Genomic DNA, 57,671 nt, shown 5'->3' with positions numbered 1-57,671 from the left:
TAAAGCTATTGAACATCGTTTGTTATTGTTAGAACCTATAGATATTCCTTTTGAAGTCATTAAACCAAAGTTGTATGTAACTGACGAAGAAAAACAACAAGCACTTTCAAAACTTAATGCTTTTGATTTGCAAAAAGAGAGTAAAATAATAATGATTAGTGCCTTAGGAAGTGGAAATTCTAAAACCTATCCTTTACAATATATGGCTAAAATTTTAGATAGCATTTGTCAAAATACTGATGCAACTTTACTTTTTAATTACATACCAAATCAAAAAGAAGACGTTTTACAATTATACAACTTTTGTCAACCAGAAACTCAGAAACAAATTAAAATTGATTTTTATACCAAAGATTTACGCGACTTTTTTGCGACTGTTACTTATTGCAAAGCCGTTATTGGTAATGAAGGTGGTGCTATCAATATGGCTAAAGCCTTGAATGTACCAACTTTTGCAATATTTTCACCAGAAATATTGAAAAATGATTGGAACATTTTTGAAAATGAAAACAGTTCTATTTCAGTGCATATTGATGATTATATTCCTACTTTTAATTCAGAACAAACAAGTGTTTATGAAAAATATGACAGCTTTAAGCCTCAATTTTTTACTGATAAATTAGTTCATTTTATTAATTATAATCTTTAAATATGAAATCGCTATTAACAAATTGTTTGTTGAAAAAAACACCAATGAAAATAAAGCGATACCATATGAACTTTGAAAAACAATAAATATTTACATATGAAAATTGGATTTGAGGCAAAAAGAGTATTTCATAACAAAACTGGATTAGGAAATTACAGCAGAGATTTAGTACGAATGATTGCTTCTTACTATCCAAAAACTGAACTTTATTTATACAATCCCAAACAAGCAAAAAAAGAACTTTTTACTTATAAAGCAGAAAACATTGTTGAAAAAACTCCTGATACTCTTTTTAAAAATTATTGGAGACAAAAAGGTGTTGTTAAAGATTTAGTTAACGATAAAATTGATATTTTTCATGGTTTATCTGGTGAAATTCCTTCTGGATTAAAGAAAAAAAACATCAAAAGTGTGGTAACAATTCATGATTTGATTTTCATGCGTTATCCCAATCTATATTCATTCATCGACAGAAAAATTCATTATTTAAAATTCAAAAAAGCAGCAAAAAATGCAGATTTAGTTATTGCCATAAGCGAACAAACTAAAAAAGATATCATTGAATTTTTAAAAATAGAGGAACACAAAATAAAAGTAGTTTATCAAGGATGTCAGCCCATTTTCAAAACTAAAATTTCTTCTGATGAATTGGTAAAAGTGAAAAACAAATTCAAGTTGCCCAATGAGTTTTTATTAAATGTAGGCACCATTGAAGAACGGAAAAATGCTTTAAGCATTGTAAAATCAATCAAAAATTTAGATACTACTATAGTCTTAATTGGAAAAAAAACAGAATACACAGAGCAAATTCATTCCTATATTAAAGAACACAATATTGAAAATAAAGTCATGTTTTTAAAAGACATAACATCTAATGAACTTGCTTCTATTTATCAATTAGCAACTGTTTTTATTTATCCATCTATTTTTGAAGGTTTTGGAATACCAATTATTGAAGCCTTATTTTCAAAAACGCCAGTAATTACAACAAATTCTGGAGTTTTTCCTGAAGCTGGTGGTCCAAATTCGATATACATTGATCCAAATAATATTGAGGAATTGGAAAAACAAATTCAACTTTTATTGGAAAATAAAACTTTAAGAAACGAAATGTCTGAAAAAGGTTTTGAGTTTGTTCAAAAGTTTAACGACGAGATTATTGCCCATAATTTGATGGAAATTTATAAAAACGTACTTGAATCTTAATCCAAATATTGATTTAATCCTTTTTCAGTTTTACAAATCTTATTTTTCAAATTGTGAGCTCTTATGGCTCTGTTTTTCTCCCAAGTTTCTTTAGTTGCGTAACCTCTTTTATGATCCAAATGCAAACAAATGGCCTGATATCGTATTTGCTTGGCTAAAACTCCATAATTGAACAATCGTTCTCCTACTTCTCTATCTAAACCGCCGTATTGCATTTCTTCATTGAATCCATTTACAGCTATTAAATCACTTTTAAAACACGAAGTATTATGACCATTAAACGTTTTCTTTGTTGGAGTTATCCAATTCATAAAAATGGCAAAGTACTTGTTATGAGTCAATTTAGTCAACTTAAAACTCTTTTTTATTCCTTTTTTAAGCAACCAAGAAATAGAAAAACAGTTTTGTAATTTAATATTTTCAATAGAAATTAATTTAGAGATTTCCATTGGTAATTTAAAATAACCACCAGATAAAAAGTAACCTTTCTCTTTAAATTTCAAGTGTTGTTTTACAAAATCTTTTCTAGGAATACAGTCTCCATCAGTAAAAAGTAAGTATTCGGAATTGGCTTTTAGAATGGCTTTATTTAAAATTTTACATTTTTGAAAACCATCATCTTCTTGCCAAACATGTACAATGGGATATGTCAATTTATCTTGAAATGATGCTATGACTAATTTTGTTTTATCGTTGGAGCCATCATCAGCAATAACCACTTCAAAATCATTCTCAGTTTGGCAACAATACCCTTGGAGAACTTTTGAAAGCCATTCTTCTGAATTGTAAGTAGTAATAATTACGGATAACTTCATGAAAACAATTAAGTTTGGAAAATTACTATTTTTTCCAAAACTTTAACCTCTTTTTTATCCTTTTTTTTCGGTAATATCGATATTGAAAATCTTCAGTAAAATTCCACATAGTTCCAAAAACCTTATCTTCGTCTATACCTGAAAGTTTTGCATATTCACTACTCATAACCGCAACCATTTCTTTTTTAGGAGTAATTTTAGAAAGATTTTTCATTCGAGTTTCAAAGTTCATTTGGGTATGAAATTTCATGCGATTTAAATCCACTAAATAAAAATCGTATGTTCCTTCTGTTCTTTTTACAATCAAAGTATTTCCTGGAGAATGATCTAAAAACTCAATTCCTTTTTCGTGCATGGTAAAAGTAAACTGAGTAAACTGACGCAAAATAGTATCTGTATCGGGGTAATCCGTTTGCACTAACTCACGATAAGTTAAATCGCACTTCAAATGTTCGCTCACATAATAGCTGTCTTTTAATCCTAAAAAGGAAACGTTTTCAAAATAAGCAATAGGTTTTGGAGTTCCAATATTATGTTTTAAAAGAAAATTAGCATACTCAAAAGAGCGTTGTGCTTTGGATTTTCTAAAGTATTTGTAAATGACCTTATTAATAAAATTAGGTTCTTTAAAAGATTTTACATTAATAGTAAAATCCTCCAATTCGAAAAGTTTAATGGAATTTCTACTACCTTGTATATATACTTTACCTAGATTTTGAAAATTCTCAATATATTCTACTAAAGTATTTTTATATTTTAAAAAATTATTATTAATCTGAAACTGCATTCCTTTTTTTTAAATCAAAAGTAGTTTAAGTACTTCATTATTCCAATTAATTATATAATTTTACAAAAATTAAACAAACGATTTATTTCTTAAAATTCGGAATCCGTTTTAAAATAATAATCGCTTTTAGTTTTTAAATACAAAATCAAAAAAATGAAAATCACTTTAATTAGTTTTGATAACTGGGGTTTTAACAAACATATTGCTAACACTTTAACTGAAAAAGGACATACGGTTACTCCTATTGATTTTCATACTTTTAAATTTAGTTACGATTCCTTTTTTCACAGAATTAAAAACTTCTTTTTGAAAAATTTTTTGAAACAAAATGTAAAAACTAAATTTTACGGACAACAAATTATCAAAGAATTAGAAAAAAATAACGAACAGCAAGATTTAATTTTAACCATAAAAGGCGATTTTATTGCTCCTGAATATGCCATTCAATTAAAAAATTACACTAAAAAATCAACAGCTTTTTTTAATGATAATAGTAAAAGATGCCCAAAAATAATTGGCGTTTTAGATTGTTTTGATGATGTGTATTCGTTTGAAAAAGAAGATTGTGAAAAATATAATTTAAAATTCAAGTCCAATTTTATTTACAACTTTAAGGAAAAAAAGAAAGACAACAATCCTGTTGAATTTGAAATTTTTAATATTTCCTCTATCGGAAAAAGAACTTCTTTAATTGTTAAAATAGCTGAACAACTAAATTTAAAATCAATTAAGCATAAATTTATTATTCACGATAAAAAAAAGAAATTAAAACCAAATCCTTTACTAACGCTTATTAACAGTCCAATTAGTCTAGAAGAAGTTGCAACTTACATTGAAAAATCTAACACTTTGTTAGACATTCATCGTGATAATCAAAGTGGCTTATCTTTCAGAGTTTTTGAATGTATGGGTTTGCATAAAAAATTAATTACTACCAATTTTAATGTAAAAGAATACGATTTTTACAACGAAAACAATATCTTAGTAATTGAAGCTAATAATCCAGTTATTGATGCCGATTTTTTTGAAAAACCTTACGAAGAAATTCCAACTGAAATATTAGAAAAATACAAATTATCTGGTTGGGTTAATGAATTTATTTAAAAAAAATGTCTGTAAAAAAAGATTTAATTAAACTAAAGTTTAAGATAATTGCTATTTTAAACAAGCCAAAATACTCGAAATTTAAAAACGAATACTTTGCTAAAAATTACAGTGAAACAAAAAGGTTAATTGTGTTTTTTGTGCCTGATGGTGCTTACAGGATTAATGGTGGAATTTTATCAATATGTACCATTTACAAAACGTTAAAAACCTTAAAATCAATTCATAATTGTGATGTAATTGCATCGTATTTGCCTGGTGTTAATTATAGCGATTACAAATACAGAACTTTTGAAAATGAAATTGTTATTTATAATTTTAGTGAAATAAATAAAAGATTTACTGCTTTAGATTACATACAAATTCATGTTCCTGAGATAATGGTTGAATTATTTAAAACCAAATCCAAAAAATTTGAAATACTATTCGATTTTCTTAAAAAATGCAAAGAAGTTGAGTTAAACATCTTAAATCAAAATGATTTATTCATGCCTAGTAAAGTGTATTTAGATTATTTAAAATCAAGATTTAATGCAATTACTATGACTGTTGCACACAAAAAATATGCGTCGCTAGAAAAAAGAAACGAATACAATTTACCAACTCATTTATTATCACCATGGTTAAATCCTGTTCCTTATAAAGTAAGAAGTTATGAAGAAAAAGAAAATTTGGTTATTTATTCACCAGATAAAATTCAATGGGTACCAAATAAAACAAATCTAAGTAAAGAAGAAATTATTTCTAATTTAAAATCAAAATTACCTCATTACAAATTTGTTGAAATTAAGAATTTAAAATATGATGCTTATAAAGATTTAGCTTCTAGAGCGAAATTTGCATTAACTTTTGGTGAAGGTTTAGACGGTTATTTCATAGAAGCTGTTTTTTCTGGTGGTATCTCATTTGCTGTTTATAATGAAAACTTTTTTACCCAAGAATATAAAAATTTGGACACTTTATATGATACTTTTGATGAATTAAATGCCAACATCGTAAGTAAAATTAACGAATTAGACCAAAAAGAGAAGTATTACAACAAACATGTTGAAATCGCAGCAATTGTAAACAAATCGTACAGCATCAAATACTTAGAAACTGACTTAAAAGAATTTTATAATAAAAAATATGATTTTGAATAATAAAAAAATAAATGTTACAAAATCTTTTTTTCCACCTTTAGATGAATATAATACATATTTACAAAGAGTTTGGAGTAACGAATGGCTGACAAATAGAGGCGAACTTACTCTCGAATTAGAAGAAAAATTAAAAGAAAAACTAAAGGTAAATCACATTCTTATCACTAATAATGGTACTGTTCCTATTCAAATTGCTTTAAAATTATTAGGAAATTATGGCGAAATTATTACCACACCCTTTTCCTATGTAGCTACAACTTCTTCCATAGTTTGGGAAAATTGCAAACCTGTTTTTGTTGACATTCATCCAGAATATTTAACCATTGATGAATCTAAAATTGAAGCTGCAATTACTCCTAAAACTACAGCTATTTTAGCAACTCACGTTTTTGGAAACCCTTGTAACACTGAAATTATTGAACAAATAGCAAAAAAACATAATTTATCCGTAATCTATGATGCTGCTCATTGTTTTGGGGTTTTTTACAATAATAAATCCATCTTTAATTACGGTGATATAAGTACGTGTAGTTTTCATGCAACAAAAATCTTCCATACTGGTGAAGGTGGTGCTGCTTTTTGTAACGACAACGAATTATACGATAAAATTTATTATTCTCATAATTTTGGACATGATGGACCAGTCAACTTTCATGGATTAGGAATTAATGCTAAAATTTCTGAATTGCAATCTGCAATGGGGTTGGCGGTGTTGGATCATATCGATGAAATTTTTAATGAAAGAAAAAAAATTGTAAACATTTATAATGAACAATTAGATTTTTCTAAATTAGATAAGATAAAAATTAGAGCCAACACGGTATGGAATTACAGTTATTATCCTGTTATTTTTGATACCGAAGAAAATTTGTTGTGGACCATGAAAAAATTAAATGACAACAATATTTTTCCAAGACGTTATTTTTATCCATCATTAAACACAATTAATTATGTTGAAGGGGAATCGATGCCCGTATCGGAATCTATTTCTTCTCGAGTTTTATGTTTGCCTTTATTTAAAGATTTATTGGAAGATGAATTAAAATTAATCATAAAAATCATAAACGAATAATATGCTAATTATTGGAGCAAAAGGCCATGCTAAGGAAGTTTTTGATGTTTGTAATGATACCAATCAAGTCGTTACTCATTTTTTCGATAATGTCACTAAAAACCAACCAAAACATTTAAATGGATTAGCAATTATTGATGATTTTGATAACGTACAAAAAACATTTCAATCCAATTTAAATGTCATAATTGGATTGGGTGGACCATTAAATCGTTTTAAAATCTATGAAAAATTCAATTCAATTGCTGCAAAATTTAATAATTGTGTTGCAAAAACTGCTGTAATTAGTGCTAGTGCTGATTTACTTGATGGCTTAAACATAATGAATTTTGTTTTTATTGGTGCAAATGTTAGTATTGGAAAAGGATGTTTAGTAAATTCTCGAGCTTCAATTCATCACGATTCGCAGATTGGTAACTTTGTAGAAATTGCTCCAAGTGCCGAAATATTGGGCAATTGTATTGTGAAAGATTTTAGTTACATCGGAACAAATGCAACTATATTACCTAAAATAACTATAGGAACAAATGTTATAGTAGCGGCAGGAGCTGTTGTAACAAATGATGTACCCGACAATTGCATGGTTGCAGGTGTTCCCGCCAAAATTAAAAAAAATCTAGAACCACTTAGTCTTTAAAATGGATTTAAATAAAGAAATACACAACGCATACGAAATAATAAAAGAAGGTGGAATCATACTATATCCAACAGACACTGTTTGGGGTATTGGATGTGATGCCTCAAATGAAGAAGCTGTAGCCAAAATTTATGCCCTTAAAAATCGTGAAGAAAGTAAAAGCATGATTTGTTTGATGAATTCCGAAAAAATGGTTTACAATGTATTTAAAGATATCCCTGAAGTGGCTTGGGAAATTTTAGATATATCAGAAAAACCAACAACTTTAATTTTAGATAACCCCAGAAATGTAGCCAAAAATATAATTGCCGAAGACAATACTTTAGCCATTAGAATTGTAAAAGAGCCTTTTTGTTTCAAATTGATGGAACGCATGAAAAGACCTTTAGTTTCTACATCAGCCAACATTTCAGGAATGTTTACACCAAAATCTTTTAAAGAAATTAGTCCAGAAATTATAAAAGGTGTTGACTATGTAGTAAATTTGCAACAGGATAAAATTTGCAAAAATCCTTCTACAATAATAAAATTAGGATTAGACAGTCAAGTAAAAATTATTCGTAAATAATATTAATTTGAAGATTTGAAGATTTGGAGGTTAAATAAATAATTTTCAAATCAAATAATTTTCAAATTTTCAAATTTAAATATGAATTATACACAAGCATTAAATAACCCAATATTCAAAATCATTGCAAAAGCAAGTCAAGAACTTAATGTAGAAACCTATGTTATTGGTGGGTTTGTTCGTGATTATTTATTAAAAAGACCTTTAAAAAAAGACATAGATATTGTAGCTGTTGGAAGTGGTATTGATTTGGCTTTAAAAGTTTCTGAACTGTTACCAAACAAACCAAAAGTTCAAGTTTTTAAAAACTACGGAACAGCAATGCTTCGCTACAAAGATACTGATATTGAATTTGTTGGAGCTCGAAAAGAAAGTTATCAAACAGAAAGTAGAAATCCTAAAGTCGAAATCGGAACATTACAAGACGATCAGGAAAGAAGAGATTTTACAATAAACGCATTAGCTTTTTCTTTGAATGAATACAATTATGGTGATTTAGTTGATCCATTTAATGGTGTTTCAGATTTAGCCTCAAAAACTATAAAAACACCTTTAAATCCAGATGTTACTTATTCTGATGATCCCTTGCGAATGATGCGTGCCATACGATTTGCTACTCAATTGCAATTTGAAATTGAAACTGAATCTTTGGAAGCCATTTCAAGAAATAAAGAACGTATTAACATCATTTCTGGCGAACGAATTGTTGATGAATTAAACAAAATCCTTTCTACAGACAAACCTTCCATTGGCTTTTTACTACTCTATAAAACAGGCCTTTTAGACTATATTCTTCCAGAACTGACTGCTTTAAATAATGTTGAAGAAATAGAGGGGCACACCCATAAAAACAACTTTTATCACACTTTAGAAGTGGTTGATAATATTTGTCCAAATACAGATGATGTGTGGTTGCGTTGGGCGGCTTTACTTCACGATATTGGAAAAGCACCCACTAAAAAATTCAGCAAAAAAAATGGGTGGACATTTCACGGACACGAATTTTTAGGTGGAAAAATGGTAAAAAAAATCTTTATAAGATTGCACATGCCTTTGAACCAAAAAATGAAATTTGTCCAAAAAATGGTCATGTTGAGTTCTCGTCCAATTGTTTTATCAGAAGATATAGTAACCGATTCAGCTGTGAGAAGATTAATATTTGATGCAGGTGAAGACGTAGAGAATTTAATGACTCTTTGTGAAGCCGATATCACTACAAAAAATCCAAATAAGTTTAAAAAATACCATAATAACTTCAATATCGTAAGACAAAAAATTGTTGAAGTAGAAGAAAAAGATTCTGTTAGAAATTTTCAACCACCTATTTCTGGTGAAGAAATTATGGCAATATTTAACTTAAAACCTTCCAAAGAAATTGGAATTTTAAAAGAAGCAGTTAAAGAAGCTATTTTAGAAGGAGACATCCAAAATGAATACGAAGCTGCTTATCAATTTGTATTAAATAAAGCCGAAAAAATGGGCTTAAAAAAAGTTTAACTATCGTTTTAATTAAATACAAAAATTTATAATTAATTTTATAATTTATTAAAATTTCCAATGAAAAAATATTTTTTACCTATTACAAAAGCTGCATTAGTTTTGGTATATTTAGTAATAATTGCTGGTGCCTTGGTTCGTATGACCGGTTCTGGAATGGGTTGCCCCGATTGGCCTAAATGCTTTGGATATTATATTCCGCCAACACAAGAAAGCGAATTGTTATTTACTCCAAATAAAGAATACAAAAAAGGAATGGTCATCATAAAAGACGAATCCTTATTAGTTTCGAAAAAAAAATTTACATCTTCAAATCAATTTCAAAAATCCAATTGGGAAACATATACAAAACATGATTATGCTATTTTTAATCCAATGCACACTTGGATTGAATACATCAATAGATTATTTGGTGCATTGGCAGGTTTGGCTTGTTTTGCAAGTTTTATTTTAGCTTTTTGGTATTGGAAAATCAATAAAAAGTTAGTTGTTTATGCTTTTGTTGTGTGCGTTTTAATGGGTTTTCAGGCTTGGTTAGGCAAAACAGTAGTAGATTCAGCTTTAAGTCCAGTTAAAATAACTACACACATGTTGGTTGCATTTTTAATTGTAGCACTTCAATTGTATTTGATTTTCTATTTTCAAAAGGACAAAAAGAAACATTCCTTCATATATAATAAAAAATTCAAGTTATTAGTATTGTTTTCTTTAAGTTTAACTATAATACAAGTGGTTTTTGGAACATCAGTTAGGGAATTTATCGATACAATTTCAAAAACAGGAATGCCCAAAGAACTTTGGTTACAAAATCCCACTTTAATTTTTTATATTCATAGAAGTTTTTCAATATTAGTCACTCTTACAGGACTTTATCTTTGGTATTTAAATTCAAAACTAAGTCTTAATTTCAAAAAAGTAAACTATGTAATTGCGCTAATTCTTTTAGAAATAGTATCTGGTATTTTAATGTATTATTTTGATTTTCCATTTGGAACTCAAACGGTGCATATTGTTATAGCTTCCCTATTATTTGGGGTTCAGTTTTATTTGGTTTTAGAAAATTCTAATACTATTTCAACTAAATAAAAAAATAAAAATAGTATCTTCGCGCTCTTGACTATATTGTCGCATTTCTTTGATTAAAACTGCATGTCTAAACTTGCCGAAAAAGATAAATTTTTAGATTTATCAGACTATGGAAGACCATTTGGAAAAGCCTTTGCTTTACAACTAAAAAACACAAGCTTTACTCCTATTCATGTTACCTTACTCTTTGGTATTTCGGGTTTGTTGGCCATTTATTGCATTTTAAATCAGCACTACTTTGCTGCTGGTTTTTTTATTGTGCTAAAATCTATAATAGATGCCGCTGATGGTGAACTAGCACGAATTAAAAATACTCCTTCCTACACGGGAAGATATTTAGATAGTGTGTTTGATATTATCTTGAATTTTATGTTTTTTATGGCGATTTGTTATGTTTCAAGTACCTCAATTTGGTATACTTTATTGGCTTTTTTTGGTATTCAATTGCAAGGAACTTTATACAATTATTACTATGTGATTTTAAGAAACAAATCCGTTGGAGGCGATGCAACTAGTAAAATTTTTGAATACAAAGCACCAAAAGCATTGCCAGGTGAAAGTCAAAAATCCGTAGATGTTTTATTCAATATCTACACTATAGTTTATGGAATTTTTGATAAAATAATTCATTTTTTGGATAAAGATGCCTATAAAGTAAAGACATTTCCAAATTGGTTCATGACTTTATTATCTGTTTATGGATTAGGATTTCAACTTCTTTTAATAGCTGTAATGCTTCCCTTTGGATATATTGAATGGGTAGTTCCATTTTTTATTTTATTTACTTTACTCTTATTTGTTTTTATTTTTATTAGAAAAAAATATCTATAAAAAAAGTGACCAAAATTAATGGCTCACTTTATAAAATTTTTAATCATTCATTATTTTTTAACTTTTATGCTGCAACCAATTGCTTTAGTTGTAGCTACATCAACTGGTTTTCCTGCTTCTAATGAGCTAATTGCGTTTTCTAGATATTTTTCTTTGACCTTTGTAGCATCTTCAACATTATCATCAATTGCTCCAATATACTTAACTACTCTTCTGCTGTCTAATAAAAAAACGTGAGGTGTTTTTGTTGCACCATATTGTGGATATATTTTCTGACCTTCATCAAATAAATAAGGAAATTGAAAGTCTTTTTCTTTGGCTCTTTCTTGCATTAATTCGAAACTATCGTCGGGTTCAGCTTCGGGATCATTAGGATTTATAGCTATCAAAATATATCCTTTTTCTTTATATCTATTGGCAATGTCAATAATTCTATCTTCATATTTTACTGCAAAAGGACAATGATTACAAGTAAAAACCACAATAAAACCTTTAGCCTCTTTGTAATCACTCATGCTATACATTTTGTTATCTACAGATTTGAGTCTAAAATCGGTGGCAACATCACCTGGTTTATAACCTGAAATTGTAGATTCATTGGTCGTAAAAACAACAGAAAAAAGAATTAAAATTAAGTTGAAAATCTTCATAGTATTTAATTTTTAGGTTTAATAAATTCATTTATAAAAGTTTCTAAAGCTTCTTTATCCTCAAAATCTTGCTCAACAAACAAACGATTTTTACCCTGAATTAACCAAGTCGCAGGAATAGCTCCAGACCAATCTTTATCAATTTTAGGAAGCCAATTGTTGTAATTTGTATCGGTCAATAAAACAACTTTAGACTGCAATTTTTTCTTTTCTAAAAAAGGAATAAACTGCTTTTCTATTTGTTTAGAAAAATCTAAACTAACTAAAATAACCTTTACTTTTTGATCTTTATAGGTTTCATTTAACGATTCAAAATAAGGCAATTCTTTTACACATGGAGCACACCAAGTAGCCCAAAAATTGACTACATAACAAGTATCATTTTCTTTAATTATTTCTTTTTCCAATTCCCCAAAAGTATCAAAAGTTTCAAAGTTTTGTGCCTGAAGTGAACCAAAAAAAGGGATGATTAATGTAAAAAATAAGAGTGCTTTTTTCATGTTTTAATTGGTATTTTAGGCTAATATAACCAATTCAAAACAGACTTTTTTACAGTTAACAAAAGTTTATAAAAAACAAGTAAAAAATTAAAAAAAAGCTCTAATTTTTTAAGCCTATTTGTTATTGAAAAGCAACTGAAAAACAACTTTAATTTAAGATAAAAAAACATCAAATATAGTTGGCTTTTTTACAGTTTATGAACTTCAATTATTTATTAAAAAAACTCTAAAAATCTTTGAATTTAATTGAAATTATTTTCACTTCTTATTTAAAAAACACATCTCTAATTTATTCTCTAAAAACTTATGCTTGTTTTTATGAAAGCTCGCAATTTTATAAATTTCAAAATTTTCTCAAAAAACAAAATCCAAAATGCGATTACAACTTGAATAAATTTGAGGAAAATGTTTCACAAATATCAAAACATCAAAAAGCACATAATTCGTATTTAAGCCATTTTAAAAAATTTGACAAGAAAAACCATTTCTTTATTAAAAAAGCGCTTTAAAAAGCCTGAAAATCATTATAGAAAAAATCTATAGCTGTTGTTTATGTAATTATTTACCAAGATATTATAAAACATAACTTAAACTAAAAGTTCCTATTTAAAATTATCCTATCCAGGATTTAAAATCGGACACTTTCTCTCTTGAAACAATAACTTCTTCCTCTTTATATGAGGGCAAAATAACTTTTAAACGAGAATTACTATACACTTGTATTTCCTTAATTGCTTTCATATGAATTAAAAATTTTCTGCTGACACGATAAAAGTCTTTAGGGTTCAACTCCTCTTCTACTTGTTCTAAAGTAGTATCCAAAAGGTAATTTCTGTTTTCAAAAGTGTGCAAATACGTTCCTTTATTTTCGCTAAAAAAACATTCAATTTCATCTACAGAAATCACCTTCAATTGCGTTCCAATTTTAACTGAAAATCGTTGTTTAAATTCTTTTCTTTCGTTACCTAAAATCATCTGCTTTATCATGTCAAAATCCAATGTTGAAATCGTGTTTTTTTGGACCTGATTTTTGAACTTTGAAACGGCAATTTCCAACTCATCTTCATCAATAGGTTTTAGCAAATAATCGATGCTATTTAACTTAAAAGCACGCAAGGCATATTCGTCATAAGCAGTAGTGAAAATGATGGCACTTTTAATATCAATTTGTTCGAAAATTTCAAACGACAATCCGTCCGAAAGTTGAATGTCTAAAAATATTAAATCTGGATGCATATTGTGTTGAAACCAATCTAAAGCTTCTTCTACTGAATGTAAAAGTGTATGAACTTTTAAACCCAATTTTTCCACTTTTCGTTGCAACAACCTCGCTGCTGGTTTTTCGTCTTCGATGATTATGATATTCATGCTTTTATTAGATTCAAAGTTGTTAATTCGTAATTGTTAATTCGTAATTTCAAAAAATCATTCCCATTTATTATTTTTCTCTTTATCCATTAGCTCTTTAATTTTTCGTTCTTCCCAATCATTTCCTAAAATCATTCCTGGTAAAAAAACAGATAAGCCATGAGCCAATAAACCAATTCCCCAAAAGAAAGCTGTAAAAAAATTATGAAATTGAAAATAACTTTCTCCTTCATTCAAATTTTGAATATTTACAATTATTATCATAATGTTAATAACCACATAAACCAAAGCATGTGTATAAAAACCTTTGATTCTTTTAACTCTATTTAAAGCTTCTTGGTATTTTATTTCGTTTGGATTTGAAGTGCTAAAATTATTAGTTCCTCTTCTTTCCATTCTTCTTTGCATTCTATCTTCGATACTCATTTTATTCAAATTTATTTTTGTTAGACTCTTCTTCTTCGATAAATTGTTTTATTTTTTTTTCTTCCCAATTAGAAGAAAAAAAAGGAATTAATTTAAACACTTTTATTGCGTGAATGATTAAAGGAATTCCTGAACTTAAAATTACCCAAATACTCCAAAAATGTCCCGGTGTGTATTTTACGTTGATTAAAATCATTCCCATCATTACAATTGAAAAAACAAGTAGATGTCTGTAAAATCCTTTTATTTCTTTGACTCTTTTTTGAGCTTTTTGATAACGTTCTAATTCATTTTCTGCATTCATAATTAACTCCATTTGGTTTGTTCTTTATTTTCTTTATCCAATATTTCTTGAATTTTCTTTTCTTCCCATGATTTTCCATACCCAAAAGTTTCTAAGGCATGAAAAGTTAAACCCAATCCCCAACCCAACATAGGAAACCAAAACCATTGAAAACTTGTAGTTGATAAATTGATAATAATTAGTATTGGAATTACGCAACAATAAGAGATTAGATTGCTGTAAAACCCTTTTAATTTTCGTACTCGTTCTTTGGCTCTTTCGTAAGCTGTTTGTTCGCTATAATTGTATGTTGTTTCCATAACTGATATTTGTTTTGTTAATATTGGAAGTTTAATTCTGAAAAAGTCTTCTGTATCTTCAACCCGAACATTTCTTTTGGTTAAAATAGCATATCGGTTTACGATATTATGTAAACCAACACCTTTTCGGTCTTGCAAAACTTCCTTTTTTTGTTTGTTATTTTCTACGATTAATTCGTTGTTATTAATTGTGATTTTAATTCTTAAAGGTTTTTTTTCGCTTACAATGTTATGCTTTATAGTATTTTCAAGCAGCAGTTGTAACGATAAAGGAACCACTTTGGCTTCGTCGTCCATAAAATCTTCAGGAAGTTCAAAAGTTAAACTATCTTCAAATCTCATTTTTAATAAATTCATGTAAGTTTTTGCGAAAGCCAATTCTTCGGCAACGGTTACCAATTCTTTATCTTTTTGTTCTAAAACATATCGGTATATCTTGGATAACGATGTGGTAAATCGCTGCGCATTGTCTGGATTTTCTTCAATCAAAGAACTCAAAACATTTAAACTATTGAATAAAAAATGAGGATCGATTTGATTTTTTAAACTTTCAAATTTTGCTGAAGCTGTGCCTGCAATAATTTTTTGTTCTTTAATCTTGTTTTCTTGCGATTTTTTATAGAAATAAACCAAATGAAAAAACATAGAAACAAGCAACGTGATTAGCAATGAAAAAACATAATATTTTAATTTTTCATTTTTAATAAAGACTTCAAAAGAAACTTGTTCAATGCCAACTTTTGTTATAATTCGAATTATAAAAATCCCTATCATGGTAAAAAAAACACTTCCAAAAGCACCAATAACTACTCGATATTGTGCATATTTTTTCCAACTTACTTTCTGATTTAAATAATCAAAATAGCTTGAATTTATGGCTGTTAAAACCACGCCATACAAACAATAGTATGCAAGTTCAATAGCGATTTTTTGATCAAAAATTATTTTTCTTCCAAAGATGAATTCGATAGAAATAATAATTGCAGCAAGAATAAAACTGATTATAATTCCTTTAATTAAAATCTTAAAAAAATATTGAATGACTTGTTGAATGGTTCCTTGCATGACGGTAATTTATTTACAATTTTCTACTAAATCGATAGCTCTATCCAATCCCCAATTCGGGTGAAATGTCGATGTTGGTTTAAATGTACTAAAAAGTTCCACAGATTTCTTAAATTTTGAACAAAAAACTGTAGTGTCTTCACCAAAATACTCAGCACTTCCTTTATCAAATTCAGCTTTAGATAAAACAACTCTTGGGTTTTCTGGAGCTAATTTTTCAGCTTTTAAATAAACATTATTGGCTAATCCAGAATATTTCATTCCGTTTGCCATAGGATCATAAACTATCCATGCGGTATAAATTATTCCTTGAAGCACATACAATTCTGCATTTTGACTTTCCTTTTCAAAAGCTAAGTCTAAGGCTTTTTGAGCCTTTTCTAGCATCAATTTTGCTTGTGCCTTATCTTTTGTTTCAAAAGAAGACAAAGCGTTTATAAATGCTACGTAATAGTTTGGCAACCATTCTTTGGTTTCTGATGCTGCTAATTTTTCAAAAACAACTACTGCATCTGCATTTTTTCCTTCAGTCCAAAGAGATATTGCAGTAGTCATTTCCGTTTCATAAGTAGTTTGTGCTGAAACATAGCTACAAATTAAGATTGCGATAAATGTGATAATTTTTGTCATTTTATAAAGATTTAAAGTTAGTATTTCTTATTTGATGAAACAAAATTGCATCAGTTCCATTGAAATTAAAATTTGTTTTGACTGAATTGTTGTTTTTTAAGGATGAATTGCAAAATAGCCGTGTTAAAACTTAAAACTATAAATTATCGTAAATGATATTATGAAAACATATACGATAAAACTGCTTCTTTTTCTTATTGTTCCTGCCTGTTTATTTTCTCAAAAAATAAATAATATGGCTTCTTTTAGAGACCTTAAAAGTGATGCCTATTTCAGATTCAATTATGAAAATGATTACTTTGCTTCTTCTGATAAAAACTATACTCAAGGATATAATTTTGAGTTAGTTGCTCCATTTCTTAAAAAAAATCCTGCCAACAAACTGTTTTATATTCCTAAAAACACTGAAAACAAACATGGTTTATCTATTGAACATATAGGTTTTACACCAAGCAATTATAAAAGTCCAGATATTCAATTGGGCGACAGACCTTTTGCATCAGCTATTATGCTAAAAAGTTTTGTGATTTCAACGAATATTGAAAAAAAATATAGAGGTTATTCGTCTTTTAGCCTAGGAATCATTGGTCCAGGTGCCTTTGGTAAAGAAATGCAAGTTGCCATTCATGAAGCAACCGGAAATGCAATTCCACAAGGCTGGAGCAATCAAATAAAAAACGATATTGTGCTAAATTATGAAATAGGTTTAGAAAAACAGCTGTTTCGATTTAAAAATATATTTTCCTTACAATCTGATACCAACTTAAAGCTTGGAACTCTTTTTACAAACGCTTCATTAGGATTAAATGCAACAATTGGAATCATAAATTCACCTTTTAGTTCTAGTACTAACAAACATAAATTCCAACTTTACTTTTATTCGCAACCCGTATTTACTATAGTGGGTTATGATGCAACGCTACAAGGTGGCTTGTTTAATAAAAAAAGTCCTTATACCCTATCATCATCTTCGTTGAAACGTTTTACAGTGCAACACAATTATGGAATAGTTTTAAAAACAAGAACCTTATATTTTGAATATTCACGTTCTGCAATTACTAGAGAATTCGACTCAGGAAGTTCTGCAAAATGGGGTGGAATTAAAATTGGCTTTATATTTTGATAATGAAGACATTCAAAATCTTATCAACAAATCCATTTTTGACAAAAGTACTTTCTTAAATAATACTTACTTTTGTGGTTCTTAAAATTTCAAAAAAATGATTTACAAATTTAGAGCCATATTAGATACTAAAGAAGACATCTTTAGAGATATTGCTATAGAACAAACTGACACTTTAGAAGATTTACACAACGCAATTACTAACGCTTTTGGTTTTGATGGAACCGAAATGGCTTCCTTTTACATGTGTGATGATAATTGGAATCAAGAATTTGAAATCCCTTTATTTGACACTGGTGAAGATTCTGATGAAGTGAGAACCATGAATGAGTTTATCTTAGAAGATAATTTGGACAAACACCACACCAAAATTATTTACGTTTATGATTTTTTCAATATGTGGACCTTTTTTGTAGAATTGGCAGCCATTGAAGAAAAAGAATCAGATTTAACATATCCAGCTTTGTTGTTTTCTCATGGCGAAATTCCTGCAGAAGCTGAAGATAAAATGTTTGAAGCTGATGGTGGTTTTGATGAAGATGAATATGATGAAGATGAATTAGATATGTTTGATGGTGAAGACAGCTTTGAAGATTTTGGTTTTGAAGAAAATTGGAATTAATCTTTTCAGAACAAAGAAACAAGAAGCAAGAACAAAGAAATAATTAATTAAAAATAAAATAGACTTAAGAAAGTGTCTTTTCTCTTTCTTCCTTCATCTATTTTCTAAACAAACAAATGATAAACCTTTTCAACGCCCACATAGACAATCTTTCCATCCATAGAGTTGGAAATAAAAGCCGTAACGAAGCTCTTTTTTTATCTGAAAAACCTTATGGTTTGAATGATGAAATTATGCCTTTACTTAAAGAGTATTTCTTTAAACCTTTTCGTGAAAAAGAAGAAAATTATTTTCAATTTGCTCATGAAGTTGATTTAGAGTACAATGACATGTTCAATTTAGCTACAGAGATTTTTTCAAATACAAGTGAAGTGCATAATGTGTCTAAAAAAATAACAAAACACTTATTTGAACAATCCAATCATCCTCATATTAAGAATGGAGAAGTTTACATAGCTTATCTTTCTAATGTATCGATAGACAATAATGTGGTAGATGCTATTGGTGTTTTTAAAAGTGAAATTCAAACTGATTTCCTTCAATTTGAAGAAAAAGAAAGTAATTTGGAAATGATTTTACAACAAGGAATCAACTTAAATAAACTAGATAAAGGTTGTTTGATTTTCAATTACAAAAAAGAAGAAGGTTATAAAATTTTAACCGTTGACAGCAATAGATACGATGCCCGTTATTGGTTAGAACATTTCTTGTCAGTTGATGCTTTTCAGGATGAAAACTTCATGACTAAGAAATATTTAAAATTTTGTCAAGATTTTGCTAAAGAAGTGGTTTTACCTGCAGAAGATAAGCAACAAGAAGTTTTATTTATGAATAGAGCCATCAATCATTTTGCAAAAAATGATGCTTTTGAAGAAACAGCTTTCTTGAATGAAGTTATGGAAAACCCAGAATTTATTCCCGAATTCAAAAACTACAAAGTAGATAAAGGTGAAAAATACAGCATTGAAGATGTAACCAATTTCCCAATCGCAAATGCAGCTGTGACTGATGTTCGTAAGAAATTGAAAAACACCATTCATTTGGATACCAACGTTCAAATTAAGTTGGATTTTGTGAATTCTGATTCAGCTCAAAAATTTGTTGAAAAAGGTTGGGACGAAGAAAAACAAATGTATTACTACTTGGTTTATTTTAATAAAGAACAAAAGGTTTAGTGTTCAGTATTCAATAAATAGTTTTCAGTAAAATAATAATTTCCTCAATTACGCAAAGTGGTTGAGGATTTTTTTATATTTGAATTAAATTCAATAGCATCATGACAAAACTAGAACTTCAAAAATTTATTGAAGAAAAATCAAATCGCCAAATTATTTTAAAAGAGCGAATGAATCTTTTAAATGCTCTTGATGATGAATTATCAGGTTCAAAAATTGGTCGTTGGTTTGGAAGTGCCTATTTAACCGTAAAAAGATTTGTAACACTATTATTGGGTATTATTCTTATTTTAAGCTCGGTTTTGTTTTTCTTTTTTCCTCAAATTGTAGTTAAAGATGAAGCGGTAAAAAACGAAATCATTCAAAATTACAAATCCAACTTTGAACAAGAAACAGGCACACCTTTACAAGTGAAAATAGAAGAAATATCCAATAATTCGGGCAATTCAAAATCAATTTTATTGGTCCAAAACATTGATAAATCCATAGGAGATTCTGTTAAAAATAATGATAAAAACAAATTTCAATTCATGTCGATTCTAGGAATAATTTTAGGAATTATATTACTCTACATTGCGCGTTTAACCAAAAAAATAAAGTTTCGAAACAGTAAAATTTCTGAAGCTGAAAAATTAACGCAAGCCATTATTAAAGATTATGGTATGACTATTGAAGAAGAAGACAAAGAATTAATAGTATTAAAAGATTTATTAAACAAAACTCAAGATTAACAATGAAAAACCTTAAAATTTTTGCCCTTTCCTTTTTTGTATTTGCATTAAATAGTGTAGTTGCTCAAAATCAAGAAACATTAGAAAAAGAAACCAATAAAATGTATGAAGCTACATTAAAAATGGATTTTGATAAAATTATAGAATATACTTACCCAAAAATATTTGACTTAGTACCAAAAGATCAATTGAAAGGCATTTTGCAACAAACGTTTGATAATGATGAATTTAAAATGGAATTTGTAGCTGTAAATCCTAATTTTGAATACGGTAAAGTTTCAAAAATTGAAGAAAAATCTCTAGCAATCATAAATTATAAAGTTAGTATGACCATGACTTTTTATGAAGAATTAGAACAAGAAACCATTGATTTAATGATTAATACTTTTAAAGCTGCAGGAAGTTATGACGAAGTAAATTATGATCTAGATAAAAAAGCCTTCATAATTGCTACAAGAACAAAAATGATTGCCGTAAGTGATGAATTGACCAAAAAACAATGGAAATTCATTACTTACGACAAAAAAAATCGAAAAATTGCAGAAATGCTTTTAAGTGATTCTATTCTTACCAAATTAGGATTATAAATTATAAATCATCAGGAAAAATTTTTCCAGGATTTAAAATATTATTGGCATCAAAAACATACTTGATTCTTTCCATAAGTTCCAAGTGTGTTTTTGAAAATGCTATACCCATGTAGTTTTTTTGAACCAATCCGATTCCGTGTTCACCCGAAAGTGTTCCTTTCAAAGCAACTGTTAGTTCAAAAATTTCTCTAATACCTTTAGTAACATCTATATTCCAAGCATCATCCGATAAGTTACCTCTAATGATGTTTACGTGCAAATTTCCATCACCAGCATGTCCATAACAAACCGATTGAAAACCATACTTCTTTCCTATTCTTTTAATTCCATCTAACAATTTAGGCAATTCATATCTAGGTACAACAGTATCTTCCTCTTTATAAATTGAATTAGCTTTTACGGCTTCGCCAACACTTCTTCGCATTTTCCAAAGCACATTTTTTTGTTCTTCGGTATCGGCAAATAAAATTTCATCGATTTCAAATTGTTCTAAAACCTCAACTATTTTTTCCGCTTCTTGCATTAAAATTTCAGGATAATTGCCATCCACTTCAATCAACAAATGTGCTTGATGATCATCTTTAATCTCCACATTTATACCTTCAACATATTTAGCAGACCATTCAATGGCATCACGTTCCATAAATTCTAAGGCACTTGGTGTAATTCCTGCTTTAAAAATTTCAGAAACAGCCTCACAAGCTTGATTAGCTTTGTAAAAAGGAACTAATAAAAGTAAATTATTTTTGTTTTGAGGAATCAACTTCAAAACAATTTTTGTGATGATTCCTAAAGTACCTTCACTTCCTACCATCAACTGTGTTAAATTGTATCCTGTAGCATTTTTAAGTGTATTTGCACCAGTCCAAATGATTTCGCCATTAGCTAAAACAACTTCTAAATTCAATACATAATCCTTGGTAACTCCATATTTTAAAGCTCTGGCACCACCTGAATTTTCTGCAACATTTCCTCCAATCCAACAACTTCCCATGCTGCTAGGATCTACAGGATAAAACAATCCTTTTTCGGCTACAGCTTCTCTTAAAACTTGAGTAATTACAGCTGGTTCGGCAGTTACTTGCAAATTTTGTTCGTCAATATTTAAAATCTTATTTAAACGTTCTAAAGAAAGTCCTATGCCACCATAAATAGACAAGGCACCACCACTTAATCCCGTTCTTGCACCAATTGGTGTGACGGAAATCATATACTCGTTGGCTATTTTTAATATTTGAGATATTTCTTTAGCATTTGCTGGTTTAATGACAACTTGTGGTGGAAAAATTAAATCTTCTGTTTCATCGTGACCGTAATGATTCCTAGTTTCTAAGTCTACAAAAATATAAGATGCACCTACAATATCTTCTAATAATTGAACTATATTTTTATTTAATTCCATTGTTCTTTTTTTTAAAAATTTGTCAAAATCCAAAACCAAATGGCTAAGGTTATAAATGATATCGGAATTCCAATTCCAACCATCATACTGCTTAATTTTGGTTTTAATCCATAACTCGAAGCTAAAATTGCTCCAGTAATCATGGGTGCCATAGCTGATTCAATAATAGAAACATCTATAGTTATTCCATTTGCACCTAAAACTTTTTTATACAAAATAAAGAAAAAAAGTGGTGTAAGTATTAATTTAAAAAGCAAACCCAAACTTAAGAAACTCCAATGTTTACTATTGCGTTCAAATTTAAGCTGAAATCCAACTGCTATCAATGCTATTGGTGAAACCGTACTTCCTATTCGTTGAAAAACCGATTGCATTTCTTTAGGGAAATCTATTTCAAACAGATTTAAAAAAACAGCGATTAAAAAAGCAATGAAAGGTGGAAAAAACAAAATTTTCTTGACTATTGCGTTTGGACTCAACGTAGCTCTAGAAAACAATGTTGCGACAATAATTCCCATTGTTGCCATTACTACAAAAGTTCCCGGTTGATCAATTATAATAGCTGTTTCTATTCCTTTGCTTCCAAACATAGCTTCGATAACTGGAAAACCTACAAAAGAAGTATTTCCTAAACCTGCTGTTAAAACCAAGCAACCTATTAATTTTTTTGACCAACCTAAATACGTTCCAAGCGTATAAAAAAATAAAAATGCTAAACCAAATCCTAACCAAGCAATTCCCAAAGGATAAAGCAAAGCTGAAGAAATCTCAATTTTAGGAATATAATACAAAGCTAAAGCTGGTAAAGAAACATAAATCACAAAATGATTCAATGAAACATGTAAATTTTTGGGAAAGCCTTTTGCATATTGAAAAGTAATTCCAATTAATAAGCAAATGAAAATCAGAAGAATATTATCCATAGTTTTATTAAGAAGTGCAAAGTTAAAACCATTATTGGATTATTGCTTTGAAAGTTTATTTTTTTCAAAAAAATTGTACATTTACAAAAAGAGAATATTTTTGGAAAACAACGCAAAAAAATCGGCCTTATCGGAAGTTAACGGAATCAATCAACCCGATTCGGTTAGTGAAGTTGTGGCTAAAAGAATTCAATTAAAACGTAAAGAAATTCCAACTTCCAAGGAGTTAATTGCAGCCATTTTAAAAGGAGATAAAATTGCTTTAAGTAGAGCAATTACTTTAATTGAAAGCACGAATCCAGAACATTTAGAAAGTGCCAATGAAGTTATAAATGGTTGTTTACCTTTTGCTAATAAATCAGTGCGAATTGGAATTACCGGTGTTCCTGGTGTTGGAAAAAGTACATTTATTGAGGCTTTTGGAAAACATTTAACTTCTTTAGGTAAAAAAGTGGCCGTTTTAGCCGTTGATCCAAGTTCGTCAATAAGTCACGGAAGTATTTTAGGAGACAAAACCCGGATGGAAGAATTGGTAAAAGATGAAAATGCTTTTATTCGTCCAAGTGCTTCTGGCGATAGTCTTGGTGGTGTTGCTAGAAAAACGCGTGAAAGCATTATATTATGTGAAGCTTGTGGGTTTGATACGATTATAATTGAAACCGTTGGTGTTGGTCAAAGCGAAACTGCGGTTCATAGCATGGTGGATTTCTTCTTACTTTTAAAAATCGCTGGTGCTGGTGATGAACTACAAGGCATTAAACGTGGAATTATGGAAATGGCAGATACAATAGTAATAAATAAAGCAGATGGTGATAATATTTCCAAAGCCAAATTAGCTAAAACTGAATTTAATCGTGCTTTGCATTTATTTCCAGCTAAAAGTAGCGGTTGGATTCCTAAAGTTACCACTTGTAGTGCTTTTGAAAAAACAGGTATTGATCATGTATGGACAATTATTTTAGACTATTTTGAATTGGCCAAAGAAAACCACTATTTTGAAAACAAACGAAAAGATCAAAATTTGTTTTGGATGATGGAAACCATCAATGAACAATTGAAATCTAATTTTTATAACAACTCTGAAATGGAAACTTTATTAGAAAAGCAAAAAAAAGCGGTTCAAAATAATGAAGTATCGCCATTTGCAGCAGCAATGAATTTGTTAGATAAATATTATGAAAAAAAAATCAAATAATTCAAAAATTATTCTTCGTAACGTTCCATTTCTCTATCATAAAATTCTCCTGCTAAAGTAATTAAATGTTCCATTTCGGATTCTAGTTCACGTTCGTCTTCTTCATCTATCTCTTCCAAAAATTCTACTTCATCATCCTTTAAGTTGATTAAAAATCTTGGATAATCTAAATGTACAATAAATATGTCATCTGGAAAATCAGTATTGTCTCCTAATATAAATTTGGGTCTTTCCATTTTTATTTAATTTTTAATTTTATTTGGTAAAGACAAGTCGCGACTTGTCTTTACGTATCAATTTATTAGTTTTTTGGTTAAATAATTAAAGCGAAGATACAAAAAAAGTGCTGCTGCTGTTAATCCTGCTAATAATCCTATCCAGATTCCTGTGGCTTTCAAATCGGTATAAATCCCTAAATAAATGGATATAGGAAATCCAATAATCCAATAAGAAACAAATGTCATATACATGGGAATCTTTACATCTTGCAAGCCTCTTAATGCTCCTAAAACTACTACTTGTATGCCATCGGAAATTTGAAAAATAGCAGCCACTAATAATAATTGTCCAGCAATTTTTATAACTTCTGCATTCTTAGATAAATCCAAAACATTGTCAATATCAACAAATAATGCTGGCAAATAATTGTGAAATAGAATAAAAAATAAAGCAAATACAATTTCTAAGATAATCGTTAGCAAGAAAATTGATTGGGCAACTATTCTAAGTTTATTATAATCATTTAAACCTTTTTGATTTCCTACTCTAATCATTGCTGCAACACTCAAGCCCATGGCAAACATGAAAGTAAAAGATGCCAAACTCAAGGCAATTTGATTCGCTGCTTGACTTGTGGTGCCTAAACTTCCGGAAAGCCAAATAGCTCCTGTAAAAAGAGCCACTTCAAAAAACATTTGAAATGCTGAAGGGGTTCCTAATTTGATGATTTTTAAATTGACTTCTCTTTTTATCTTCTTTAGATCAAAACCTTTGAAAAATGGATGAAATTTCTCTTTTAAATTCATCATATAATGCATATATCCTAACATTACAAATCGGGAAGCAATAGTTCCAATGGCTGCTCCAACTATTCCCATTTTAGGAAAAATCCAAATTCCATAAATCAATAAATAATTCAAAACTACATTTACAATATTGGCTAAAATTGTAGCCCACATGGAATACTTAGTTTCACTCATTCCATCTGCAAATTGTTTATAGGCTTGAAAAATTATCAAGGGAATTAATGAAAATGCAACTATATCCAAATACGGTTTTGCTAATTCAACAACATTTTCGGGTTGCCCCATAAAAGCAATTAGTGGTTTTGAAAAGAAAATCAATGTAAATAAAGCTACTCCCAAAATGGTACATAAATACAATCCATGGTGGAAGGCACTTCTTCCATCCTCAACACTGTGTTTACCGTCAGCTTCTGCAACTAAAGGCGTTATGGCAGTTGAAAATCCAATACCAAGTGACATGGCAATAAAAACAAAACTATTTCCTAATGAAACTGCTGCTAATTCATCTGGTCCTAATTTTCCAACCATAATATTATCAACAATTCCTACCACAGTATGACCAATCATTCCAAGAATAATTGGATAAGCTAATTTTAAATTATAAGAAAACTCTTTGGTATAGGTAGTTAAATTCATTGTTGATTTTAAAGCGGCAAAGATAACTATTTCTCGCTACTTAACTTATCATGATACATTTTTATATTGTCTTTTACGTCATCATCTAATTCAGGATAATGAAAATCATATTTACTCAATTCATCTAACATGGTTTTGGCAACAATATATCTTGCCGTTTCTTTATTATCCGCTGGAACTATAAACCAAGGAGCATAATCTTTGGATGTTTTATTTATAATATCTTCATAACATTCTTGATACTTGTCCCATAATTCACGCTCTATTAAATCGCCAGGAGAAAATTTCCATTGGTGTTTCTCTTTTTCTAATCTTCGTAATAATCGTTGGCGTTGCTCCTCTTTGCCCAAATGCAAAAAGAATTTCATAATAATTACACCATTTGAAGCAATATGTTTTTCAAATGCATTGATACTCTCAAAACGATTTTCCCAAAAATCTTCTGTAATATCTTCAACTTTTTCAAGATTTGGAATATTTTCATTCATCAAATAATTGGGATGCACTCGCGTTACTAAAACATTTTCATAATGCGTTCTATTAAAGACTGAAAATTTTCCTTTTTCTGGCAAAGCAATATAATGACGCCACAAATAATCATGTTCCAATTCGTTAGAAGTAGGTGTTTTAAAACTATGTACCACTACTCCACGTGCATTAAACTCTTTAAAAACTTCTCGAACCAAACTGTCTTTCCCAGCTGTGTCCATTCCTTGAAGACAAATTAAAACACTGTATTTATTGTGTGCATACATTTTATCCTGAAGCTTACTTAAACTATCACGAACTTTTTGCAATTCCTTTTCTTTCTTTTTTTCTGAGGTTTCTATATTTAAAACAGTTGGAATTTCATTTAATTTTATGGCTTTAGAAATTTTAAAGTCTTCTGATTTTAATGTTTTCATAATAAATTGATTTTGGTAATTGTAAATATACTATTTTTGAAACTTGTATATATAAATTAACAAACCAAAACTATATGAATACAATTTTAAATCGTAATCTTTATTTGATAAAAGAACATGTTGGCATGTTTAAAGCATCAAACAATTTTGATATTTTTAATCCAGATAATGGATCACAACTTATGACTTGTAGAGAACCTAATTTAGGATTTTTTACCAAATTATTTCGTTTTACTGACTATAAAAGAATGACTCCTTTTCATATAGAAATTGCAGATATGCAAGGAAAAAAAATCATATCTGTAAAAAGAGGCGTTACTATTTTTCGTTCTGATGTAGAAATTTTTGACGAAAACGAAAGATTAATTGGCGTTTTCAAACAAAAGTTTTTCTCCTTTGGTGGTAAATTTGAAATTCACGATGCCAACGACAGACACTTGTGTACCTTGCAAGGAAAATGGACTGGTTGGGATTTTAAATTCATGAAAGACAATAAAGAACTTGCACATGTTTCTAAAAAATGGGCTGGAATTGGAAAAGAATTCTTTACAAGTGCGGATAATTATGTTTTAGAAATCTTTAACCATATTCCACAAGATGATGCTATTCGACCTTTAATACTTGCTTCTGTAATGTGTATTGATATGGTCTTTAAAGAATAATTTGAAATCCAATAAATTAGTAAACCTCAAAAAGATGAATTTTTTGAGGTTTTTTTTGCTAATTGCTTAATTTTAAAAAATAATTTTAAACCTTTCCAACCTTTTATCACTTTTTGTACTCTTTACAATAAAGGAACCTTTTATGATGGATGAAAAAATAATCATAGCCTGCAAAAAACAACAACGAGAAGCCCAACGTTTGGTTTATGAACAAATGGCGTCCAAGTTGTATTATACTTGCAAACGCTATCTTAAAAAAGAAGAAGAAATTGAAGAAGTTTTGGCCGATACCTTTTATATCATCTTCACAAAAATTGATCAACTTAAAGAAAATAAAGCTTTTGAAGGTTGGGCTCGAAAAATTGCTGTAAATCAATGTCTTTTACAATTAAAAAAGAATTTAAATTTCAATCTTTACTTGGAAGACACTCACATGCAATCACAACCTTTTACAGAAGAAGTAACTGCTTTAGAAGAAGAAGATTTACTGAAATTAGTTGAAAAAATTCCCGAAGGTTGCCGAACCATTTTTAATTTGTTTGTCATTGAAGGATTTTCACATAAAGAAATAGCCGAACAATTAAAAATATCGGAAGGCACTTCCAAATCACAATTAAATGTTGCTAAAACCAAATTGAAAGAATTAGTAAATACTTTTTACTACCAAAAAGCGAAATAATACTGAAATAAATTCAGCACAAGATGAAACAAGAAGAAAAAATATTTCAAAAAATAAGAGAAGCTTCTCACAAAAACCAAGAAAATACGTTCGCAGGAATGGATAAAGTTTGGAATCGTGTGGAAGAAAAACTAGACCAAAAAGAAACTAAAAAAGCTGTTTTTTTATGGAAAAAATTGGCTATTGCTGCTTCGTTTTTACTAATTATAACTGTTGGATATAATTATTTTAACAATTCTACAAATACCAAAATTCCAATCAACAACAATACAATTGTAGAACAAAATGAACCGTTAGAAATAACAAAACAAGAAACGATAATTGTAGAACAAAAAGTTCCTGAGCAACCAACTATTGACTATGATAGAATTGATAAAATCATCAAGGAAAATATAAATGATGTTATTGTTTCTAATGATGCCATAAAACCAAAAACAGACATAAATCGGATAGAAAATGACAAAATAAGCCCTGAAATTCAACCACTTGATGATGTTATTATAAATAAGGAAACTATAGCATCTAAAGTAATTGAATCGAATGAAATTCGCAATCAAGGATACATGAACATGGCTTCGTCTAATATTAGTAATAGTTTTGCGGCTGACAGAAAAATATACGAAGCTAGAAGTGCGAACTTTGATTATAAAATTCTTCAAAACGAAAATAAAATTGAACAAAAACCAACTAAAAGTGATCCTTTAGTTTTAATTGATGGAAAATTAACCAAAAAGAAAAAAGAAGAAATCAATAAAGAGGATTTTGATTCTTATGTGATTTTAGACAATCCAATTTACTTTATTAATGGAGAAGAATTTACTGAACAATCTCTTTTTGGAGAAAACCCTACCAGTAAATATGCTCCTTTGAACGAACAAAAAATTGATACAATCATTGTTTTACAACAAGAAGAAGCCATGAAAATTTACGGAAAAAAAGGAGAAAATGGCATTGTTATAATCACTATAAAAGTACAGTAATATGGTAAAAAAAGGGCTGATTTTAATATTTGTTCTATTCGCAATTGGATTTGGATTTGGACAAAAAAAAGAGCAAGTAATCTTCTTTTTCGAAACCAACAGTTACTCTTTTTCTGCATCAGAAACTAAAAAAATAGACAGTTTAATTGCTGTTTTAAAACAAAATAAAAAATACTACTTAACCTTAGAAGGCAATACCGATAAAACGGGAAGTAAAGATTTTAACAAAAAACTTGCCCAAGAAAGAGCTAATGCAGTTTATCAATATTTGATTCAAAATGGAATACAAAACCATCATTTTAAATTTGTTGGTGATCAAAACATAGTCTATATTTCCAATGATGATTCCAAAAATAGAAATACTATTTTACATATTGATTTTTTAGATTTTAAATTCGACACTTCCAACAAAACAGAAAGTACCATTGAATCTACCAACGGAATTAAAGTAACTGCTTATTCCAATGGAACATCAAATTTATCTATAAATGATTATTACAGCGCTGAAAACATGATTAATGAAGGTATCAATGCCATTGATGTTGATGGAAATGTATTAAAATCAGACGGTATGTTTCAAATTTGTGATCAAGAAAAAAGATTGGATGAAACAGGTGAGTTTTATTTAGTAAAAATGCCTTCCAGATCAGAACAAGTCATCGATACAAAAATGACAGTTTGGCTAGACATAGAAGATGAAATCGGAACGGTTTTATGGAAGCAAACTGAAATAGAAATTACTACCGATGAAACCAAAAAATTCTACCTACTAAAAGTACCCAAAACAAGTAAAAAGTGCATCAGAATCAACCTGGATAAAATATGCATTTTCAAGAATAACTGTGAGACATTTTATGTAGCTACATTTAAGAATTTTAACTTTAAAGACATTAGGATTCCCGAAGCTTCGTTTTCTGCTAAAATTAATGACAGCCTTTTTGTTTTTACAAAAGATTTAAATAAAAGCATCCTAAAAAGTACTCTATATGGCAAAATTGAAATGAATGATAAGGAAACTAACATTCACTTCAATATTAAAGATTGCAAACTAATCCGTAAAAAAAACAAACCAAAAGAGTATTTTTTAGAAGAGAAGAGTCCGTACACCATTGGCAATAAAAAATACAATGAAATTCTGAAATCCAAACCTAAAAAAGGTTTTTTTACATGGTTGAAAAATTTATTTTCTTAAAATAAAAACTTTGAATTAATAGCTGATTTAACAATTGAAAAAATAAAAGATTAATAATTATGAAAAAAATAACAATATTATTTTTAATAACATTAGTTTTAAATTCTTACGCTCAAGAAAAAAACTTTTTAGACAAATCCTATATAGAAGTTTCTGGAAAAGCAGATACACTGGTAACACCAAATAGAATTTATATTGATGTTTTAATTTTAGAAAAAGACACAAAAGGGAAAGAATCTGTAGAAGATTTAGAGATAAAAATGTTAGACAAACTAAAAGAAATTGGCGTAAATGTGGAAAAAGATGTTGTAATGAAAGATTTGATAAGTGTTTTTAAAAAATACTTTATAAAAACTACTGACATTCAAAAATCAAAATCGTATGCTATTTTGGTTTATGATGCCAGGCAAACAACAAAAGTTTTTATTGGTTTGGAAGAAATAGGAATATCCAATGTAAACATTGAAAAAACGGAACATTCGGACTTTGAAAAATTACAACTATCTGTGAATTCTGAAGCTATTAAAAACGCAAAAGCCACTGCAGATAGTTATTTAATTCCATTAAATCAAAAGACAGGAAAAGCTATTTTTGTTGGAAATATAAGTACTACAAATCAATTGGCTGGTAGAGTTGCTGGAATTCAAGTAAGAGGAATTGGAACATTAAATGAAGTAAATTATAAGAATAAAGGTTATTTTGCACCAATTGAATTTGAAAAAATAAAAATTTCGTGTGAAGTTGGTGTTCGTTTTGAAATTGAATAAAAATGGGATTCCTACGAAATGAGAATTTTGTACCTTAAAAAGGTGATGAATCAAGTTCGTCATGTCAACTAGTTACTAATCACTATTCACTAATTACTAGTTACTATCTCTCAATTTCCTTTAAAGAATCCATTTTTTTGTATTCTAAGAACCCTTTTAAATCTTCAAAATGTTCTTTAACACGTTTGTTGCCAAATTCGAATACTTTTGTTGCTAAACCATCTAAGAAATCTCTATCGTGAGAAACTAAAATTAAAGTACCATCAAAATCGCGTAAAGCATCTTTGATGATGTCTTTGGTTTTCATGTCTAAGTGATTTGAAGGTTCATCCAAAATCAATAAGTTAACAGGTTCCAACAATAATTTTATCATGGCCAAACGCGTTTTTTCTCCACCAGAAAGCACTTTAACTTTTTTATGAATATCATCGCCTTGAAACATGAAAGCTCCTAAAATATTCTTGATTTGGGTTCGAACATCACCAACGGCAATTCGGTCAATTACCTCAAAAATCGTAGCACTTTCGTCTAATAAAGAAGCTTGATTTTGAGCAAAATAACCAATTTGAGCATTGTGACCAATTTCAACACTACCACTATTGATTTCGATTTCTTTCATAATGGCTTTAATCATGGTAGACTTTCCTTCTCCATTTTTCCCCACGAAAGCTACTTTCTCTCCTCTTTCAATTACGATATTGGCATCTTTGAAAATAACTTTTTCACCGTAACTTTTGTGTAAATCTTTCACTACAACTGGATATTGTCCTGAACGAACTGAAGGAGGAAATTTCAATTTCAAAGCTGAATTATCTACTTCGTCTACTTCAATTGGAACAATTTTTTCCAACATTTTCACACGTGATTGCACCGATTCAGTTTTGGAAAAAGTCCCACGAAATCTATCAATAAAAGCCTGATTATCTGCTATGAATTTTTGTTGCTCATCATACGCTTTTTGCTGATGAATTCTTCTGTCTTTTCGTAATTCTAAATAATGAGAATATTTGGCTTTGTAGTCATAAATTCTTCCCATCGTAACTTCAATTGTTCTATTGGTTATGTTATCTACAAAAGCTCTATCGTGAGAAATTACCATAACTGCTTTCGCTTGATTCACTAAAAAATCTTCCAACCACTGAATACTATCCATATCCAAGTGATTTGTTGGCTCATCTAATAAAATCAAATCGGGTTTCTTTAAAAGAATTTTTGCCAATTCAATTCGCATTCTCCAACCACCAGAAAATTCAGAAGTTAATCGTGTAAAATCTTCTCTTTCAAAACCTAAACCTTTTAAAACTTTTTCAACTTCAGCTTCATAATTAATTTCATCAATAGCATAAAATTTCTCTGAAAGTTCAGAAACTCTCTCAATTAATTTCATGTACGCATCACTTTCATAATCGGTACGAATCGTTAATTGCTCATTGATTTCGTCAATTTCTTTTTTCATATCCAAAACTTCCGCAAACGCTTTAGAAGTTTCTTCCATAACCGTACAATCATCATTTGCTAATAAATGTTGAGGCAAGTAGGCAATTACAGCTTCTTTTGGAGCCGAAATAGTTCCACGAGTGGGTTTATTTTGACCAGCAACAATCTTAAGCAATGTAGATTTTCCTGCTCCATTTTTACCCATTAAGGCAATTTTATCGGTTTCATTTATGGCAAAAGTTACTTCACTAAAAAGTACTGTTCCACCAAATTCTACGGCTACGTCGTTTACTGTAATCATTTTTGAAGATTTAGAATTTAGAATTTAGAAGTCAGAAGACTAAAAAACCTAAAATTTTGAAGGTGCAAATATAGCTTAATTAAGCTATTTTACAAGGTGCAAAAAATGAAAAATAACGACTTAAAAAACAAGTCCTTCAATTGGATTCTTAATTTGTTGAGAAATGAATAATTCTTTTCAAATTTGAGGTCAAATAGTTATTTGTAATTAATAAATATCCTAGTTTTGTACTTTACAAAATATGATTTATGCCCTTAATTAACAACAATTTTTATACAAGAAACTCCTCCAAAATAAAAATCAAAAAACCTTTTGGTAAATTAAAAAGTGATTATTTGTTTCGAGTTAAAATGGCTGTTGCATTATTTTTCTTTTCTAATGGATTTTGTTTCTCATCATGGGCAAGTAGAATTCCTGATTTGAAAAATACTTTACATTTATCAGAAGCAGATTTAGGAACCATTTTATTTTGTATGCCAATTGGTCAATTAGTTGCTATGCCAATTTCGGGAAGACTCGTGTCTAAAATTGGAAGTCGAACAACCACTATTTATAGCACAATACTCTATGCTTTATTTTTAATTTTTCTGGGTTTAGCAAGTTCTGGTTGGCAACTGGGTTTAGGATTATTCTTTTTAGGAATTATTGCTAATTTTTGCAACATAGCCTTTAATACTCAGGGCGTAGCTACTCAAAAGCTTTACAACAAACCCGTTTTAGGTTTCTTTCATGGTTCTTGGAGTTTGGCTGGTTTTTTTGGAGCTTTAGTTTCATTAGTAATCATAAATTTTGAATTATCCCCTTTCATACACTTTATCATAACTTTTCTAATCATCGTAGCAATAGTTGTAATTAATTCAAGCTATTTAGTAAAAACTACTAGTGAAAAAATAAATGAAAAAGTCAAAAAATCTAAGTTTCAATTTCCAGATAAGTTATTGATTTGGCTGGGAATAATTGGTTTCTGTTGCATGGCTAGTGAAGGAATTATGTTTGATTGGAGTGGTGTTTATTTTAAAGAAATAGTAAAAGCACCTTCAAATTTGGTGATTTTAGGCTATACTTGTTATATGATTACAATGACCACAGGAAGATTTTTAAGTGACCTATTGGTTCAAAAATATGGTGCTCAAAAAATCATAATTGCAAGTGGAATTTTAATTTCAATTGGATTGTATGTTGCTGTGTTTTTTCCAAGTATTATTCCTTGCACATTAGCTTTTATGATGGTTGGTTTTGGAGTTTCAAATGTGGTTCCAATTGTGTTTAATAGAGCAGGAAATCACGCAACAATTGCCACTGAAACTGCATTGACGTTAATTTCAAGCATTAGTTTTTTAGGCTTTTTAATTGGTCCACCTCTCATTGGTTATATTGCAGAAGTTACCAACCTTAGGTATTCTTTTGCTACAATTGGAGTTCTTGGTGTGTTGATTTCAATTTTAACATTTAAAACCCAACTTTTCAAAACAAAATCGTAATAATTTAATACTTAATTTTAATGTATCTTTAACAGATGTATTTTGATACTAAGTGATTAACTTATTACCTTTGATGGAAATAATTAACTTAATATATAATTGTTCGGTATTGATGAGATACTGAAATAAATTTAGCATAAAATGAAAAAAATAAGCTTATTAATCTTAGGATTAACCTTCATTACTTTTACAAGTTGTAAGAATGATGAAAAAACAGAAACTACAACTGAAACTAAAGAAGAAGTTAAAGGTTTAACTATTGTAAATGATTCAACTAAGGTAAAATGGACTGCTTTTAAAACTACTGATAAAGTAGCTGTTGGTGGAAGTTTTACCCAAATTGAAATAAAAGAGGTAAAAACTGGAAATACACCTCAAGAGGTTTTAGAAGGTGTTGCATTTTCTATTCCTGTAAGTAGTTTATTTACCAATAATGAAGATAGAGATTACAAGTTAAAAACCATCTTTTTTGGCACATTAAAAAATACAGAATTATTATCTGGTATTTTAAATTTTAGAGATAATCAGTTGTTTATGACACTTTCTATGAATGATGTTACAAAACAAATTCCATTAGAATATACTTTTGAAAACAATTTATTCAGCATGAAAACTACTTTAAATTTAAATGATTTTGGTGGAGAATTAGCTGTTGCTGCAATCAACAAAGCTTGTTATGAATTACACAAAGGTCCTGATGGCGTTAGTAAAACATGGGAAACAGTTGATATTTTAGGAGAAGTATTGTTCCAGAATTAACATTTCAAATTCAAAATAAAAAAACCGTAAACTTAACTGAGTATACGGTTTTTTTATGACTATGGTTCTACCACCAATTCAGTGGGTTTTTATAAAATTGATAGTATCAATAAATGGAACCATTAAAATTAAACCATTTAGATAGTTAAGTTCAATAAGTCTTAATTATCTTAATTTATTTTAATGGTTTAAACTTTATGTAACTTATTTTTAAATTTATACCCACTCAATTAAGGGTAGAACCATAACTATAAATTCATTTTAAAATGATCTATAACCGGTTCAGCTTTTTCTTTATCCGATTCGTTTATAAAAACTTCAACAGCTAAATCTGTATTACCAAAACCTGCCATTCTAGCTGATTGCAAATTGTTTTTGGCAACTGTTTGAATTCCTTTTTCTTCTAATTTTGTTTGAAGAGCCATTGCGATGATTTCGCTTCCTGAAAAAATTTTAATTAGTGCCATTTTATTTGGGTTAAAAAGTTATGAGTTATAAGTTTAAAAGGCTTTGTTTATCCTTTTCTGAAAATCTGTTGCCTAAAAATCTAAATTCTTGTTCTATTCGTCAAATTCTATAAACAAGGGTTCAATCATGATTCTATCTGCCATAATTTCAATTTTTTCTGTAATTTGATTGCAAAAGAAAATTTTTTGCATTTTGGGCATACTGTCAGACAAACGCAAAATAGGCACATCCATTCTGTTTTTAAATAAAATATCAGCATCATCAACCACTAACATTTGCAATTTATTAACGTTGTAACCTGCTGTTGAAAACATAGCATTCAGTTTATTTGCAGTTCCAATAAGGACATCTATACCTAATGATATTTGATTTTTATCTTCGTCTATGTCTGTTTTTTCATGAACACCATAAACGCGTATGTCATTGTCTTTACCCAATTGTTTGAACAACTCCACCATTTCAATTACTTGTGGTTTATCTTCTACAAAAACAATGGCTCTTGGAGATTCTTCAAAAGGATTTTTTAACTTCTGAATCACATTTAGCACAATCGTAGTTGTTTTCCCTGAACCTTTTTCAGATTGAATAACAGCATCTGCTCCACTTTTAATAGTTGAAAATGTTTCTTCTTGTAACTCATTGGCTTCCGTTAATCCATTTCTGATTAATCCGTTTTGAAGTCCTTGATCTATTTTTTTTAATTTCATTTTTTTTAAGTAATTAGTCACTAGTGCGTAGTGATTAGCTAGTTACTAATTACTATTCACTAGACACTTAATATTATTTACTTGCAAACATTTTTACGTCAGTCTCAGAAATTTCTGTTCCTCCTAAAATGATAAGTCGTTCAACAACATTTCTTAATTCTCTAATATTTCCTGTCCAATCGTATTCTTGTAATAATTGGATGGCTTGTTTGGAAAAACTTTTTACTGTGTTTCCTTGTTCATCGGCAATTTTAGTTGCAAAATGTTCAATCAACTCTGGAATATCATTTCTTCTTTCATTTAAAGCTGGTACTTTTATTAAGATTACAGCCAAACGATGGTATAAATCTTCTCTAAAACGACCTTCTACTATTTCTTTTTTTAAATCTTTATTAGTTGCGGCAACTACTCTAACATCTACTTTGATGTCTTTATCAGCTCCAACTCTTTGGATTAAATTTTCTTGTAAAGCACGCAATACTTTAGCTTGAGCAGGCAAACTCATATCGCCAATTTCATCTAAGAAAATAGTTCCGTTGTGTGCGGCTTCAAATTTTCCTGCTCTATCTTTTACGGCTGAAGTGAATGCTCCTTTTACATGTCCAAAAAGTTCACTTTCTATCAATTCGCTTGGAATTGCGGCACAATTAACTTCTATAATGGGTGCTGATGAACGTTGGCTTTTTTCGTGTAATTGATGGGCTACGAGTTCTTTTCCAGTTCCGTTTGGACCAGTGATTAATACTCTTGCATCGGTTGGAGCTACTTTATCAATCATGGTTCTTATGTGATTGATTTCATCGCTATTACCAATCATTTGATAGTTTTTGCTGACTTTTTTCTTTAGATTCTTGTTTTCAACTACCAGTTGTTTTTTGTCTAAAGCATTTCGTACTGTGTTTAACAAACGGTTTAAATCTGGTGGTTTTGAAATGTAATCAAATGCACCTAATCGCATGGTATTTACTGCGGTTTCCAAATCACCGTGACCAGAAATCATGACCATTGGAATTTCGGGTTTTATTTTTTTTACAGCTTCTAAAACCTCTACACCATCCATTTTTGGCATTTTGATGTCACACAAAACCAAATCATAATCGTCATTTTTGATTTTTTCAACACCTTGTAAACCGTCTTCAGCTTCTTCTACAACATAAGTATCGTTTTCTTCCGAAAGAATTTTTGTTAATACTCTACGAATGGTTGCTTCGTCTTCTATGATAAGTATTTTTGGCATCTATTTTAGGTTATAGGTGATTGGTAAAAGGTTATGCAACAAAGTTAGTAAAAAATAAAGACAATTCTCTATCTAACCCTGATTGTAACGGCATCCTTTTTTTGTTTGTACTTCGACGGGCTCAGCATGACAAACAAAAAAAGATATAGTGAAAAGCAGGAACGACGAAACTAAATAAAGCCCGAGCCTGCTGTTACTGATTAATAATATGTATATCGCGTTGAGGAAAAGGAATTGAAATTTTATTTTGTCTGAATAATTCGTCAATTTTAAAACGAATATTGCTTTGAATTTTGGGACTTTTCATGCCGTTTTCAACATAAAAATAGACCGAAAAATTAAGTGACGAATCACCAAAATCTTCAAAAAGTACTAAAACAGTTTCAGGATTAACTACACCTTCAATATTTTTGACGCTATCTTCCAGTAATTTTTTCACCAAATTAACATCACTACCATAGGCAACTCCAACAGAAACTTGCTCTCTGTTGGAAGTAGTGTTTTGTGTCCAATTGAATAAAATATCAGTCATGAACTTGTTGTTTGGAATGACTAAAACCCTATCATTTCGGGTCACCATTCGGGTAGTTCTTAAACGAATTTCCTTTACAATTCCGACTTTTCCGTCAACTTCAATGATATCGCCAACGTGTAAGGATTGGTCTAAAATAATTAAAATTCCAGAAATTATGTCTAAGAAAAAAGTTTGTAAGGCAAAACCAATACCGACAAATAAAGCAGCTGAAGCGGTTAAAAACACATTCATGTTGACACCAGAAGAATGTAAGGTAAACATGACCACAAAAATGTAAACTATGTATTTAATGAATTGAAATACGCTTACAAATTTATTTTTGTCCTCTAAAGGCAATTTTCGGGTAACAACTTTTCGAATTATTTTTAAAACAAAAGAAGTAACAACCAAAACGACAATAAGAAAGATGACGTTGAGTACAGTAAAATCAATGTTTTTTGTATCAATAATCTTAAAATGTAGTAAGTCTAACAATTCGTTCATGTTTCTTTTTTAATATTTTAACCATTTGTAAAGTTCTTTCCATGTTGGTTTTTTACCGTACATTAAAATTCCTACTCTATAAATTTTGGCAGCAAACCAAACAACAAATATAAAAGTTGCAAATAAAATAAGAATGGATAATATGAGTTGCCAAGCTGGAACACCAAACGGAATTCGCATTAGCATAACAATTGGTGATGTTAATGGAAATAGGGAAAAAACAGTGGCAATAGTTCCGTGAGGATCATTTAAAACCGTAAAAAATCCTATGTAAACTCCTAAAATTAAGGGTAAAATGATAGGCAATAAAAATTGTTGTGAATCGGTTTCAGAATCAACAGCAGCACCAATAGCAGCATAAAACGAACTGTATAAAAAGTAACCTCCAATAAAATAAAGAATGAAACTGATGAATAAAGTTAGTAATGGTAAACTTTTCAACTCATTAATATACATAGGAATTCGTTGCGATAATGTTGAAACTTCTGCATTGGCTAAAGCATCTGCTGAAACGGCTGAAGAAGCGCCCATTTGCATGCCTAAGAGGTAAGAAAAAACGAAGAACAAAACTCCTCCAACTAAAGCCCAAATTAAAAACTGTAATATTCCAGCTAGCGAGTTTCCGATGATTTTACCCATCATTAACTGAAAGGGTTTTACCGATGAAATAATGATTTCAATGATGCGATTTGTTTTTTCTTCAATGACACTTCGCATGACAAAGTTTCCGTAAATTACAATAAACATCATGATTAAATAACCAAAAGCACCGCCAATAATCAACTTAATTTCATTTATTCCTTTTACGGTTTCTTCACCCGAAAATTTAGAAAGTTTTAAATCAGAATTTACTTTTGTGGCTTCAATTTTTTTGGCATCAAATCCTAAAACCTTTAATTTTTCTGAGGTTAAAGCCGAATCGATTACGTGTTCTACATCAGAAATAAAATCAATGCTTGGACTATCTTCTGAAATGTATTCGACTTTTTTGACTAATTGCTGAATGGAATCTACTTTAGGGATGTATAATAAACCGTCATAATTATTGCTAGCAGTATCTTTTGCTGTTGAAAAAGGCATGAAAGAAATATCAATATAGTTGGTGTTTTTATCACTTTTGAATTCTTTTTTAAAAAATCCTGCTTCGTCATGAATGGCAACTTGTGTTGCTTTTTCTTTATCCAGAGAAGCTAAAAAACCAACAAAAACGCCTATTCCAACAAACAACAAAGGACTTAAAAAAGTCATTACAATGAAAGATTTGTTACGAACTTTGGCTATAAATTCTCTTTTTATTATTAGTGATAATGTACTCATATTTATGGTTAAGAGTTTAAAAGTTTATGAAGTTAAAAGGTCGTATTGAAAACTGTTTACTGGCTAACAGATTGAATAAATATATCGTTAACACTTGGAATTTTTTCAACAAAATGGGTTACTTGACCGTTTTTAGTCAAAATACTTAATAATTCGTTCGAATCATGATTGCCTAGTTGAATATCCAATTTAATATCGTCATTTAGTGATTTGAAATTAGTTGTGGCTACAGTAAACTTTTGAGTTAAATCGTACATTAGCCCTTCAACATTTGCAGCTATAATTCCAACCTCAAATGTATTGGTTCTGAATTGTTTTTTAACATCCACTAATTTTCCTTCTATCAACTTATTAGACTTATGAATTAAGGCAATATAATCACACATTTCTTCTACACTTTCCATACGATGTGTTGAAAAAATAATGGAAGTTCCTTGTTTATTTAGTTCAATGATTTCATCTTTAATTAAATTGGCATTTACAGGATCAAATCCAGAAAAAGGTTCATCAAGAATTAATAATTTGGGTTTATGAAGAACAGTTACTACAAATTGAATTTTTTGAGCCATTCCTTTCGAAAGTTCCTGAATTTTTTTGTTCCACCAACCTTCAATTTCTAATTTTTCAAACCAATAGTTTAATTGCTTTTGAGCTTCTTGTTTGGAAAGTCCTTTTAACTGAGCCAAATACAAACATTGTTCCCCTACTTTCATGGTTTTGTACAAACCACGCTCTTCTGGCATGTAACCAATATGCTGAATATCAGAAGGTTTTAACTTTGTTCCTGCCAAAAATACTTCACCCGAATCAGGCATTGTAATTTGATTGATGATTCGAATAAGTGTAGTTTTTCCTGCTCCATTGGGTCCTAAAAGACCATAAATTGAACCTTCAGGAATTTGTAATGAAACATTATTAAGTGCCGTATATGCTCCATATTGTTTTACAACTTCTTTTACTTCTAAAATAAAACTCATAAATCGTATTACTATAATTGATTAAATAACCGCTGCAGTCATTGCATTAATTTGAACTATACAATGAATTAAAGATAAGTATAATACTTCTTTCTCAAGATAAAAATCGGTATTAATTTCTTCAATTTTATATATTGTTTTAAAATTTTTCCATTTTGATTGTGGCAGGATGATACAAATTTCATTATTGTTTTCATCTAAAAGCAGGAATTTGTTTCCCCAAAAACCTTTCCTAACCAACTTAAAAACAACTTGTTCTTCATTTAAACAGGAAGTCACTTTCAAAAGATTATTCCAAGAAAAAGTAAATTCTAAAATTTTTTTATTGTTTTTAGATACATAAAAATCTGATTTCCAACTGCTTTTTCTTGTGATTTCAAAAATCCCCAAAGTGTTTATTTCTAGTGCTACTTTAGCAATATTGAACCAACTCGAATAATTTAAAGAACCTAAAACTTGATTAGATTGTACTAAATTATACTTTTTATAACTTTCAGGAATTATTTCATAAATCATTTTAACACTTTACCATTAGATGGTTTTCTTAAACAAATGTTACAAAAAAAACCCACCTTAACGAATAAACTTTAAGATGGGAAAAATTGCTATGAAAAAGAAAAAAACACTTTCCTTAGAAAGTGAAGTTCAAATGTAAATAAATTAATTTAATTACGAAAACATATCTTTAACTTTTTCAAAAAAAGATTTATCTGACTTTTCAGGCTTTGGGGTAAAGTGCTCGTCAGACAACATATTTTCAAAAAATTGTTTTTGTTCTTTGTTTAAAGTTTTGGGTGTCCATACATTAATATGCACCAATAAATCACCACTTCCATAAGAGTTGATGCTTGGAATACCTTTACCTTTTAATCTTAATATTTTTCCTGATTGGATGCCTTCTTCTAGTTTAATTCTAACTTTTCCAGATACAGTTTCAATCTCTTTGGAAACTCCTAATGCTGCTTCTGGAAAACTTACATATAAATCATAATGAAGATTTTCACCTTCACGTTTTAAAAATTCATGTTCAATTTCTTCAATAGCTACGATTAAATCACCTGGAATACTATTGTTTCCTGGTGCTTCATTTCCTTTTCCAGCAACTTTCAATTGCATACCATCAACAACACCAGCTGGGATTTTGATGGATACCGTATCCTCATCTGTAATCATCCCTTGTGCATCAGCTCCATTGGGTTTTCCATCCAAAATTTGACCCGAACCATTACATGTTGGACAAGTTGAAGCAGTTTGCATTCTACCCAAAATGGTATTGGTTACACGCATAACTTGGCCTTGACCGTTACATGTAGCACATGTTTTAAAAGTAGCACCAGAAGCTTGAACCTTACGTTTAACTTTTACTTTCTTTTCAACACCATTGGCAATTTCCTCCAGTGTTAATTTAACTTTTATTCTAAGATTACTTCCTTTTACTCTACGTTGACCGCCACCGCCAAAACCGCCACCAAAACCGCCACCGCCAAAGGCACTTCCAAAAATATCACCAAATTGACTAAAAATATCGTCCATATTCATGTGACCACTTCCGCCACCAAATCCTCCTGCACCATCAAAAGCGGCATGACCCATTCTATCGTAACGAGCTCTTTTATCGGCATCACCTAAAACTTCATAAGCTTCTGCAGCTAATTTGAAATTTTCTTCAGCTTCTTTATCGCCCGGATTTTTATCAGGATGATATTGAATCGCTTTTTTTCGGTAAGCTTTTTTTATTTCTTCTGGAGTTGCTGATTTGCTAACGCCTAATATTTCGTAAAAATCTTTCTTCATTAAAACTTTGTTTTATGTTCCAAAAAATGGAAATCTTTGAATCCTTTATAGCTTTTAATTGAAATTATTGTCCAATTACAACTTTTGGAAAACGAATAATTTTATCCCCTAATTTGTACCCTTTTTCAATAACATCAACTATCTTTCCTTTTAACTTTTCAGATGGAGCTGGAATTTGAGTTATAGCTTCTGCAAAATCAGCATCAAAAACATCACCTGCTTTTACTTCAACTTCCTCTAAACCTTTAGAAACAAGGGTAGATTTTAATTTTTCATGAATTAATGCCACACCCGTAACCAAATTTTCATCTTCAGATTTTGAAATTTGAGTCATAGCTCTATCAAAATCATCCATAACTGGCAAAATAGCTTGTAAAACTTCTTGATTTGCAGTTTTAAATAAATCTATACGTTCTTTGGCAGTTCTTCTTTTATAATTTTCAAATTCAGCAAAAAGACGTAAAAATTTATCTTTTTCACTTGCCAAATCTGCAGTTAATTGGTCTTCAACTGACAATTCAGGCTGTTGTACCTCTTGATTTTCTGAAACATTTTCTTCGTTAAGAATCTCTTTTTCTGTGTTTTCAGTACTTTCTTGACTCATATTCTTGAATATTTTTTTAAACATTTTTTGTTTATCAGTCTAATGCAAATCTATTGCCAATTCAATTATTGTGTCAAATTGTCATAACTTAAACAACACTAACCTACTTTAAGCACTTTTTTTTAAATTTTTTTTAAGAAAATTTAATACCGTGATTGTTAATTTTGAACGAATTTAAATATTAAAAAAAATGAAAAAAATTATTGCATTAAGTTTAGCAACTTTATTTTTTGTAAGTTGTAAAAATGAAGAGAAAACTACAACAGAGGAACCAACAATTTCTGAAGGAAGTGTAGATGGAACTTTTAAAGTAGACTCAACATCAACCGTTAATTGGGTTGGAAAAAAAGTAGCAGGACAACACAATGGTACAATTGCTTTAAAAGACGGTCAATTTGTGGTTGAAAACGGAAAAATCACTCAAGGTAAATTTATTTTAGACATGAATTCTATTGCCGTTTTAGATTTAGAAGGTGATGAAAAATTAAGTTTAGAAGGACATTTAAAAGGAACTGCAAAACCAGAAGCAACCGATCATTTTTTCAATGTAGCTAAATATCCTGAAGCTTCTTTTGAAATGACCAAATTTGAAAATGTTGACGGTAAAGACATGATGGAAGGTGATTTAACAATAAAAGGCAAAACAAATCAAGTGAAATTTGCCGTAAATTTGGCTAATACTGATGGAAGTGTAACATTAACTTCACCAGAGTTTGAAATCAATAGAACTTTATGGGATGTGAAATACGGTTCAAAATCGTTTTTTGATGATTTAGGCGACAAGTACATTAATGACGAAATTGCTTTACAAATCAATATTAAAGGAATTAAAGAATAATTTCAAAATAAGATAAACCAAAAAGGTGCTAAATTTATATCATTTAGCACCTTTTTTTATTTAATAATATCGTGTAACGCCTTGTCTAATTTAGCAAACTTAAATTGAAATCCTTCATTTAATATTTTCAAAGCACTAACACTTTGACTTGAAAAAACTAAAATATACATTTCACCTAAAATCAATCGCATCACAAATTTTGGAATATTAGGAAGCCATAAAGGTCTTTTTACAACCTTTGCAATCGCTTTAGTCATCTCATTATTGGTTACCGGATAAGGGGAAACAGCATTATATATACCTTCTAATTCACTTACTTGTACATAATAAAATAAGTTTACTAAATCCTTAATATGAATCCAAGATTGATATTGTTTTCCTGTACCAAAAGCGGCACCAACACCAAATTTGATTGGAGTAAGCATTTGAGGTAAAGCACCACCATTAATAGATAGTACAATACCAATTCTAACTTTAGCTACTTTAATATTAAGAGCCGTAAAGGTATCTACTTCATTTTCCCATTTTTGAACTACTTCACCTAAAAAAGAAGCATCAACTCCTCTATTCTCTTCGTTGTAAATAGCGCCAATACTGTCAGGATAAATACCAATGGCTGAAGCTGAAATAATGTGCTCTACCTGATGAGAATTGTTTTGTAAAGTTTTATAAAGCAATCGGGTTGGAAGAACTCTACTTTCTAAGATTTCCTTTTTATAAGATGCCGTCCAACGTTTTGCAACGGTTGCTCCTGCCAAATGATAAATTACTGAAATTCCTTTTAAAGCTTTAACATCAATTTCGTCGGTTGATGGATTCCAATAAAAACCTTTATAATTGTCTTTAGTGACCAATTTATCTTTAGAGGTCGATAAATAATGTACTTTTATGTTGTGTTGGTGCAAAACTTTCACAAGTTCCTGTCCAATCATACCCGTTGCACCAGTAATTAATACGCTCATTTTTTCTTTTTATTCAAAGTTACTAAAGATAAGTTCAAACTTAAAACTATTTAACTACTGTTAACACTTGTTTTTTTGAATTAACTGCGAACAACCAACAACCATAAACTAACAACCATCAACCCTTAACTTTCAAACTCCATTCAAATTGCATTTCAGAAACTTGATCTCCTTTTTCATCAGTTCCTATGGAAGTCAACCAAACGGTTTGTCCTTCATTTGTAGCAATGGCTTGTTCAATTATTGCTTTTATTTTATTGCCTTCGTTACATTCAAAAGTAATTCTACCCTTAGCCTTTTTAGTAAAAGTTGCCTTATTATGAGCTACTAGCATTGAAATATTTTTACCACTTTGCTTAATTTGCCACATCACTAATGCTCCTGTTGTAAATTCGGCAGCCATAGCTTGAACGGCAAAATACATCGAATTGAAAGGATTTTGATTCAACCATCGGTGCTTTACTGTAGACTGACATTTTTCGGGTAAAATAGATTTTGCTCGAACACCACACCAAAAAGCAGCTGGTAATTTAAAAAACATAAAAACGTTTAATTGGAAAGGAGTAACCTTCATGATTGCCTTATTTTTCTGCTAATATACAAAAAATAGTAGGCGTACATAATAAATTATATTTGTTAAATAAATGTTAAATAGTAGTACTATGCGTAACATAATACCATTCAATAGACATATATTTGTATAAGAAAATAATAGGTTATATAATTTTATTAGTTTCAATCATCAAAAATGCGAAACTCAAAATCAATCAGAGTCCTCTGAAACGAGTTAAGCAAAAATCAAAAAACGAGTAGTAACTTAAAAAAAACAAAAGTGAATTATGAACATTGAAAACACAAAAGCTCAAATGAGAAAAGGTGTTTTAGAATTTTGCATTCTTTCAGTATTAAAAGTAAAAGATGCATATACTTCTGAAATTCTTGAAACATTAAAAGAAGCTAAATTATTAGTGGTTGAAGGTACTGTTTATCCTTTACTAACCAGACTAAAAAATGATGGATTGTTAATCTATCGTTGGGAAGAATCAACTTCTGGACCGCCAAGAAAATATTATGGTTTAACAGACGAAGGCAAAGAATTTTTAAATGAATTAAGCAGTACTTGGAACGAATTATCAAATGCTGTAAACACAATAACAACACAAAATTAACTATCATGAACAAGACAATAAGTATAAATTTAGGAGGTTTCTTTTTTCACATAGATGAAGATGCTTTTAATAAACTTAATCGTTATTTGGATGCGGTTAAAAGATCACTTTCGCCTGAAGGAAGAGAAGAAATAATAAAAGATATTGAAAGCCGAATTGCCGAACTTTTTCAAGAAAAAATAATCAACGAAAAACAAGTCATCAGCTCCAAACAAGTGGAAGACATGATTGCCATAATGGGACAACCCGAAGATTATAAAATTGACGAAGAACCTATCGAAAAAAAATCTAAAAATCAAAACACTTACTATTCTTCAAAAAAACTATACAGAGATGTAGATGAAAAAGTACTTGGAGGAGTTTGTGCTGGATTTAGTCATTATATTGGTATTGATGCCATTTGGTTAAAAATTGTATTCATTCTTTTAACAGTTTCAGGTGGTTTCGGTATTCCATTATACCTTATATTATGGGTATTATTACCAAAAGCAACCACAACGGCTCAAAAATTAGAAATGCGTGGTATGCCTATTAACATCAGTAATATCGAAAAAAAGGTAAAGGAAGGTTTTGATGACATTGCTTCAAAATTTAATGATATTGATACCGAAAAAGTATTGTATAATGTTAAAAATGGTTCTCAAAAAGTAGGTTCATCAATAGAAGATTTATTTTCCAATTTATTCAAATTCTTTGGTAAAATACTTGGTGGATTTATTGTAATGATTACATCTATAACTTTAATTTCCTTATTAATTGGAACTATTTTTATGTGTTTTTCTACTTCTGTAGATCATATAAACATGCCTTGGAATGAATATTTAAGAGCCAGTAATTATACAGATTTTCCAATGTGGATTGTTCAAATATTTTCCTTTTTTGTAATTGCAATTCCTACGTTCTTTTTTATGATTTTAGGATTAAAATTACTAATCAGCAACTTAAAATCTATAGGAAGTTATGCCAAATACAGTTTGTTGGGTTTATGGATTCTTTCCATCGTATTCTTAGTGTATTTTGGATTAAGACAAGCGTCGGAAGTGAGCTTTGAAAGTAAAGTCGTGGAGAAAAAAGAAATTGGAATGACTTCAAACGATACTTTAAAAATTTACATGAAATACAATAATTTTTATGCTAAAAGTATCAATCACAAATCGGATTTTAAATTCATTAGAGACGAAAAAGATCAAGAAATAATTTACTCCAACAATGTCAAAATTCATTTAATGAAAACCGATGAAAACAAACCTTTCATTCAAATTGAAAAAACGGCATACGGAAATTCATACGAAGCTGGAAAACAAAGAGCAAAAAAAATCAATTATAATTATGATATTCAAGGAAATAACATTAATTTAGATAATTATTTGATTACCGATAGAAGTAATAAGTTTAGAGATCAAGAAGTTCATGTTTATATCTATATTCCTAAAGAAACGGTTGTGTATCCAAGCGAATCCATAACCAACTATTTGACTAACAATTATTCCGATATTAATATGTATTATGGTAAAGAAAATCATTTTTACAAGTTAATTGGCGGCGATTTTAAATGTTTAGATTGTCCTGAAGGAGAAGAAAAAGAAGATTGGGAAACTTCTGAAGATGATACAAATGAAATTGAATTGAAAATCAATGGAAAAGAAATCATTTCAAGTAAAACCGAATCTACAACCATCAAAATAGATGAAAATGGTTTAAAAATTGAAACAAAAGACCGAAAATAAAACAGTAACAACTAAACTAATTAATTATGGTAAACATTATTTTTAGAATCACAAAATTTATTCTATTGCTTGTTATGGCTGCAATGCTGTTGTTATCTTGTGGTAATAACATGAATTTTAACAACGGATTAAATGGCAACGGAAACGTAGTTACAACCAACAGAAGTGTTTCAGAGGCATTTGAAACAATTGAAGCAAAAACAGGAATTACAGTAGTCATCGAACAAGCAAACGAAGCCTCAATTGACGCTAGAACGGATGAAAATTTACAGGAACATTTAAAAACTGAAATTTCAAACGGAGTACTTTCTATTTACTTTGACGAAAACATCAACGATGCTGAAGAACGTAAAGTATTTGTAAAAGTACCAAACGTAACAAAAATTGCGTCTTCAAGTGGTGCTTCTGTGGAAGGTACAAATACAATAAAATCTGAAAATTTAGCCCTAAAATCAAGCAGCGGAAGCGAAATTAACTTGAGTATCAATTCAAAAAACTTGAGTTGTGACAGCAGTAGCGGTAGTAAAATTGAGGCCAAAGGAAAAGCAGAAAATCTTAGAACAGAATCTTCAAGTGGAAGTTCAATCATTTTAGACAATTTAGAAACTGCAAATGCAGTATGCAAAGCATCCAGCGGAAGTACCACAAAAGTAAGTCCAATTGAATCACTAGATGCAGATGCCTCAAGCGGAAGCAGTATAAAATACTATACCAATCCAAAAAAAATAACGGTAGATGAAAGTTCAGGAGCCAGCGTTTCCAAAAAATAAGTAAGAAAGTAACATCAGCCTCAAAACTGGTGTTTTTTTTGGTGTATAAAAAAGCATACTTTTGTAAAAATAAATCAAACAAGAAATCGTTCTAATTATAAATGGATTGAAATAAACTTCTTCAATAATAACACGATACCATTGTTCTAGATTTTTGGAACGACATTAAAAAAATAAATAGTTACATATGAAATCGCCATTAACAACAAGTTTGTTGCAAACAAACACCAATTAAAATAAAGCGATACTATATGACCTTTGAAAAACAATAAATATTTACATATGAAATTAAAACTTATTGCAATTGCCCTTTTTCTAGTTAGCCTGTCCTTCGGTCAAAGAAAGGAAAAAATCAAAGGCTCTAAAATTGTAACGGTTCAAATAAAAGAAACCGAAAATTTTGACGGAATTGACATTGCTGACAACATTGAAGTTTTTTTAGTAAAAGCCGATAAATCCTCAGTAGAAATTGAAGCTGATGACAACCTTCATGATGTTATTGTTTTTGATATTTTAGCGGGAACTTTAAAAATAAGCACTACGAAAGAAGTAATAAGAGCCAATAAATTTAGTCTAAGAATCAATTATACCGACAGTTTAAAAACTATTGTTGTAAAAGATAAAGCGAAGTTAAATGCACTTTCAGACCTAGAATTAAATGATATTACAATCAAAAACTTTGACGATTCTAAATCTTTTTTAAATGTAAAATCACCAAAGTTCACCATTCAATTAAACGACAAAAGTGAAGCCGAATTAAACATTAAATCTGAAAATACAATTTTAGAAATCAGTAAAAATGCCAGAGCAAAAGCCCTAGTAACCTCAACTGATTTTAAATTAGATATGTACCAAAAATCGGATTTAGATATTGAAGGAGAAACGGTTAATGCTCAAATTAGATTGGACAATAACGCCGATTTAAATGCGAAAAAATTCAGTGTTTCTCAAATGAATTTAACTACTGAAGCCTATACTTCATGTGCTGTAAACGTTAAGGATAATTTAAAAATTTCTGCTACAGGAAAATCTAAAGTAGAACTATTAGGCGATGCTAAAATTGAAATTATTGATTTTAAAAATAACGCAATTCTTGAAAAAATAGAAAAATAAAATGAAAACAATAGCTATAGTTTTCTTGTTGATAGTAAGCTTAGGTTTTGCTCAAACGGAAGAAAGTAATTTCCCAAATGATTTTTTTGGAAAATACAAAGGCAAATTAAAGATTACTACTGCTAACGGTTCACAAGAAATTGATATGGAATTTCATTTGTTACCATCAGATACTTTGGGTAAATACCACTATACCATAATTTATAAATCTGATAAAATCAATCAAGAAAGAAAATATACTTTAGTAGAAAAAGATAAAGCAAAAGGACTATATGTAGTGGATGAAAATAACGGAATACTCCTAAATACCATGTTTGCTAATAATGCATTATATTCCATTTTTGAAGTACAAGGTGGATTACTAACTACAATAGAACATTTTAACAAAGACTACATGGATTTTGAAATTATGTATTCTCTAAAAGAAAAAGTTGAAAAATCAGGAGATTCTGGTGAAGAAATTCCTGAAGTACTTTCCTATCCTGTGAGTAGCGTACAAACCGCAAGGTTATACAAACAATAAAAAATCCAGCGTAATTGCTGGATTTTTTTTGTATCACTATAAAACTAAAATTATTCTTTAGAGGCCAAATAACGTTCTGCATCCAAAGCAGCCATACAACCTGTTCCAGCAGCAGTAATAGCTTGTCTGTAAACGTGATCCGCAGCATCACCACCAACAAAAACACCAGCCACATTAGTCTTAGCTGTTCCAGGTACATTTTTTATATAACCCGTTTCATCTAAATCTAAATAATCCGCAAAAATATCAGTATTAGGTTTATGTCCAATGGCTACGAAGAATCCGGTAGCTAGAATTTCAAATAATTCACCCGAAACTCTATTTTTAGCTCTAACACCAGTTACTACTTGTCCATCGCCCAATACCTCATCGGTTTCAGTATTTAATAATATTTCAATGTTAGGAGTATTTCGAACTCTTGCTTCCATAATTTTTGAAGCTCTAAATTGCTCACTTCTAACCAACATGGTAACTTTGGTACACAATTTAGATAAATAATGAGCTTCTTCACAAGCACTATCACCTGCTCCAACAATAACTACTTCTTGATTTCTGTAGAAAAATCCATCACAAACCGCACAAGCAGAAACACCTCCACCAAGATTTAAATATTTTTGTTCAGAAGGTAATCCCAAATATTTTGCAGTAGCTCCTGTTGAAATAATAACTGTTTCAGCATGAATTTCTTTATCATCTTGAATCCAAACTTTATGAATATCACCCGAAAAATCGACTTTAGTAACCCATCCATCACGAACATCAGTACCAAAACGCTGTGCTTGAGCTTGCAAACCAACCATCATTTCTGGTCCAGTAATACCTTCAGGGTTTCCTGGCCAATTTTCCACTTCATTGGTTGTTGTTAATTGTCCTCCTGGTTGTGTACCTTGGTATAAAACAGGAAACATATTTGCTCTAGAAGCATAAATGGCAGCAGTATATCCAGCAGGACCAGAACCAATTATCAAACATTTTACTTTTTCTATAGAATCTAACATAATAATATTATTTAAAGACCCAAAAGTAGCAATTTTGAATGAATTGAAAAGTAATATTACTGACAAAAAAACCAATAGCAGTATTATTAAAATTTATTATTCAAAATGATTTGGAGATTGAAAAAATAAATCTATATTTGCAATCCTCTTTCGGGGTGTAGCGTAGCCCGGTCATCGCGCCTGCTTTGGGAGCAGGAGGTCGCAGGTTCGAATCCTGCCACCCCGACGAAAAATCCTTTTCTTATCAGAAGAGGATTTTTTTTTTGATTAAAATTTATCATTAAAAGAAATTATGATATATATTCTTTTGTGTTGAAATTTATTACTTTTGTTAAAAATATTTACAATGCTTATAATCGGAATAGCTGGTGGTACAGGAAGTGGTAAAACAACAGTGGTACACCAAATAATGAATGAATTACCTCAAACAGAAGTTGGAATAATTTCGCAAGACTCCTATTACAGAGAGACTTCAAATCTTTCTTATGATGAAAGAACTAAAATCAATTTCGATCATCCAAGAGCTATTGATTTTGAACTACTTGTTGAGCATTTAAAACAATTAAAAGAAGAAAAAACAATAGAACAACCTGTTTATTCCTTCGTAACACATAACAGAACAGATGATGTTATCGTAACGCATCCAAGAAAAGTGATGATTGTGGAGGGAATTCTTATCTTAGCAAATCCAGAATTACGGGAATTATTTGATATTAAAATATTTGTTCATGCCGATTCTGATGAAAGATTAATTAGACGTTTAAAAAGAGATATTGCAGAACGCGGTAGAGACATGGAGGAAGTATTAAATCGATACCAAAATACTTTAAAACCAATGCACCAACAATTTATTGAACCTACAAAAGCTTATGCCGATATTATCATACCAAACGACAAATACAATACAGTAGCTATAGATGTGGTTAGAGCCGTAATCAACCAAAGAATTGAAAAGTAAATGATAAAAAAATTCAAAGCACTTCTTACAAAATATCCGCATCTTAAGTTTTTAGGAAACAGGTACTTTTTGGTGCTTTTTATATTCATCATTTGGATGCTGTTTTTAGACAATTATTCCTACTTGGACCACCGTGTTTTAAACAAACAAATCAACGAACTAGAAGACAACAAAGCTTATTATAAAGAACAAATTAAAAACGATAGTATTAAAATAAAAAAACTTCAAGATCCCGACATGACCGAAAAATATGCAAGAGAAAAATATTTCATGAAAAAAGATAGTGAAGACATATACATCATCGAATTTGAATAAGACTTACAAAACTAAAAAAACAGATAATATGAAAATATTTTTTAATCCCTTTTTGTTTACACTATTAATATTTAACGTTTTTTTAGTTAATTCTCAATCTGGGTGTACAGATACTTTAGCAAATAATTACGACCCAACGGCAACTACAAATAATGGAAATTGCATGTATGACAATACAACTATAAGTCCTACAAACTCCATAGTACTAAGTAATTTAATCAACGAAACATCAGGATTACTAGAATGGAACGGATATTTATACACTCACAACGACAATTCTGATACCAATTTATATAAATTAAATAAAACCACTGGAGAAATTTTACAAACAATAGCATTACCAAATGTTCAAAATATAGATTGGGAAGATCTTGCGCAAGACAACACACACATATATATTGGCGATTTTGGAAACAATGCATCAGGAAATAGAACCAACTTAAAAATATATAAAATATTAAAAAATTCCTTAGAAACTTCACCAATTATTGAAGAAATAAATTTTAGTTATTCAAATCAAACCAATTTTTTAGCTCAAACGGCTAATAATACTGATTTTGACTGTGAAGCTTTTGTAGTAACTTCTAATGAAATTATTCTTTTTACTAAACAATGGGTATCCGGAAACACAAGCATATATTCATTGCCTAAAACAGTTGGTTCACATAATGCAATGCTATTAACTACTATAAATAATGTAGGATTAATAACAGGTGCAACCATAAAAGAAGATGTTAATCTAATTGCAATGTGTGGTTATAGTTCAACACTAAGCCCTTTCATTTATTTGCTCTTTGATTTTACTAATACAAACTTTAGCACTGCTAATAAAAGAAAAATAAATATCAACTTGCCTTTTCATCAAGTTGAAGGAATTTCCACTTCAAATGGTATTGACTATTTTATTACGAACGAAAATTTTGTAAATACAACCTTTGGAATTAATAATCCTCAAAAACTCCATATATTTTCTTTAGCAAATTTTTTAAATCCTTATTTAAGTTCTTTAACTTTAAATGAATTTGATAATAAAAAATATTATTTGTATCCAAACCCAACAAATGATTTAATTTACTTTAATAACATATCTGAAAAAATACCCTACATCATTTTTAATAACCTTGGAAAAGTAATTAAAGAAGGTGAAATAGAAAATAATAAACTAAATATTGATGGTTTTAAAAGTGGGGTTTATTTTTTAAAAAACACAAAAACAAATGAAGTTTTTAAAATAATTAAGAATTAGAAATGAAAGATATAATGTTCAATGAATTTAAAAAAATAAGCTCAAAACAATGGAAACAACAAATCCAATTTGAACTAAAAGGAGCTGATTATAACGATAAACTGGTTTGGGAAAGTCTTGAAGGTATAAAAGTAAAACCTTTTTATCATAAGGATGAAGACACCACAATAAATGAGGTTCATACAACAATTACTGATTTCAAAATCTTACAAAACATCTTTGTTTTTGATGTTGAAAAATCCAATTCAAAAGCACTTGATGCCCTAAATAGAGGTGCTGAAAGTATTAGATTCACCATCGAAAACGAAAAGATTAATTCAGATGAATTAATGAAAAACCTTCCTTTGAAAAACGTTTCTTATTACTTCAATTTAAAATTTTTATCAATCGATTTCGTAACTAAATTACTAGATTTCGCTTCCAAAAACAAAGCAAATTTCATAATCCAATTAGACCCAATCGGTCAATTAGCAAAAGACGGAAACTGGTATAAAAATTTAGAAGCTGATTTTAAAAGTTTAAACCAAATTGCCTCAAAATCTAAAATCTCTTTTTGTACTATAAAATCAGGAATTTACCAAAACGCTGGTGCCAATATGGTGCAACAACTAGCCTACACTTTAGCCCATGTAAACGAATATTTCAATAGAGTCGAAAACCTAAACCAACCCATAACGATTGAAGTTGCGGTTGGAACCAATTACTTTTTTGAAATCGCCAAACTTAGAGCATTACGAATATTATTCAATGCACTAGCCAAAGAATATAATCATACTTTTGAATGTTCCATTGTAACAACTCCTACAAAACGAAATAAAACCATTTACGATTATAATGTCAACATGCTGCGAACCACTACCGAATGTATGTCAGCCATTTTAGGAGGAGCTAATGCAGTGGCCAATTTACCTTACGATGCACTTTACCACAAGGACAACGAATTTGGAGATAGAATCTCTAGAAATCAATTATTGGTCTTAAAAAAAGAAAGCTATTTTGATAAAGTCAACAATCCTGCGGATGGCGCTTATTATATAGAAGCATTAACAGTGCAATTGGCAGAAAAAGCTCTAACACTATTTAAAGATATAGAAGCCAATGGAGGTTTTATCACACAACTAATTGAAGGAACCATTCAAAGAAAAATCAACGAATCGGCTCAAAAAGAACAAGATTTATTTGATTCAGGAAAAGAAGTTTTATTAGGAACCAACAAATACCCTAACAAAAACGACAAAATGAAACACGATTTAGAGTTATATCCTTTTGTAAAAAATAATCCAAGAAAAACCTTAATCACTCCCATAATCGAAAAACGGTTGGCAGAGAAAATGGAACAAGAACGATTGAATACAGAAGAATAATTGCTTATATTTACATCAATAAATCAAATACTTATGGAAGCCATTAGACAATTTGTAAAAGTGAAAAATCACCAAGTAAATATCACGTTACCTGAAGATTTTAATGCCGAAGAAGTGGAAGTAATCATCTTTGCTAAAAGTGAATCAAATTTTCAATTATCAGAAGAACAATTGCAAATTTTAGATGATAGACTTAATGAACCTGAATCTGAATATATTTCATCTTCAGAATCTTTAAATAAAATAAAAGAAAAATATGGGTTTTGAGATAGTCGTTTCTAAAAAAGCCCAAGTTGAAATTGAAAATGCAATAGAATATTATTCTGAAATAAATTCGAAACTTGCTTTAAGATTTTATGCAGCTTTAAAAGAAACTTATGCAAAACTTGAAATTAATTCATATTACCAAATAAAATTAAAAAATTACAGAGCTGTTCCAATAGTAAAATTTCCATTCTTACTTTTCTTTGTCATCAATGAAGATAAAAATGAAGTAAAAATACTTTCTTGTTTTCACACCTCAAGAAATCCAAAAAAATACCCAAAATAGATTTTTAAAATCATGCGTAAAAACATCCAACATATACAAATAAAGTCAGAAGTCAGAAGTCAGAAGTCAGAAGTAGGTAGTAAATCTACCAACAACCATCAACCAACAACTAACAACTTTCTCACCGCAGAAAACATCGAAGTCAAACCAACCTACTCCAAAGAAGATATAGAAAACTTGGAACACATTGGTTTTGCAGCTGGTTTTGCTCCTAATCTTCGTGGACCATACGCAACCATGTATGTACAAAGACCATGGACCATCCGTCAATATGCAGGATTTTCAACCGCTGAAGAAAGTAACGCATTTTACAGAAGAAACTTAGCCGCTGGACAAAAAGGTCTTTCCGTAGCTTTTGATTTAGCAACCCACAGAGGCTACGATTCTGATCATGAAAGAGTTTTTGGAGACGTAGGAAAAGCAGGAGTTGCCATCGATTCTGTAGAAGACATGAAAGTCTTGTTTGACCAAATTCCACTCGGAGAAATGTCAGTTTCAATGACCATGAATGGTGCTGTTCTACCTATTATGGCTTTCTATATTGTTGCTGCAATGGAACAAGGAGTTGATATCAAAGACTTATCAGGAACCATCCAAAATGACATTCTAAAAGAGTTTATGGTTAGAAACACTTACATCTATCCACCTACTCCATCTATGAAAATTATTGCTGATATTTTTGAATATACTAGTAAAAACATGCCCAAATTCAACTCGATTTCTATTTCGGGTTATCACATGCAAGAAGCTGGAGCAACCGCTGATATTGAATTAGCTTACACTTTAGCAGATGGTTTAGAATACATCAGAACCGGAATCGCAGCTGGAATGGACATAGATACTTTTGCTCCTAGATTATCATTCTTTTGGGCTATTGGAATGAATCATTTTATGGAAATTGCCAAAATGCGTGCCGCTCGAATGTTATGGGCCAAACTACTAAAACAATTCCATCCAAAAAGCGATAAATCATTAGCTCTTAGAACACATTGCCAAACCAGTGGTTGGAGTTTAACAGAACAAGACCCTTTCAATAACGTAGCTAGAACAACCGTTGAAGCTGCTGCTGCTGCTTTTGGAGGAACACAATCGCTACATACAAATGCATTAGACGAAGCCATTGCATTACCAACAGACTTCTCTGCAAGAATAGCTAGAAATACCCAAATATATCTGCAAGAAGAAACCAAAATAACTAAAACGGTAGACCCTTGGGCAGGTAGTTATTACGTAGAAAGTCTTACTGCCGAAATTGCTGAAAAAGCATGGGCTCTAATTGAAGAAGTAGAAGCTTTAGGTGGAATGACCAAAGCCATCGAAGAAGGAATTCCTAAATTGCGAATTGAAGAAGCCGCTGCTCGTAAACAAGCTCGTATTGATAGTACACAAGACATAATTGTTGGTGTCAATAAATACCGTTTAGAAAAAGAAGATCCATTACATATTTTAGATGTGGACAACGACATGGTTCGCAAGCAGCAAATTGAACGTTTGGAACAAATAAAAGCGTCACGTGATAACGAAAAAGTAAAAGCATGTTTAGCAAAATTAACCGATTGTGCTAAAAACCAAAATGATAATTTACTATCTTTAGCCGTAGAAGCTGCCAAACATAGAGCAACTTTAGGAGAAATTAGCGATGCTTTAGAAGAAGTATTCGGAAGATATAAAGCACAAATTAGAAGTTTTAGCGGAGTGTATAGCAAAGAAATAAAAAATGACGAAAGCTTTGAAAAAGCCAAACTATTGGCTGATACTTTCGCAAAAAAAGAAGGTCGTCGTCCTCGTATCATGA

63 protein-coding genes and 1 tRNA gene (2 of these 64 cut by a window edge) are annotated in these 57,671 nt (G+C 29.9%); 37 read left to right on the top strand and 27 right to left on the bottom strand.

Annotated elements, in window-relative coordinates; translation table 11 throughout:
* Window positions 1-649 carry the 3' portion of a glycosyltransferase family 9 protein gene (locus ACTF56_RS04805; protein WP_438965778.1) on the top strand. Its footprint begins 386 nt before the window's first position, so only the last 649 of its 1,035 coding nucleotides appear in the window; its start codon lies beyond the left edge, outside the window; it ends in the stop codon at window positions 647-649.
* Window positions 650-745: 96 nt separating this feature from the next.
* Window positions 746-1,855, top strand: a complete 1,110-nt coding sequence (locus ACTF56_RS04800; RefSeq protein WP_438965777.1) for a glycosyltransferase family 4 protein — start codon at window positions 746-748, stop codon at window positions 1,853-1,855.
* On the opposite strand, the gene ACTF56_RS04795 is transcribed toward ACTF56_RS04800, so the two are convergent.
* Complete coding sequence (locus ACTF56_RS04795) at window positions 1,852-2,670, bottom strand: glycosyltransferase (protein ID WP_438965776.1); 819 nt, start codon at window positions 2,668-2,670, stop codon at window positions 1,852-1,854. The two genes, ACTF56_RS04800 and ACTF56_RS04795, sit on opposite strands and share 4 nt — an antisense overlap.
* Window positions 2,671-2,695: 25 nt before the next feature.
* Window positions 2,696-3,457 (bottom strand): Kdo domain containing protein, encoded by a 762-nt coding sequence (locus ACTF56_RS04790; RefSeq protein WP_438965775.1) that lies wholly within the window; start codon window positions 3,455-3,457, stop codon window positions 2,696-2,698.
* A 153-nt stretch (window positions 3,458-3,610) separates the two neighbouring features.
* On the opposite strand from ACTF56_RS04790, the gene ACTF56_RS04785 reads away from it, so the two are divergent.
* From ACTF56_RS04785 to ACTF56_RS04750, 8 genes are all read left to right on the top strand, one after another.
* Window positions 3,611-4,561: a hypothetical protein gene (locus tag ACTF56_RS04785; RefSeq protein ID WP_438965774.1), complete on the top strand. Its 951-nt coding sequence runs from the start codon at window positions 3,611-3,613 to the stop codon at window positions 4,559-4,561.
* A 5-nt stretch (window positions 4,562-4,566) separates the two neighbouring features.
* On the top strand, window positions 4,567-5,703 hold the full coding sequence (locus ACTF56_RS04780; RefSeq protein ID WP_438965773.1) for a hypothetical protein: 1,137 nt from the start codon (window positions 4,567-4,569) through the stop codon (window positions 5,701-5,703).
* The gene (locus ACTF56_RS04775; RefSeq protein WP_438965772.1) at window positions 5,690-6,775 is read left to right on the top strand and encodes a DegT/DnrJ/EryC1/StrS family aminotransferase; all 1,086 of its coding nucleotides are present in this window, start codon (window positions 5,690-5,692) and stop codon (window positions 6,773-6,775) included. Before ACTF56_RS04780 ends, ACTF56_RS04775 begins: the two co-directional genes overlap by 14 nt.
* 1 nt (window position 6,776) lies before the next feature.
* Entirely contained in the window at window positions 6,777-7,412 is a 636-nt protein-coding gene (locus ACTF56_RS04770; RefSeq protein ID WP_438965771.1) for a NeuD/PglB/VioB family sugar acetyltransferase, read from the top strand.
* Between the two features lies 1 nt (window position 7,413).
* On the top strand, window positions 7,414-7,980 hold the full coding sequence (locus ACTF56_RS04765) for an L-threonylcarbamoyladenylate synthase (RefSeq protein ID WP_438965770.1): 567 nt from the start codon (window positions 7,414-7,416) through the stop codon (window positions 7,978-7,980).
* A gap of 81 nt (window positions 7,981-8,061) precedes the next feature.
* On the top strand, window positions 8,062-9,477 hold the full coding sequence (locus ACTF56_RS04760) for a CCA tRNA nucleotidyltransferase (RefSeq protein WP_438965769.1): 1,416 nt from the start codon (window positions 8,062-8,064) through the stop codon (window positions 9,475-9,477).
* 60 nt (window positions 9,478-9,537) lie between these two features.
* Window positions 9,538-10,563 carry a COX15/CtaA family protein gene (locus ACTF56_RS04755; protein ID WP_438965768.1) on the top strand — a complete coding sequence of 342 codons (1,026 nt, stop codon included), beginning with the start codon at window positions 9,538-9,540 and terminating at the stop codon, window positions 10,561-10,563.
* A gap of 63 nt (window positions 10,564-10,626) precedes the next feature.
* Window positions 10,627-11,394 (top strand): CDP-alcohol phosphatidyltransferase family protein, encoded by a 768-nt coding sequence (locus ACTF56_RS04750; protein ID WP_438965767.1) that lies wholly within the window; start codon window positions 10,627-10,629, stop codon window positions 11,392-11,394.
* A 50-nt stretch (window positions 11,395-11,444) separates the two neighbouring features.
* Here the strand turns inward: ACTF56_RS04750 and ACTF56_RS04745 are convergent, their stop codons facing one another.
* The 7 genes from ACTF56_RS04745 to ACTF56_RS04715 all read right to left on the bottom strand — a co-directional run bounded on the left by ACTF56_RS04745 (window position 11,445) and on the right by ACTF56_RS04715 (window position 16,636).
* Window positions 11,445-12,044 (bottom strand): thioredoxin family protein, encoded by a 600-nt coding sequence (locus ACTF56_RS04745; protein WP_438965766.1) that lies wholly within the window; start codon window positions 12,042-12,044, stop codon window positions 11,445-11,447.
* A gap of 5 nt (window positions 12,045-12,049) precedes the next feature.
* Window positions 12,050-12,544, bottom strand: a complete 495-nt coding sequence (locus ACTF56_RS04740; protein ID WP_438965765.1) for a redoxin domain-containing protein — start codon at window positions 12,542-12,544, stop codon at window positions 12,050-12,052.
* A gap of 612 nt (window positions 12,545-13,156) precedes the next feature.
* A complete protein-coding gene (locus ACTF56_RS04735; RefSeq protein ID WP_438965764.1) occupies window positions 13,157-13,912 on the bottom strand; it encodes a LytR/AlgR family response regulator transcription factor in 756 nt (251 codons plus the stop codon).
* Between the two features lie 57 nt (window positions 13,913-13,969).
* Complete coding sequence (locus ACTF56_RS04730; protein WP_438965763.1) at window positions 13,970-14,338, bottom strand: 2TM domain-containing protein; 369 nt, start codon at window positions 14,336-14,338, stop codon at window positions 13,970-13,972.
* 1 nt (window position 14,339) lies between these two features.
* Window positions 14,340-14,642, bottom strand: coding sequence for a 2TM domain-containing protein (locus tag ACTF56_RS04725; protein ID WP_438965762.1), 303 nt, complete (start codon window positions 14,640-14,642; stop codon window positions 14,340-14,342).
* A 2-nt stretch (window positions 14,643-14,644) separates the two neighbouring features.
* Window positions 14,645-16,006, bottom strand: coding sequence for a 2TM domain-containing protein (locus tag ACTF56_RS04720; protein ID WP_438965761.1), 1,362 nt, complete (start codon window positions 16,004-16,006; stop codon window positions 14,645-14,647).
* A gap of 9 nt (window positions 16,007-16,015) precedes the next feature.
* Window positions 16,016-16,636 (bottom strand): hypothetical protein, encoded by a 621-nt coding sequence (locus ACTF56_RS04715; RefSeq protein ID WP_438965760.1) that lies wholly within the window; start codon window positions 16,634-16,636, stop codon window positions 16,016-16,018.
* Window positions 16,637-16,796: 160 nt separating this feature from the next.
* Between ACTF56_RS04715 and ACTF56_RS04710 the strand changes: the two genes are divergently transcribed.
* The 5 genes from ACTF56_RS04710 to ACTF56_RS04690 all read left to right on the top strand — a co-directional run bounded on the left by ACTF56_RS04710 (window position 16,797) and on the right by ACTF56_RS04690 (window position 20,874).
* Window positions 16,797-17,759: a lipid A deacylase LpxR family protein gene (locus ACTF56_RS04710; RefSeq protein ID WP_438965759.1), complete on the top strand. Its 963-nt coding sequence runs from the start codon at window positions 16,797-16,799 to the stop codon at window positions 17,757-17,759.
* Between the two features lie 97 nt (window positions 17,760-17,856).
* Window positions 17,857-18,381 carry an IS1096 element passenger TnpR family protein gene (locus ACTF56_RS04705; RefSeq protein ID WP_438965758.1) on the top strand — a complete coding sequence of 175 codons (525 nt, stop codon included), beginning with the start codon at window positions 17,857-17,859 and terminating at the stop codon, window positions 18,379-18,381.
* A 116-nt stretch (window positions 18,382-18,497) separates the two neighbouring features.
* A complete protein-coding gene (locus ACTF56_RS04700) occupies window positions 18,498-19,556 on the top strand; it encodes a nucleoid-associated protein (RefSeq protein WP_438965757.1) in 1,059 nt (352 codons plus the stop codon).
* Window positions 19,557-19,657: 101 nt separating this feature from the next.
* Complete coding sequence (locus tag ACTF56_RS04695) at window positions 19,658-20,287, top strand: hypothetical protein (RefSeq protein ID WP_438965756.1); 630 nt, start codon at window positions 19,658-19,660, stop codon at window positions 20,285-20,287.
* A gap of 2 nt (window positions 20,288-20,289) precedes the next feature.
* Window positions 20,290-20,874 carry a hypothetical protein gene (locus tag ACTF56_RS04690; protein WP_438965755.1) on the top strand — a complete coding sequence of 195 codons (585 nt, stop codon included), beginning with the start codon at window positions 20,290-20,292 and terminating at the stop codon, window positions 20,872-20,874.
* 1 nt (window position 20,875) lies between these two features.
* Here the strand turns inward: ACTF56_RS04690 and ACTF56_RS04685 are convergent, their stop codons facing one another.
* Entirely contained in the window at window positions 20,876-22,279 is a 1,404-nt protein-coding gene (locus ACTF56_RS04685; RefSeq protein ID WP_438965754.1) for an FAD-binding oxidoreductase, read from the bottom strand.
* Window positions 22,280-22,290: 11 nt separating this feature from the next.
* The gene (locus ACTF56_RS04680) at window positions 22,291-23,202 is read right to left on the bottom strand and encodes an AEC family transporter (RefSeq protein WP_438965753.1); all 912 of its coding nucleotides are present in this window, start codon (window positions 23,200-23,202) and stop codon (window positions 22,291-22,293) included.
* A gap of 100 nt (window positions 23,203-23,302) precedes the next feature.
* Between ACTF56_RS04680 and meaB the strand changes: the two genes are divergently transcribed.
* On the top strand, window positions 23,303-24,397 hold the full coding sequence (gene meaB, locus ACTF56_RS04675) for a methylmalonyl Co-A mutase-associated GTPase MeaB (RefSeq protein WP_438965752.1): 1,095 nt from the start codon (window positions 23,303-23,305) through the stop codon (window positions 24,395-24,397).
* Between the two features lie 8 nt (window positions 24,398-24,405).
* Here the strand turns inward: meaB and ACTF56_RS04670 are convergent, their stop codons facing one another.
* Genes ACTF56_RS04670 through ACTF56_RS04660 form a run of 3 tightly spaced genes read right to left on the bottom strand, consistent with a single transcriptional unit; the run spans window position 24,406 to window position 26,963 of the window.
* A complete protein-coding gene (locus ACTF56_RS04670) occupies window positions 24,406-24,633 on the bottom strand; it encodes a hypothetical protein (RefSeq protein WP_438965751.1) in 228 nt (75 codons plus the stop codon).
* Window positions 24,634-24,690: 57 nt separating this feature from the next.
* Window positions 24,691-26,058: an MATE family efflux transporter gene (locus ACTF56_RS04665; RefSeq protein ID WP_438965750.1), complete on the bottom strand. Its 1,368-nt coding sequence runs from the start codon at window positions 26,056-26,058 to the stop codon at window positions 24,691-24,693.
* Between the two features lie 26 nt (window positions 26,059-26,084).
* The gene (locus ACTF56_RS04660) at window positions 26,085-26,963 is read right to left on the bottom strand and encodes a PPK2 family polyphosphate kinase (protein ID WP_438965749.1); all 879 of its coding nucleotides are present in this window, start codon (window positions 26,961-26,963) and stop codon (window positions 26,085-26,087) included.
* Window positions 26,964-27,037: 74 nt separating this feature from the next.
* Here ACTF56_RS04660 and ACTF56_RS04655 point away from each other — a divergent pair, with 74 nt between their 5' ends.
* The 5 genes from ACTF56_RS04655 to ACTF56_RS04635 all read left to right on the top strand — a co-directional run bounded on the left by ACTF56_RS04655 (window position 27,038) and on the right by ACTF56_RS04635 (window position 31,243).
* Window positions 27,038-27,625 (top strand): LURP-one-related/scramblase family protein, encoded by a 588-nt coding sequence (locus ACTF56_RS04655; RefSeq protein ID WP_438965748.1) that lies wholly within the window; start codon window positions 27,038-27,040, stop codon window positions 27,623-27,625.
* A gap of 145 nt (window positions 27,626-27,770) precedes the next feature.
* A complete protein-coding gene (locus ACTF56_RS04650; protein ID WP_438965806.1) occupies window positions 27,771-28,304 on the top strand; it encodes an RNA polymerase sigma factor in 534 nt (177 codons plus the stop codon).
* A gap of 23 nt (window positions 28,305-28,327) precedes the next feature.
* Window positions 28,328-29,284 (top strand): hypothetical protein, encoded by a 957-nt coding sequence (locus ACTF56_RS04645; RefSeq protein WP_438965747.1) that lies wholly within the window; start codon window positions 28,328-28,330, stop codon window positions 29,282-29,284.
* A gap of 1 nt (window position 29,285) precedes the next feature.
* Entirely contained in the window at window positions 29,286-30,476 is a 1,191-nt protein-coding gene (locus tag ACTF56_RS04640) for an OmpA family protein (protein ID WP_438965746.1), read from the top strand.
* Window positions 30,477-30,535: 59 nt separating this feature from the next.
* Window positions 30,536-31,243 carry an SIMPL domain-containing protein gene (locus ACTF56_RS04635; RefSeq protein ID WP_438965745.1) on the top strand — a complete coding sequence of 236 codons (708 nt, stop codon included), beginning with the start codon at window positions 30,536-30,538 and terminating at the stop codon, window positions 31,241-31,243.
* A 103-nt stretch (window positions 31,244-31,346) separates the two neighbouring features.
* Here ACTF56_RS04635 and ACTF56_RS04630 read toward each other — a convergent pair whose 3' ends face one another.
* A complete protein-coding gene (locus ACTF56_RS04630; protein WP_438965744.1) occupies window positions 31,347-32,981 on the bottom strand; it encodes an ABC-F family ATP-binding cassette domain-containing protein in 1,635 nt (544 codons plus the stop codon).
* A gap of 248 nt (window positions 32,982-33,229) precedes the next feature.
* Between ACTF56_RS04630 and ACTF56_RS04625 the strand changes: the two genes are divergently transcribed.
* Together ACTF56_RS04625 and ACTF56_RS04620 are read left to right on the top strand one after the other, a co-directional pair.
* Entirely contained in the window at window positions 33,230-34,462 is a 1,233-nt protein-coding gene (locus ACTF56_RS04625) for an MFS transporter (protein WP_438965743.1), read from the top strand.
* Window positions 34,463-34,603: 141 nt separating this feature from the next.
* Entirely contained in the window at window positions 34,604-35,221 is a 618-nt protein-coding gene (locus ACTF56_RS04620) for a YceI family protein (RefSeq protein WP_438965742.1), read from the top strand.
* Window positions 35,222-35,469: 248 nt separating this feature from the next.
* Here the strand turns inward: ACTF56_RS04620 and ACTF56_RS04615 are convergent, their stop codons facing one another.
* From ACTF56_RS04615 to ACTF56_RS04575, 9 genes are all read right to left on the bottom strand, one after another.
* The gene (locus ACTF56_RS04615; protein WP_438965741.1) at window positions 35,470-35,688 is read right to left on the bottom strand and encodes a putative signal transducing protein; all 219 of its coding nucleotides are present in this window, start codon (window positions 35,686-35,688) and stop codon (window positions 35,470-35,472) included.
* A 93-nt stretch (window positions 35,689-35,781) separates the two neighbouring features.
* Window positions 35,782-36,396, bottom strand: coding sequence for a DEAD/DEAH box helicase (locus ACTF56_RS04610; RefSeq protein ID WP_438965740.1), 615 nt, complete (start codon window positions 36,394-36,396; stop codon window positions 35,782-35,784).
* 73 nt (window positions 36,397-36,469) lie between these two features.
* A complete protein-coding gene (locus tag ACTF56_RS04605; protein WP_438965739.1) occupies window positions 36,470-37,633 on the bottom strand; it encodes a sigma-54-dependent transcriptional regulator in 1,164 nt (387 codons plus the stop codon).
* Between the two features lie 193 nt (window positions 37,634-37,826).
* Window positions 37,827-38,651 carry a mechanosensitive ion channel family protein gene (locus tag ACTF56_RS04600; protein ID WP_438965738.1) on the bottom strand — a complete coding sequence of 275 codons (825 nt, stop codon included), beginning with the start codon at window positions 38,649-38,651 and terminating at the stop codon, window positions 37,827-37,829.
* Between the two features lie 9 nt (window positions 38,652-38,660).
* Window positions 38,661-39,968 carry an ABC transporter permease gene (locus ACTF56_RS04595; protein WP_438965737.1) on the bottom strand — a complete coding sequence of 436 codons (1,308 nt, stop codon included), beginning with the start codon at window positions 39,966-39,968 and terminating at the stop codon, window positions 38,661-38,663.
* A gap of 56 nt (window positions 39,969-40,024) precedes the next feature.
* On the bottom strand, window positions 40,025-40,945 hold the full coding sequence (locus ACTF56_RS04590) for an ABC transporter ATP-binding protein (protein ID WP_438965736.1): 921 nt from the start codon (window positions 40,943-40,945) through the stop codon (window positions 40,025-40,027).
* Between the two features lie 21 nt (window positions 40,946-40,966).
* A complete protein-coding gene (locus ACTF56_RS04585; RefSeq protein ID WP_438965735.1) occupies window positions 40,967-41,461 on the bottom strand; it encodes a hypothetical protein in 495 nt (164 codons plus the stop codon).
* Between the two features lie 153 nt (window positions 41,462-41,614).
* The gene (gene dnaJ / locus ACTF56_RS04580) at window positions 41,615-42,739 is read right to left on the bottom strand and encodes a molecular chaperone DnaJ (protein ID WP_438965734.1); all 1,125 of its coding nucleotides are present in this window, start codon (window positions 42,737-42,739) and stop codon (window positions 41,615-41,617) included.
* A gap of 64 nt (window positions 42,740-42,803) precedes the next feature.
* Window positions 42,804-43,367: a nucleotide exchange factor GrpE gene (locus tag ACTF56_RS04575; RefSeq protein ID WP_438965733.1), complete on the bottom strand. Its 564-nt coding sequence runs from the start codon at window positions 43,365-43,367 to the stop codon at window positions 42,804-42,806.
* Between the two features lie 166 nt (window positions 43,368-43,533).
* Between ACTF56_RS04575 and ACTF56_RS04570 the strand changes: the two genes are divergently transcribed.
* Window positions 43,534-44,181, top strand: coding sequence for a YceI family protein (locus ACTF56_RS04570; RefSeq protein ID WP_438965732.1), 648 nt, complete (start codon window positions 43,534-43,536; stop codon window positions 44,179-44,181).
* Between the two features lie 56 nt (window positions 44,182-44,237).
* Here the strand turns inward: ACTF56_RS04570 and ACTF56_RS04565 are convergent, their stop codons facing one another.
* Both ACTF56_RS04565 and ACTF56_RS04560 read right to left on the bottom strand, forming a co-directional pair.
* Window positions 44,238-45,143: a TIGR01777 family oxidoreductase gene (locus ACTF56_RS04565; protein WP_438965731.1), complete on the bottom strand. Its 906-nt coding sequence runs from the start codon at window positions 45,141-45,143 to the stop codon at window positions 44,238-44,240.
* A 118-nt stretch (window positions 45,144-45,261) separates the two neighbouring features.
* On the bottom strand, window positions 45,262-45,717 hold the full coding sequence (locus tag ACTF56_RS04560) for a DUF4442 domain-containing protein (protein ID WP_438965730.1): 456 nt from the start codon (window positions 45,715-45,717) through the stop codon (window positions 45,262-45,264).
* A 265-nt stretch (window positions 45,718-45,982) separates the two neighbouring features.
* Here ACTF56_RS04560 and ACTF56_RS04555 point away from each other — a divergent pair, with 265 nt between their 5' ends.
* The 5 genes from ACTF56_RS04555 (at window position 45,983) to ACTF56_RS04535 (ending at window position 50,445) form a co-directional block, all read left to right on the top strand.
* Window positions 45,983-46,312, top strand: a complete 330-nt coding sequence (locus ACTF56_RS04555) for a PadR family transcriptional regulator (protein WP_438965729.1) — start codon at window positions 45,983-45,985, stop codon at window positions 46,310-46,312.
* A gap of 5 nt (window positions 46,313-46,317) precedes the next feature.
* Window positions 46,318-48,039, top strand: a complete 1,722-nt coding sequence (locus ACTF56_RS04550; RefSeq protein ID WP_438965728.1) for a PspC domain-containing protein — start codon at window positions 46,318-46,320, stop codon at window positions 48,037-48,039.
* Between the two features lie 26 nt (window positions 48,040-48,065).
* The gene (locus ACTF56_RS04545; RefSeq protein WP_438965727.1) at window positions 48,066-48,809 is read left to right on the top strand and encodes a head GIN domain-containing protein; all 744 of its coding nucleotides are present in this window, start codon (window positions 48,066-48,068) and stop codon (window positions 48,807-48,809) included.
* 282 nt (window positions 48,810-49,091) lie between these two features.
* Window positions 49,092-49,922: a GIN domain-containing protein gene (locus ACTF56_RS04540; protein ID WP_438965726.1), complete on the top strand. Its 831-nt coding sequence runs from the start codon at window positions 49,092-49,094 to the stop codon at window positions 49,920-49,922.
* Window position 49,923: 1 nt separating this feature from the next.
* Window positions 49,924-50,445: a hypothetical protein gene (locus ACTF56_RS04535; RefSeq protein ID WP_438965725.1), complete on the top strand. Its 522-nt coding sequence runs from the start codon at window positions 49,924-49,926 to the stop codon at window positions 50,443-50,445.
* Window positions 50,446-50,495: 50 nt separating this feature from the next.
* Here ACTF56_RS04535 and trxB read toward each other — a convergent pair whose 3' ends face one another.
* Entirely contained in the window at window positions 50,496-51,443 is a 948-nt protein-coding gene (gene trxB, locus ACTF56_RS04530) for a thioredoxin-disulfide reductase (RefSeq protein ID WP_438965724.1), read from the bottom strand.
* A gap of 151 nt (window positions 51,444-51,594) precedes the next feature.
* On the opposite strand from trxB, the gene ACTF56_RS04525 reads away from it, so the two are divergent.
* The 8 genes from ACTF56_RS04525 to scpA all read left to right on the top strand — a co-directional run.
* Window positions 51,595-51,669 (top strand) — tRNA-Pro (locus ACTF56_RS04525).
* A 120-nt stretch (window positions 51,670-51,789) separates the two neighbouring features.
* Entirely contained in the window at window positions 51,790-52,401 is a 612-nt protein-coding gene (gene udk, locus ACTF56_RS04520) for a uridine kinase (protein ID WP_438965723.1), read from the top strand.
* Window positions 52,402-52,716: an FtsB family cell division protein gene (locus ACTF56_RS04515; RefSeq protein ID WP_438965722.1), complete on the top strand. Its 315-nt coding sequence runs from the start codon at window positions 52,402-52,404 to the stop codon at window positions 52,714-52,716. It begins immediately after the preceding gene.
* 28 nt (window positions 52,717-52,744) lie between these two features.
* Complete coding sequence (locus ACTF56_RS04510) at window positions 52,745-53,962, top strand: T9SS type A sorting domain-containing protein (protein WP_438965721.1); 1,218 nt, start codon at window positions 52,745-52,747, stop codon at window positions 53,960-53,962.
* A gap of 2 nt (window positions 53,963-53,964) precedes the next feature.
* On the top strand, window positions 53,965-55,326 hold the full coding sequence (locus tag ACTF56_RS04505) for a methylmalonyl-CoA mutase subunit beta (RefSeq protein WP_438965720.1): 1,362 nt from the start codon (window positions 53,965-53,967) through the stop codon (window positions 55,324-55,326).
* A 33-nt stretch (window positions 55,327-55,359) separates the two neighbouring features.
* Window positions 55,360-55,593, top strand: a complete 234-nt coding sequence (locus ACTF56_RS04500; protein WP_438965719.1) for a hypothetical protein — start codon at window positions 55,360-55,362, stop codon at window positions 55,591-55,593.
* Window positions 55,583-55,876, top strand: a complete 294-nt coding sequence (locus ACTF56_RS04495; RefSeq protein WP_438965718.1) for a type II toxin-antitoxin system RelE/ParE family toxin — start codon at window positions 55,583-55,585, stop codon at window positions 55,874-55,876. The genes ACTF56_RS04500 and ACTF56_RS04495 overlap by 11 nt, the downstream gene beginning before the upstream one ends.
* Before the next feature lie 12 nt (window positions 55,877-55,888).
* A protein-coding gene (scpA, locus tag ACTF56_RS04490; RefSeq protein ID WP_438965717.1) for a methylmalonyl-CoA mutase crosses the window boundary here: on the top strand, window positions 55,889-57,671 show its 5' portion. The gene runs 374 nt beyond the window's last position; 1,783 of the gene's 2,157 nt are visible here — the first part of the coding sequence; it begins with the start codon at window positions 55,889-55,891; its stop codon lies beyond the right edge, outside the window.

The organism is Flavobacterium sp. (genome assembly GCF_965657075.1).
Lineage (GTDB): Bacteria > Bacteroidota > Bacteroidia > Flavobacteriales > Flavobacteriaceae > Flavobacterium.
Note: the sequence above shows the minus strand (reverse complement) of the source record. Positions and strands in the feature narration are given on the sequence as shown.

Coding starts and splice junctions, on each gene's coding strand:
- ACTF56_RS04785 (WP_438965774.1), top strand. CDS start 3,611: ATGAAAATCACTTTAATTAGTTTTGATAACTGGGGTTTTAACAAACAT.
- ACTF56_RS04630 (WP_438965744.1), bottom strand. CDS start 32,981: ATGATTACAGTAAACGACGTAGCCGTAGAATTTGGTGGAACAGTACTT.
- ACTF56_RS04535 (WP_438965725.1), top strand. CDS start 49,924: ATGAAAACAATAGCTATAGTTTTCTTGTTGATAGTAAGCTTAGGTTTT.
- ACTF56_RS04565 (WP_438965731.1), bottom strand. CDS start 45,143: ATGAGCGTATTAATTACTGGTGCAACGGGTATGATTGGACAGGAACTT.
- ACTF56_RS04545 (WP_438965727.1), top strand. CDS start 48,066: ATGGTAAACATTATTTTTAGAATCACAAAATTTATTCTATTGCTTGTT.
- ACTF56_RS04495 (WP_438965718.1), top strand. CDS start 55,583: ATGGGTTTTGAGATAGTCGTTTCTAAAAAAGCCCAAGTTGAAATTGAA.
- ACTF56_RS04510 (WP_438965721.1), top strand. CDS start 52,745: ATGAAAATATTTTTTAATCCCTTTTTGTTTACACTATTAATATTTAAC.
- ACTF56_RS04615 (WP_438965741.1), bottom strand. CDS start 35,688: ATGGCACTAATTAAAATTTTTTCAGGAAGCGAAATCATCGCAATGGCT.
- ACTF56_RS04715 (WP_438965760.1), bottom strand. CDS start 16,636: ATGACAAAAATTATCACATTTATCGCAATCTTAATTTGTAGCTATGTT.
- ACTF56_RS04680 (WP_438965753.1), bottom strand. CDS start 23,202: ATGGATAATATTCTTCTGATTTTCATTTGCTTATTAATTGGAATTACT.
- ACTF56_RS04575 (WP_438965733.1), bottom strand. CDS start 43,367: ATGTTTAAAAAAATATTCAAGAATATGAGTCAAGAAAGTACTGAAAAC.
- ACTF56_RS04800 (WP_438965777.1), top strand. CDS start 746: ATGAAAATTGGATTTGAGGCAAAAAGAGTATTTCATAACAAAACTGGA.
- ACTF56_RS04500 (WP_438965719.1), top strand. CDS start 55,360: ATGGAAGCCATTAGACAATTTGTAAAAGTGAAAAATCACCAAGTAAAT.
- ACTF56_RS04650 (WP_438965806.1), top strand. CDS start 27,771: ATGGATGAAAAAATAATCATAGCCTGCAAAAAACAACAACGAGAAGCC.
- ACTF56_RS04695 (WP_438965756.1), top strand. CDS start 19,658: ATGACAAAACTAGAACTTCAAAAATTTATTGAAGAAAAATCAAATCGC.
- ACTF56_RS04640 (WP_438965746.1), top strand. CDS start 29,286: ATGGTAAAAAAAGGGCTGATTTTAATATTTGTTCTATTCGCAATTGGA.
- ACTF56_RS04705 (WP_438965758.1), top strand. CDS start 17,857: ATGATTTACAAATTTAGAGCCATATTAGATACTAAAGAAGACATCTTT.
- ACTF56_RS04625 (WP_438965743.1), top strand. CDS start 33,230: ATGCCCTTAATTAACAACAATTTTTATACAAGAAACTCCTCCAAAATA.
- ACTF56_RS04770 (WP_438965771.1), top strand. CDS start 6,777: ATGCTAATTATTGGAGCAAAAGGCCATGCTAAGGAAGTTTTTGATGTT.
- ACTF56_RS04670 (WP_438965751.1), bottom strand. CDS start 24,633: ATGGAAAGACCCAAATTTATATTAGGAGACAATACTGATTTTCCAGAT.
- ACTF56_RS04750 (WP_438965767.1), top strand. CDS start 10,627: ATGTCTAAACTTGCCGAAAAAGATAAATTTTTAGATTTATCAGACTAT.
- ACTF56_RS04645 (WP_438965747.1), top strand. CDS start 28,328: ATGAAACAAGAAGAAAAAATATTTCAAAAAATAAGAGAAGCTTCTCAC.
- ACTF56_RS04745 (WP_438965766.1), bottom strand. CDS start 12,044: ATGAAGATTTTCAACTTAATTTTAATTCTTTTTTCTGTTGTTTTTACG.
- ACTF56_RS04735 (WP_438965764.1), bottom strand. CDS start 13,912: ATGAATATCATAATCATCGAAGACGAAAAACCAGCAGCGAGGTTGTTG.
- ACTF56_RS04760 (WP_438965769.1), top strand. CDS start 8,062: ATGAATTATACACAAGCATTAAATAACCCAATATTCAAAATCATTGCA.
- ACTF56_RS04775 (WP_438965772.1), top strand. CDS start 5,690: ATGATTTTGAATAATAAAAAAATAAATGTTACAAAATCTTTTTTTCCA.
- ACTF56_RS04700 (WP_438965757.1), top strand. CDS start 18,498: ATGATAAACCTTTTCAACGCCCACATAGACAATCTTTCCATCCATAGA.
- ACTF56_RS04585 (WP_438965735.1), bottom strand. CDS start 41,461: ATGATTTATGAAATAATTCCTGAAAGTTATAAAAAGTATAATTTAGTA.
- ACTF56_RS04655 (WP_438965748.1), top strand. CDS start 27,038: ATGAATACAATTTTAAATCGTAATCTTTATTTGATAAAAGAACATGTT.
- ACTF56_RS04620 (WP_438965742.1), top strand. CDS start 34,604: ATGAAAAAAATAAGCTTATTAATCTTAGGATTAACCTTCATTACTTTT.
- ACTF56_RS04795 (WP_438965776.1), bottom strand. CDS start 2,670: ATGAAGTTATCCGTAATTATTACTACTTACAATTCAGAAGAATGGCTT.
- ACTF56_RS04590 (WP_438965736.1), bottom strand. CDS start 40,945: ATGAGTTTTATTTTAGAAGTAAAAGAAGTTGTAAAACAATATGGAGCA.
- ACTF56_RS04600 (WP_438965738.1), bottom strand. CDS start 38,651: ATGAACGAATTGTTAGACTTACTACATTTTAAGATTATTGATACAAAA.
- ACTF56_RS04755 (WP_438965768.1), top strand. CDS start 9,538: ATGAAAAAATATTTTTTACCTATTACAAAAGCTGCATTAGTTTTGGTA.
- ACTF56_RS04725 (WP_438965762.1), bottom strand. CDS start 14,642: ATGAATGCAGAAAATGAATTAGAACGTTATCAAAAAGCTCAAAAAAGA.
- ACTF56_RS04740 (WP_438965765.1), bottom strand. CDS start 12,544: ATGAAAAAAGCACTCTTATTTTTTACATTAATCATCCCTTTTTTTGGT.
- ACTF56_RS04780 (WP_438965773.1), top strand. CDS start 4,567: ATGTCTGTAAAAAAAGATTTAATTAAACTAAAGTTTAAGATAATTGCT.
- ACTF56_RS04720 (WP_438965761.1), bottom strand. CDS start 16,006: ATGCAAGGAACCATTCAACAAGTCATTCAATATTTTTTTAAGATTTTA.
- ACTF56_RS04690 (WP_438965755.1), top strand. CDS start 20,290: ATGAAAAACCTTAAAATTTTTGCCCTTTCCTTTTTTGTATTTGCATTA.
- ACTF56_RS04710 (WP_438965759.1), top strand. CDS start 16,797: ATGAAAACATATACGATAAAACTGCTTCTTTTTCTTATTGTTCCTGCC.
- ACTF56_RS04790 (WP_438965775.1), bottom strand. CDS start 3,457: ATGCAGTTTCAGATTAATAATAATTTTTTAAAATATAAAAATACTTTA.
- ACTF56_RS04540 (WP_438965726.1), top strand. CDS start 49,092: ATGAAATTAAAACTTATTGCAATTGCCCTTTTTCTAGTTAGCCTGTCC.
- ACTF56_RS04555 (WP_438965729.1), top strand. CDS start 45,983: ATGAACATTGAAAACACAAAAGCTCAAATGAGAAAAGGTGTTTTAGAA.
- ACTF56_RS04550 (WP_438965728.1), top strand. CDS start 46,318: ATGAACAAGACAATAAGTATAAATTTAGGAGGTTTCTTTTTTCACATA.
- ACTF56_RS04685 (WP_438965754.1), bottom strand. CDS start 22,279: ATGGAATTAAATAAAAATATAGTTCAATTATTAGAAGATATTGTAGGT.
- dnaJ (WP_438965734.1), bottom strand. CDS start 42,739: ATGAAGAAAGATTTTTACGAAATATTAGGCGTTAGCAAATCAGCAACT.
- ACTF56_RS04505 (WP_438965720.1), top strand. CDS start 53,965: ATGAAAGATATAATGTTCAATGAATTTAAAAAAATAAGCTCAAAACAA.
- ACTF56_RS04765 (WP_438965770.1), top strand. CDS start 7,414: ATGGATTTAAATAAAGAAATACACAACGCATACGAAATAATAAAAGAA.
- ACTF56_RS04595 (WP_438965737.1), bottom strand. CDS start 39,968: ATGAGTACATTATCACTAATAATAAAAAGAGAATTTATAGCCAAAGTT.
- ACTF56_RS04635 (WP_438965745.1), top strand. CDS start 30,536: ATGAAAAAAATAACAATATTATTTTTAATAACATTAGTTTTAAATTCT.
- ACTF56_RS04660 (WP_438965749.1), bottom strand. CDS start 26,963: ATGAAAACATTAAAATCAGAAGACTTTAAAATTTCTAAAGCCATAAAA.
- ACTF56_RS04730 (WP_438965763.1), bottom strand. CDS start 14,338: ATGAGTATCGAAGATAGAATGCAAAGAAGAATGGAAAGAAGAGGAACT.
- trxB (WP_438965724.1), bottom strand. CDS start 51,443: ATGTTAGATTCTATAGAAAAAGTAAAATGTTTGATAATTGGTTCTGGT.
- ACTF56_RS04610 (WP_438965740.1), bottom strand. CDS start 36,396: ATGAAATTAAAAAAAATAGATCAAGGACTTCAAAACGGATTAATCAGA.
- udk (WP_438965723.1), top strand. CDS start 51,790: ATGCTTATAATCGGAATAGCTGGTGGTACAGGAAGTGGTAAAACAACA.
- ACTF56_RS04570 (WP_438965732.1), top strand. CDS start 43,534: ATGAAAAAAATTATTGCATTAAGTTTAGCAACTTTATTTTTTGTAAGT.
- ACTF56_RS04665 (WP_438965750.1), bottom strand. CDS start 26,058: ATGAATTTAACTACCTATACCAAAGAGTTTTCTTATAATTTAAAATTA.
- ACTF56_RS04605 (WP_438965739.1), bottom strand. CDS start 37,633: ATGCCAAAAATACTTATCATAGAAGACGAAGCAACCATTCGTAGAGTA.
- ACTF56_RS04515 (WP_438965722.1), top strand. CDS start 52,402: ATGATAAAAAAATTCAAAGCACTTCTTACAAAATATCCGCATCTTAAG.
- ACTF56_RS04560 (WP_438965730.1), bottom strand. CDS start 45,717: ATGAAGGTTACTCCTTTCCAATTAAACGTTTTTATGTTTTTTAAATTA.